Annotated in this window: 46 protein-coding genes and 2 pseudogenes (1 of these 48 running past the window's edge); 19 read left to right on the top strand and 29 right to left on the bottom strand. The window is 65.8% G+C overall.

Going from position 1 to position 43,090, the window contains the following annotated elements; genetic code table 11:
* Positions 1 to 222: pseudogene (locus tag A5706_RS31980) on the top strand (mammalian cell entry protein); the annotation flags it as partial.
* Here the strand turns inward: A5706_RS31980 and A5706_RS03160 are convergent.
* From A5706_RS03160 to A5706_RS03115, 10 genes and pseudogenes are all read right to left on the bottom strand, one after another.
* Positions 216 to 974: pseudogene (locus A5706_RS03160) on the bottom strand (MCE family protein); the annotation flags it as partial. The pseudogenes A5706_RS31980 and A5706_RS03160 sit on opposite strands and share 7 nt — an antisense overlap.
* A 20-nt stretch (positions 975 to 994) precedes the next feature.
* On the bottom strand, positions 995 to 2,563 hold the full coding sequence (locus A5706_RS03155) for a virulence factor Mce family protein (protein WP_068126946.1): 1,569 nt from the start codon (positions 2,561 to 2,563) through the stop codon (positions 995 to 997).
* A complete protein-coding gene (locus tag A5706_RS03150; protein ID WP_068126943.1) occupies positions 2,560 to 4,119 on the bottom strand; it encodes a virulence factor Mce family protein in 1,560 nt (519 codons plus the stop codon). The genes A5706_RS03155 and A5706_RS03150 overlap by 4 nt, the downstream gene beginning before the upstream one ends.
* Positions 4,116 to 5,156: a virulence factor Mce family protein gene (locus A5706_RS03145; protein WP_068126940.1), complete on the bottom strand. Its 1,041-nt coding sequence runs from the start codon at positions 5,154 to 5,156 to the stop codon at positions 4,116 to 4,118. The genes A5706_RS03150 and A5706_RS03145 overlap by 4 nt, the downstream gene beginning before the upstream one ends.
* Positions 5,153 to 6,478, bottom strand: a complete 1,326-nt coding sequence (locus tag A5706_RS03140; protein WP_068126939.1) for an MCE family protein — start codon at positions 6,476 to 6,478, stop codon at positions 5,153 to 5,155. The genes A5706_RS03145 and A5706_RS03140 overlap by 4 nt, the downstream gene beginning before the upstream one ends.
* A 6-nt stretch (positions 6,479 to 6,484) precedes the next feature.
* Complete coding sequence (locus A5706_RS03135; protein ID WP_068126937.1) at positions 6,485 to 7,357, bottom strand: ABC transporter permease; 873 nt, start codon at positions 7,355 to 7,357, stop codon at positions 6,485 to 6,487.
* On the bottom strand, positions 7,357 to 8,070 hold the full coding sequence (locus A5706_RS03130) for an MlaE family ABC transporter permease (RefSeq protein WP_369830390.1): 714 nt from the start codon (positions 8,068 to 8,070) through the stop codon (positions 7,357 to 7,359). Before A5706_RS03130 ends, A5706_RS03135 begins: the two co-directional genes overlap by 1 nt.
* A gap of 636 nt (positions 8,071 to 8,706) precedes the next feature.
* On the bottom strand, positions 8,707 to 9,375 hold the full coding sequence (locus A5706_RS03125; RefSeq protein WP_068126932.1) for a TetR/AcrR family transcriptional regulator: 669 nt from the start codon (positions 9,373 to 9,375) through the stop codon (positions 8,707 to 8,709).
* 78 nt (positions 9,376 to 9,453) lie between these two features.
* Positions 9,454 to 9,687 carry a hypothetical protein gene (locus A5706_RS03120; RefSeq protein WP_231984993.1) on the bottom strand — a complete coding sequence of 78 codons (234 nt, stop codon included), beginning with the start codon at positions 9,685 to 9,687 and terminating at the stop codon, positions 9,454 to 9,456.
* 206 nt (positions 9,688 to 9,893) lie between these two features.
* A complete protein-coding gene (locus tag A5706_RS03115; RefSeq protein ID WP_068126921.1) occupies positions 9,894 to 11,237 on the bottom strand; it encodes an acyltransferase in 1,344 nt (447 codons plus the stop codon).
* Between the two features lie 54 nt (positions 11,238 to 11,291).
* Here A5706_RS03115 and A5706_RS03110 point away from each other — a divergent pair, with 54 nt between their 5' ends.
* Both A5706_RS03110 and A5706_RS03105 read left to right on the top strand, forming a co-directional pair.
* Entirely contained in the window at positions 11,292 to 12,263 is a 972-nt protein-coding gene (locus tag A5706_RS03110; protein ID WP_068126919.1) for an aldo/keto reductase, read from the top strand.
* Positions 12,248 to 13,246, top strand: coding sequence for an NAD-dependent epimerase/dehydratase family protein (locus A5706_RS03105; protein WP_231984991.1), 999 nt, complete (start codon positions 12,248 to 12,250; stop codon positions 13,244 to 13,246). The genes A5706_RS03110 and A5706_RS03105 overlap by 16 nt, the downstream gene beginning before the upstream one ends.
* Before the next feature lie 2 nt (positions 13,247 to 13,248).
* Here the strand turns inward: A5706_RS03105 and A5706_RS03100 are convergent, their stop codons facing one another.
* The 3 genes from A5706_RS03100 to A5706_RS03090 are packed head-to-tail and all read right to left on the bottom strand — an operon-like array spanning position 13,249 to position 15,719.
* Entirely contained in the window at positions 13,249 to 14,343 is a 1,095-nt protein-coding gene (locus A5706_RS03100; RefSeq protein WP_068126917.1) for an NAD(P)-dependent oxidoreductase, read from the bottom strand.
* 7 nt (positions 14,344 to 14,350) lie between these two features.
* On the bottom strand, positions 14,351 to 14,869 hold the full coding sequence (locus tag A5706_RS03095; protein WP_068126915.1) for a nuclear transport factor 2 family protein: 519 nt from the start codon (positions 14,867 to 14,869) through the stop codon (positions 14,351 to 14,353).
* Between the two features lie 40 nt (positions 14,870 to 14,909).
* A complete protein-coding gene (locus A5706_RS03090; protein WP_068126912.1) occupies positions 14,910 to 15,719 on the bottom strand; it encodes an acyl-CoA thioesterase II in 810 nt (269 codons plus the stop codon).
* A 137-nt stretch (positions 15,720 to 15,856) separates the two neighbouring features.
* On the opposite strand from A5706_RS03090, the gene A5706_RS03085 reads away from it, so the two are divergent.
* The 5 genes from A5706_RS03085 to A5706_RS03065 all read left to right on the top strand — a co-directional run bounded on the left by A5706_RS03085 (position 15,857) and on the right by A5706_RS03065 (position 20,557).
* Positions 15,857 to 16,876: an NAD(P)-dependent alcohol dehydrogenase gene (locus tag A5706_RS03085; protein ID WP_082964166.1), complete on the top strand. Its 1,020-nt coding sequence runs from the start codon at positions 15,857 to 15,859 to the stop codon at positions 16,874 to 16,876.
* Positions 16,877 to 16,981: 105 nt separating this feature from the next.
* The gene (locus A5706_RS03080; protein WP_068126910.1) at positions 16,982 to 18,223 is read left to right on the top strand and encodes an acyl-CoA dehydrogenase family protein; all 1,242 of its coding nucleotides are present in this window, start codon (positions 16,982 to 16,984) and stop codon (positions 18,221 to 18,223) included.
* Positions 18,223 to 19,098 (top strand): hypothetical protein, encoded by an 876-nt coding sequence (locus A5706_RS03075; protein ID WP_068126908.1) that lies wholly within the window; start codon positions 18,223 to 18,225, stop codon positions 19,096 to 19,098. Before A5706_RS03080 ends, A5706_RS03075 begins: the two co-directional genes overlap by 1 nt.
* Positions 19,099 to 19,332: 234 nt before the next feature.
* On the top strand, positions 19,333 to 19,662 hold the full coding sequence (locus A5706_RS03070) for a DUF732 domain-containing protein (protein ID WP_197517729.1): 330 nt from the start codon (positions 19,333 to 19,335) through the stop codon (positions 19,660 to 19,662).
* Between the two features lie 112 nt (positions 19,663 to 19,774).
* Positions 19,775 to 20,557, top strand: a complete 783-nt coding sequence (locus tag A5706_RS03065) for an SDR family oxidoreductase (RefSeq protein ID WP_068126903.1) — start codon at positions 19,775 to 19,777, stop codon at positions 20,555 to 20,557.
* Between the two features lie 13 nt (positions 20,558 to 20,570).
* Here A5706_RS03065 and A5706_RS03060 read toward each other — a convergent pair whose 3' ends face one another.
* The 4 genes from A5706_RS03060 to A5706_RS03045 form a co-directional block, all read right to left on the bottom strand.
* Positions 20,571 to 23,465, bottom strand: coding sequence for an RND family transporter (locus A5706_RS03060; protein WP_068126901.1), 2,895 nt, complete (start codon positions 23,463 to 23,465; stop codon positions 20,571 to 20,573).
* Positions 23,462 to 23,896, bottom strand: coding sequence for an MmpS family transport accessory protein (locus A5706_RS03055; RefSeq protein ID WP_304528384.1), 435 nt, complete (start codon positions 23,894 to 23,896; stop codon positions 23,462 to 23,464). Before A5706_RS03055 ends, A5706_RS03060 begins: the two co-directional genes overlap by 4 nt.
* A 238-nt stretch (positions 23,897 to 24,134) precedes the next feature.
* Positions 24,135 to 24,752 carry a TetR/AcrR family transcriptional regulator gene (locus A5706_RS03050; protein ID WP_082964164.1) on the bottom strand — a complete coding sequence of 206 codons (618 nt, stop codon included), beginning with the start codon at positions 24,750 to 24,752 and terminating at the stop codon, positions 24,135 to 24,137.
* A gap of 39 nt (positions 24,753 to 24,791) precedes the next feature.
* Positions 24,792 to 25,718 (bottom strand): alpha/beta hydrolase, encoded by a 927-nt coding sequence (locus A5706_RS03045; RefSeq protein ID WP_068126898.1) that lies wholly within the window; start codon positions 25,716 to 25,718, stop codon positions 24,792 to 24,794.
* Positions 25,719 to 25,815: 97 nt separating this feature from the next.
* Between A5706_RS03045 and A5706_RS03040 the strand changes: the two genes are divergently transcribed.
* The gene (locus tag A5706_RS03040) at positions 25,816 to 27,183 is read left to right on the top strand and encodes an aldehyde dehydrogenase (protein ID WP_197517731.1); all 1,368 of its coding nucleotides are present in this window, start codon (positions 25,816 to 25,818) and stop codon (positions 27,181 to 27,183) included.
* Here the strand turns inward: A5706_RS03040 and A5706_RS03035 are convergent.
* The 3 genes from A5706_RS03035 to A5706_RS03025 are packed head-to-tail and all read right to left on the bottom strand — an operon-like array spanning position 27,180 to position 28,905.
* Positions 27,180 to 27,803, bottom strand: coding sequence for a hypothetical protein (locus A5706_RS03035; protein WP_068126896.1), 624 nt, complete (start codon positions 27,801 to 27,803; stop codon positions 27,180 to 27,182). The genes A5706_RS03040 and A5706_RS03035 overlap by 4 nt on opposite strands.
* Positions 27,800 to 28,393 (bottom strand): methylated-DNA--[protein]-cysteine S-methyltransferase, encoded by a 594-nt coding sequence (locus A5706_RS03030; protein ID WP_156766935.1) that lies wholly within the window; start codon positions 28,391 to 28,393, stop codon positions 27,800 to 27,802. Before A5706_RS03030 ends, A5706_RS03035 begins: the two co-directional genes overlap by 4 nt.
* Before the next feature lie 5 nt (positions 28,394 to 28,398).
* The gene (locus A5706_RS03025; protein WP_068126892.1) at positions 28,399 to 28,905 is read right to left on the bottom strand and encodes an RNA polymerase sigma factor; all 507 of its coding nucleotides are present in this window, start codon (positions 28,903 to 28,905) and stop codon (positions 28,399 to 28,401) included.
* 135 nt (positions 28,906 to 29,040) lie between these two features.
* Between A5706_RS03025 and A5706_RS03020 the strand changes: the two genes are divergently transcribed.
* Genes A5706_RS03020 through A5706_RS03010 form a run of 3 tightly spaced genes read left to right on the top strand, consistent with a single transcriptional unit; the run spans position 29,041 to position 30,955 of the window.
* Positions 29,041 to 29,553, top strand: a complete 513-nt coding sequence (locus A5706_RS03020) for a methylated-DNA--[protein]-cysteine S-methyltransferase (RefSeq protein ID WP_068126891.1) — start codon at positions 29,041 to 29,043, stop codon at positions 29,551 to 29,553.
* Positions 29,553 to 30,266 carry a 2OG-Fe(II) oxygenase gene (locus tag A5706_RS03015; RefSeq protein ID WP_068126889.1) on the top strand — a complete coding sequence of 238 codons (714 nt, stop codon included), beginning with the start codon at positions 29,553 to 29,555 and terminating at the stop codon, positions 30,264 to 30,266. Before A5706_RS03020 ends, A5706_RS03015 begins: the two co-directional genes overlap by 1 nt.
* Before the next feature lie 23 nt (positions 30,267 to 30,289).
* A complete protein-coding gene (locus tag A5706_RS03010) occupies positions 30,290 to 30,955 on the top strand; it encodes a nitroreductase family protein (protein WP_068126972.1) in 666 nt (221 codons plus the stop codon).
* A gap of 7 nt (positions 30,956 to 30,962) precedes the next feature.
* Here A5706_RS03010 and A5706_RS03005 read toward each other — a convergent pair whose 3' ends face one another.
* A complete protein-coding gene (locus A5706_RS03005) occupies positions 30,963 to 31,250 on the bottom strand; it encodes a hypothetical protein (RefSeq protein WP_231984989.1) in 288 nt (95 codons plus the stop codon).
* A 155-nt stretch (positions 31,251 to 31,405) separates the two neighbouring features.
* Between A5706_RS03005 and A5706_RS03000 the strand changes: the two genes are divergently transcribed.
* The 4 genes from A5706_RS03000 (at position 31,406) to A5706_RS02985 (ending at position 32,968) form a co-directional block, all read left to right on the top strand.
* Positions 31,406 to 31,696 (top strand): hypothetical protein, encoded by a 291-nt coding sequence (locus tag A5706_RS03000; RefSeq protein WP_369831788.1) that lies wholly within the window; start codon positions 31,406 to 31,408, stop codon positions 31,694 to 31,696.
* 55 nt (positions 31,697 to 31,751) lie between these two features.
* Positions 31,752 to 32,330, top strand: coding sequence for a carboxymuconolactone decarboxylase family protein (locus A5706_RS02995; protein ID WP_068126886.1), 579 nt, complete (start codon positions 31,752 to 31,754; stop codon positions 32,328 to 32,330).
* A 63-nt stretch (positions 32,331 to 32,393) separates the two neighbouring features.
* Positions 32,394 to 32,591, top strand: a complete 198-nt coding sequence (locus A5706_RS02990) for an antitoxin Phd (protein ID WP_068126969.1) — start codon at positions 32,394 to 32,396, stop codon at positions 32,589 to 32,591.
* A complete protein-coding gene (locus A5706_RS02985) occupies positions 32,588 to 32,968 on the top strand; it encodes a type II toxin-antitoxin system death-on-curing family toxin (protein ID WP_068126885.1) in 381 nt (126 codons plus the stop codon). The genes A5706_RS02990 and A5706_RS02985 overlap by 4 nt, the downstream gene beginning before the upstream one ends.
* A gap of 802 nt (positions 32,969 to 33,770) precedes the next feature.
* Here the strand turns inward: A5706_RS02985 and A5706_RS02980 are convergent.
* The 4 genes from A5706_RS02980 to A5706_RS02965 form a co-directional block, all read right to left on the bottom strand.
* On the bottom strand, positions 33,771 to 34,586 hold the full coding sequence (locus A5706_RS02980) for an NAD(P)-dependent oxidoreductase (protein ID WP_068126883.1): 816 nt from the start codon (positions 34,584 to 34,586) through the stop codon (positions 33,771 to 33,773).
* Positions 34,583 to 35,044: a MarR family winged helix-turn-helix transcriptional regulator gene (locus A5706_RS31975; RefSeq protein ID WP_231984987.1), complete on the bottom strand. Its 462-nt coding sequence runs from the start codon at positions 35,042 to 35,044 to the stop codon at positions 34,583 to 34,585. Before A5706_RS31975 ends, A5706_RS02980 begins: the two co-directional genes overlap by 4 nt.
* 114 nt (positions 35,045 to 35,158) lie before the next feature.
* Positions 35,159 to 35,602, bottom strand: a complete 444-nt coding sequence (locus A5706_RS02970) for a DoxX family protein (RefSeq protein ID WP_068126966.1) — start codon at positions 35,600 to 35,602, stop codon at positions 35,159 to 35,161.
* Between the two features lie 321 nt (positions 35,603 to 35,923).
* Positions 35,924 to 36,397, bottom strand: coding sequence for a helix-turn-helix domain-containing protein (locus tag A5706_RS02965; protein WP_068126878.1), 474 nt, complete (start codon positions 36,395 to 36,397; stop codon positions 35,924 to 35,926).
* A gap of 90 nt (positions 36,398 to 36,487) precedes the next feature.
* On the opposite strand from A5706_RS02965, the gene A5706_RS02960 reads away from it, so the two are divergent.
* The gene (locus A5706_RS02960; protein ID WP_068126877.1) at positions 36,488 to 37,876 is read left to right on the top strand and encodes a DHA2 family efflux MFS transporter permease subunit; all 1,389 of its coding nucleotides are present in this window, start codon (positions 36,488 to 36,490) and stop codon (positions 37,874 to 37,876) included.
* 44 nt (positions 37,877 to 37,920) lie between these two features.
* On the top strand, positions 37,921 to 38,487 hold the full coding sequence (locus A5706_RS02955) for a dihydrofolate reductase family protein (RefSeq protein ID WP_068126875.1): 567 nt from the start codon (positions 37,921 to 37,923) through the stop codon (positions 38,485 to 38,487).
* A gap of 249 nt (positions 38,488 to 38,736) precedes the next feature.
* On the opposite strand, the gene A5706_RS02950 is transcribed toward A5706_RS02955, so the two are convergent.
* Positions 38,737 to 38,973 (bottom strand): hypothetical protein, encoded by a 237-nt coding sequence (locus tag A5706_RS02950; RefSeq protein WP_068126874.1) that lies wholly within the window; start codon positions 38,971 to 38,973, stop codon positions 38,737 to 38,739.
* 338 nt (positions 38,974 to 39,311) lie between these two features.
* Positions 39,312 to 40,457 carry an NAD(P)-dependent alcohol dehydrogenase gene (locus tag A5706_RS02945; RefSeq protein ID WP_231984986.1) on the bottom strand — a complete coding sequence of 382 codons (1,146 nt, stop codon included), beginning with the start codon at positions 40,455 to 40,457 and terminating at the stop codon, positions 39,312 to 39,314.
* Positions 40,458 to 40,559: 102 nt separating this feature from the next.
* Between A5706_RS02945 and A5706_RS02940 the strand changes: the two genes are divergently transcribed.
* Positions 40,560 to 41,312, top strand: coding sequence for a sugar phosphate isomerase/epimerase (locus tag A5706_RS02940; protein ID WP_068126872.1), 753 nt, complete (start codon positions 40,560 to 40,562; stop codon positions 41,310 to 41,312).
* A gap of 90 nt (positions 41,313 to 41,402) precedes the next feature.
* Here A5706_RS02940 and A5706_RS02935 read toward each other — a convergent pair whose 3' ends face one another.
* Together A5706_RS02935 and A5706_RS02930 are read right to left on the bottom strand one after the other, a co-directional pair.
* On the bottom strand, positions 41,403 to 42,458 hold the full coding sequence (locus A5706_RS02935) for a sensor domain-containing diguanylate cyclase (RefSeq protein ID WP_231984984.1): 1,056 nt from the start codon (positions 42,456 to 42,458) through the stop codon (positions 41,403 to 41,405).
* A 190-nt stretch (positions 42,459 to 42,648) separates the two neighbouring features.
* Positions 42,649 to 43,090 carry the end of an EAL domain-containing protein gene (locus tag A5706_RS02930; RefSeq protein ID WP_156766934.1) on the bottom strand. The gene runs 830 nt beyond the window's last position, so the window shows 442 of its 1,272 coding nt (coding positions 831-1,272); its start codon lies beyond the right edge, outside the window — the gene reads right to left on this strand; its stop codon occupies positions 42,649 to 42,651.

The following is a 43,090-nucleotide window of genomic DNA, read 5'->3' as shown; positions in this document are numbered from 1 at the left end:
ACCGAATTCCCGCCCCTGCTCAAGCATTTCGCCGACAAGCAAAACCTCTTGATCAACGCGGTCGACGCGACCGGCCGACTCAGCCAGGTCGCCGACCAATACCTGTCCGCCTCCCGGGGCGACCTGCACCAGGACCTGCTGGCGCTGCAATGCCCGTTGCGGGAACTGGGCCGTGGCGCCCCCTATCTGATCCGCGCGCTGAAGCTGATCCTGGTGCGGCCGGTCGCGTCGACCGCGTTGATCAAGAGGTTTTGCTTGTCGGCGAAATGCTTGAGCAGGGGCGGGAATTCGGTGAGGACCCGATCGATGACGTCCGAGCGGGGACCCACGTACGCCAGCAGCCGGTTGGTGGAGTCGATGGCTCGGGTGATGTCATCGGTCTGCTCGTTGAGCCGGGCGGTGAAGGTGTCCAGCTTGCCGAGGAAGGCACGGATCTGGTCGGCCCGCCCGTGCACGATGTTGTACACCTCGTTCTGCAGCGTTTCGAGGTTCGGGATGCCACCCCCGCGCAAGATCATGGCGAGACTCGCAAGCGTCTGCTCGGTCGTGGGGTAAGCCGACGCGTTTTGCAGCGGGATGGTGTCGCCCGGCCTCAGCGGCTCCGGCGAGGGGTTGGGTGGCGCGGCCAGCTCGATGTGCTGGGAGCCCAGCAGGCTGGTCTGCCCGATCTTGGCGGTCGCGTTCCGCGGCAACTTGACGCTCTTGTCCACCCGCAGCGTCAGCGTGGCCACCCAGTTCTTCAGGGCGATCGCGCGCACCGTGCCGACGAAGACATCGGCCACCCGCACCCGGCTGTTGTCGTTCAGGGCCAGCGTGTCGGGCATCTGCACGTAGATGATGTACGAGCCGGGCCCGCTGCCCGGCCCGCCCGGCATCGGAACGTTCGCGATTCCGTGCCACTTCGCGCAGGACGTCAGCGCCGCGGTGGCGACCAGCAGGGCCACCGCCTGCCGCGCCCGGTGCCGGACGCGAATGCCGAAGGCGCGCAGCGTGTTCACGATCCCAGTCCCGCCGAAACGGCCGCCGCTGCGGGCGGGGGCGTCGGTGCGACCGGCCCCGGGATCACACCCGGCCCGGGCGCCGGCGGCGGGATCGGCACCTGCGGGGCGCGCACGCCGATCGGTGGTAGCACCGGGTTCTCGTCGTAGGCATTCGGTGGTCCCGGCGGCGTCTGCAGCCCCGATTGCGGGGGCGCGATGTCCGGGCCGCCCATCAGTTCGGCCAGCGAGTCGGGGGTCAACAGGCCCGCGGTGATCGGCCCCACCTGCTGCCCTTGCATCCCCGGGGCAACGACCCAGCCGGGCTGGGTGTTGCGGTGCGACAACGGGGTGTCGGGCACCCAGATCCCGGGCACCGTCGTGTCCTTGTACCCGTTCGGCGGCTGCAGCCGGGGCTCCGAGTAGGCGACCTCCTTGGGCAGCGTCTCGGCGGTGGAAAACAGGTTCAGCCCGAAGGGCAGGTAGTTGAACTTGATCGCATCGAGGACCGGCGCCAGGTATTGCGCACACAGTTCGGCGGAATCTTGGTAGCCCAGCCGGCTGCCGGCCTGAATCATGCTGCAGACGAACTGCATTGGGTTCGCGAAGTTCGGGATCGCCGGGATGGACATGACCGCGCCGTGCGTCGGGTGATAGATCTGGCTGAGGTTCGTCTCCAGCGTGGGAAGCACGTGCAGGGCGGTCTCCAAACCATTCAGCGGATCGGGCTGCACCAGCGTGTTGGTCACGGTGGCGAGGTTGTCGATGTCGCTTGTCAACACCCCGCGGTTCTTGTCCAAGAACGGCCGCAGCGTGGACAGGAGGGAGTCGAACTGCTGTATCGCCGTGGCCAGCTCGCGATCGGACCCGGTCAGCTTGTCGGTGAATTGGGCCAGATTCTGGTTCAGCGCGACGAACTGCTGATCGTCCTTGTGCAGGGCGTTGACGAACTGTGCCAGGCTGTGCACCACCGCGAAGAAGTCCCCGCGGCCCTCGTTCAGCGCGGTCAGCGCCCGCGACAGGCTGTTCAGCGTGGTGTTGATCTGCTTGCCTTTGCCGGCCAGCCCGTCCGCGAACGACTCGATGGCGTCACCGAACGGGCCCTTCGGCTGCTCGGGTGTCGGGCCCAACTTGTTGATGACGTTGGCGACGCTCTGGCTCAGTTGGTCCCACTCCGTCGGGACCTGCGTGCGCTCGATGGGGATCACCGCGTTGTCGCCCATCACCGGGCCGCCCTTGTAGGGCGGCTCCAACTGAATGTTGCGCGACGCCACCAGGGTTGGGTTAACGATCACGGCGGACGCGTTGGCGGGCACCTTGTATTTGTTCTCGTAGTGAAACGTCACCCTCATCTTGTCGCCGGCCGGCTCGATCTTGTCGACCGCACCAACGCGGACGCCCATAATCTGCACCTTGTCCCCGGCATAGAGCGCGTTCGCCTCCGGGAAGTACGCGACCACCGTGTTGGTCGTCAGCTTGTTGTAGAGCTGCAACCCGAGGTATCCGGCCAGCACCGCCAGCGCCACCACCAGCACCCCGATGACCCTCCGGGCCCGCAGGTTGCGAAATGTGTTGACGGCACTCAATTCTGGTTACCTCCCGTGATGCCGCTGCCTCCCGTGCCGCCGGGATTGATGAACGGGGCCGGCAGTTGATTCCCGGGTCCGGGCGGCGCGGGTGGCCCCGGAGGCAGGGCGGGCGCGAATGTCGACGGTGGCGGCAGCGGGCCGGCAGGCTGCAGGTTCTCGGTGCGCGCGCCCGGCGGTGCCTGGGTCGGCAGTGGCACGGGTGTGCCCGGCACGTCCGGGGGCGGTTCGCCCGGCCGCCCGGCGATCGCGATTCCCGGCGTCGGGGGCAGACCGTTCGGGTTCGGCGGCGAGGCCTGCACGTCCATCGGCGCCGGGAAGCTGCCGCCGAACGGGCCGACGTTAACGCCCGTGCACGGCAACGGGTTCCACGGCCGCGGCAGCGCGTCGGCCGGTGGTGTGTACGAACACGCCGTTCCCGGCGGGACGGCCGGTCCCGGATGATCGGGCGTGCCCTCCAGCACCGGAGGTGCCGGCGGTGGCGCCCCGTTGGGGAACCGGGTCCCGTTCGGGTCGGGCCAGCGGAACTCGGGCAGCCCGGCGCTACGCCAGAAGTCCTCCGGATCGATACCACGCTTCTTGAAGGCGGCGTCGACGAACGGCTGCAGGATCCAGTACGGCAAGAGGTTGGACAGCACGATCTTGAAGTACGGTCCCGACGCGACGGATTCGCCCAGCGACGCGGCGAATTGGCTCACATAGGTGAGGGTTTGGGCCAGGTCGTCCTTGCGCGCCACCAGCACGTCGGTGATGGCGTGCAACTGCTCCAGCACGGGGTTGAGGTTCGGGTTGTCGTTGATGAACCTCTGCACCTGCGTCGAGAATGCCGAAACGTTTTGCAGCAGGGCGTCGATGGCCCGGCCGCGCTCGTTGAACGCGACCAGCAGCGTCTTGGCGTTGACCAGCAATCGGTTGATCTGTTCGCTGCGGTCACCGAGCACGCCGGCCACCTGATGGGCCTGCGCGAGGAGGTGCTTGATCTGTTCGTCGCGCTTGCCGATGGTGTCGGAGAACTTGGTCAACCCGTCGAGCGTGGCGCTCAGGTGCGGGTAGGTCTGGTCGATGGTCTGCGACAAGACGTTCAGCGAGCGCTTGACGGTGTCGATGTCCCAGCCGGCGGCGGCCCGGGTGATGTCGAAGTTCGCGTCGTAGAGCTGATAGGGGGTGGTGCTTTGGCTCAGCGGCAAGACGCTGCCCGGCTTCAACGTCTGGTTTCCGCGCGGCTCGATCTCGAGAACTTTCTTGCCCAGGATGGTGTCGGTCTTGATCGCGAGCCGGCTTTCGGTGCCGATGGTGTTGGCGCCGATGTTGAACTTGATCAGGACATGGTCGCCGTCGATCGCGAAGGACTCCACCTTGCCGACATTCACGCCGGAGATGCGTACCTTGTCGCCCTTGTTCAGTTGGCCGGTGTCGGTGAACTGGCCGTAGAAGCTCGGAGTGGCGAAGATCATCGGTACGCTGGTGAAGCTTTGGCCGACCACGACGCCGAGAATCAACACCGTAATGCCCATGAGACCCACACGGCTGCGGTTGAATTCGGTCAGCGTTCTCATTGCGGTGAGCACCTGCCCGTGGGCTGCTGCCAGATCCTGACCGTCCGGACCGGGCCGCCGGCCTGTAGCCCGTTCCACTTGATCGTCAGGTCGCAGAGGTAGAAGTTCACCCAGTCGCCGTAGAGGCCGATGCTGCGCCCGATCAGGTTGAGCGCGGTCGGCGTCTTGTGGATCAGATCGCTGAGCTGATCGCGTTGGTCCACGAGCGGCTGCTGGAGCGCCTGCAGGTAGTCGATCTCCTTGTGCAGCAGAGCGCGGTTGTCGGCCAGCAGGTTGGCCACGGTGCCGGCGGCGTTGCTGATGTTCGCGGTGCCGGCGGCAAGCGGGTCGGCGTGGTTTTCCAGCCCGGTGATCAACCGCTCGAAGTTGTCGACCGTCTGGTCGAATTCCTTGCGATGCCGAACCGTGGTGTCCAGCACCACATTCAGATTCTTGACCACCTCGCCGATCGCCTCGTCACGCTCGGCGAGGTGCGAGGTCAGCTGCGCGGTCTGGTCGAGGATGTCGTTGATGGTGCCGCCCTGACCCTGAAACACGGTGATGATCGCCGACGCGATGGTGTTGACCTTTTCCGGCTCCAGCGCCCGGAACAGGGGTTTGAAACCACCGATCAGGGCGTCGAGATCTAAGGCCGGCGAGGTGCGGGACAGCGGGATGAATCCGCCCGGCGGCAACACGCGGTCGGCGCCCGCACCGTCGCCGCGCTTGAGTTCCAGGAAGCGGTTGGCGAACAGGTCGAGGTAGCGGATCTGGGCCGTCGTCGACTGGTAGAGCGGAATCGAGCGGTCGACGGCGAAGTCCACCTGCGCCTTGCGGCCACCATCGACCAGCCTCACCTTCTTGACCTTGCCGACCTCCACTCCCGAGGCGCGGACGAACTGACCGTCTTTGAGGCCGCTGGCATTGCTGAACTCCGCGGTATAGCTGTTGGTGCGGTTGAAGCGCAGCTGGGCGAACACCACCACGATCGAGACGGTGATCAGCGCCAGCACGAACGAGACGATGCTGAGCTTGATGGCGGAGCCGGTGATCTTCATGGGTTGATCGTGTTGTCCCCGACTTGGCGGCCCCACACGTACTCGATGGCGTACGGCGAGCCGGTGTCCAGATGGTTGTACGGCGCGAGGCTGGCGCCGGTGTCCAGCACCAGCTCGGGCGCGGGCCACAGGTCATGGGTGATGCCCTGCCAGCAACCCGGAGCGCCCCCGGGCCCGCCGCGGGCGTTCACCCGCGGCAGATTGTCCGGGTACACATAGGGATTCGGCGCGCCGCCCACCAGTCCGGCCAGCCCGAGGAGCCCCATGGTGGCCACCGTGCCGGCCAGCCCCGGGAGCGTCAGGATGCCGCCCAACCCCGACGTCAGCTCGGTCATCGTCCTCAGCGCGTAGCCGTTGCCGCCGCCCGTCGTCGCGAAGGCGGCGGGTTCTTCGTCGTAGTAATTGCGGATGGTGCAGAAGAATTCGGGGCTGTAGGTGTCGAGCAGCTGGGCGGTGGGCACCAGGTCCGCGGCGCCCCGCTGGAAGTAGGGCCCGCCGCGTCGGAAAATGTCTTCACCCGTGTTGCCCAACCCGGCCGCGGCCAGCAACGCGGCGTCCAGGTCGGCCTCCTGTCGGTGCAGGGTGCGCGCCGTGACCACGGCGTGGTTGAGGGAGTCCAGCAGATCCGGAGCGGCGTTCGCGTAGGTGTCGCCGAGGGTCGCGAGCCGCGCAATGTCGTGGCGAATCTGCGGCATTTGCGGATTGATGTCGTCAAGGATGGTGTTGCCGTTGACGATCGATTGCCCGAACTTGTCGCCCAGCCCGGTCAATGCCTGCGCGGCGGCGGCCAGCGTGAGGTTCACCTTGACCGGGTCCACCTTGTCCGCGATCGAGGTGATCGTCCCGAACAACGTGTTGAACTCAGTCGTCACCGACCGCGCCTCGATCACCTGACTCGTGGTAACGCGTTGCGGCGTAGGGTTTTTCGGAGAGGTCAGCGACACATATTTGTTGCCGAACACCGTGGTCGCCTTGATATTGGCTTCCACGTTGGCCGGGATCAGGTCGATGTACTTGGGCTGGACGTCCAAGACGAACTTGGCCGCCGGCACGCCATCACGCTGGATCTGCGAAATGCTGGCCACCCGGCCGATTTCCACCCCGTTGTAGGTGACCTTCGAATTCGGATCCATCACCAGACCGGACCGGGGGGCCACCATCGTCAGGGGCGTCTTCGGCGTGAGCCGGCCCCGGAACTGCAGCCACACGAACGACAACACCACCGCGGCGATCACCAAGAAGACGACGGCCGCCGTCTTGTACGGCGGGATCCGTGGCGGATGGTCCTTGATCTGCGGGGCCGGGGCGGTCGGGGTCGTCATGGGCGGCTACACCGTGAGGTTGAAGTTCGGGCTCTTGCCGTAGACCGCCATCGCGGTCAGCACGACGACGACAACGATCGTGATCAACGACAGCCGCATCGACCGGCCGACGGCTTCGCCGACGCCGACCGGTCCGCCGCTGGCGGTGTAGCCGTAGTAGCAGTGGGTGGTCATCACGACCACCGCGACCAGGATCACCTCCGCGAACGACCAGCCCACGTCGTTGAGGCGCAGGAATGTGTGGAAGTAGTGGTTGTACGTGCCGGCGGACTGCCCGTAGAAGAAAACCGTCGTGACCTGTTGGGACACGAAGGCCAGGGTGATCGCCAACCCGTAGAGCGGGATGATGACGACCAGCCCCGCCACCACACGGGTGGACGCCAGGAACGCGACGGACCGGATGCTCATCACCTCCAGCGCGTCGATCTCCTCGCTGATGCGCATGGCGCCCAGTTCCGCGGTGGCGCCGGCACCGACCGTCGCGGCCAACGCCTGACCCGCGGCCACGGGCGCCACGAATCGCACGTTGACCAGCGCGGCCAAGAACCCGGTGAACGCCTCGACACCGATGTTGCCCAGCGTCGCGTAGCCCTGGATGGCGACCAGCGAGCCCGCGGACAGGGTGATGAAGCCGACGATGGCGGCGGTGCCGCCGACCACGGCCATCGCGCCGGTGCCCATTCCCATCTGGGCGACCATCCGCAACATCTCTTTGCGGTAGCGGCGCATGGCGAAGGGGATCTGCCCGACGGCCGTCATCGCGAACCAGACCATCTGCCCGATCTCGACCAGTACCCGGGCCGGGGCCTCCCCGTATCGGCTGAAGCTGGGCCATGAGAAGCGCGCGGGCGCCGTGGAATCCGCTGCGGTGACGGTCATCAGCGCCCCGTTCCGAAGCGGACACCGATGGTGGTCAGCGCCGCGTTGACCGCGAACAACGCGATGAAGCACAGCACCACCGTCTCGTTGACGGCGGTGCCCAGACCCTTGGACCCGCCGCGGACGATGAGCCCGCGGTAACAGCCGACGAGGCCGGCGATCAGCCCGAACGTCGCGGCCTTGATGAACGCGATCACCACCTCGGGCAGGCCGGTCAGCGCCGTCAACGTGGAGAGATAAGCGCCGCTCGAGACGTTCTGCAGGTAAACGCTGAAAAGGTAGCCACCGCCCAGGCCCACTGCGACCACGAGCCCGTTGAGCAGCACCGCGACCATCGTCGACGCGACAACCCGCGGCACCACCAGCCGGTGGATCGGGTCGATGCCGAGGACCTCGAGAGCGTCGATCTCCTCGCGGATGGTGCGGGCGCCCAGGTCGGCGCAGATGGCGGTGCCCCCGGCGCCGGCGACCACCAGCACGGTCACGATCGGGCCGAGCTGAGTGACCGCGCCGATCGCGGCACCTGCACCGGAGACGTCGGCGGCGCCGATCTCGGCCAGCAGCAGGTTGAGCGTGAAGATGAGCAGCACGGTTTCCGGGATGGACACCGCGATCGTCGGCAGCAGCGACACCCGCATCAGGAACCAGCCGGTCCAGATGAACTCGCGCCACTCGAACGGCTGCCTCAGGGCCTTGCCGGTCAGCACGCACATCCGAAAGAACCCGCCGGCGACTTCGGTACCCGGCCGGATCCGCTGGCCCACTTTGCCGGCAAACGAGTGCGTGGTGGTCATCGGCGCGGCCCGCGGGGCGGATGCGTAAGGGATTGTGGCTCTTTAGCCGGCCGGTCACGTGAGCGACGCGGCGGCGCGGGGGAGAGGCGGAGCCGGCCGGCGTCGTTCCGACTCGCAACCGTGCCCGTAGAGCGGTCATGCCACAGAAACATATGTGACATAAGGCATTTCGATGACGGCTTGAATGATGACGCTTGCCGACCGCCGAGCGTCACGATCCGGCCCAACGGTGCTCGGGGCGACCCCCGGCGTCGCGCACCACGCCGTTCGAGGTGCGGGCGGACACCGTGGTCCTCCCAGGCGACGGCCCGGATCCCCGCCCTCCGGCCCCACGCCGCCATCGTTTGCGCCACGATGCAACTATCGCATTAGACCGTACGTGCGGTCAATAAATTGCAAAACTCGCCCGCTTTCGCCCAAAACAAAGTGCGCTATCCGCCGAACGCCCGGTTTTACCAGGGCTTTTTGTGTTGCATGGCGACTTGCCGGCGCAGCCGGCTCAGCGGTGCGCGTCCACGCCGACTATCGGCGAACTTGGCTCCCGCGCAACGCGTTTCACCGACCGGCCGTGACCGCGGCGAGGCACTCACGCACCACCGTGACGACGCCCGCGGACGGGTTCGCCCACTTGGCGAGCCCGAGGCGGTCGAGCAGGAGCCCGCCGAGGAAGACGTCGACGAAAGCGGCGCCGACTTCTTCAGGCGTCCGTGAATCGGCCGGATCGAACCACACCCACATCCACTCCAGCGATCCCCACAGCTGCAGCGCCGCCAATTCGACGTCCACGCTTCGGAACACGCCGACGTCGATCCCGTTCCGGATTTCGTCAATCGCGTGCGTCTGCAACTGATCGCGCAGCTTGCGCACGTGCTGCATTGCCGGGTCGTCGGACAGTTGAACCACCTCGCGCTGGCTCGCGACCGTCGCGTGGCGGGCGCTCACCTGCAGCATCGCCGACGCGAAAATGATTGCGGCGATGCGTTCGTGCGGGGCCGTCAGGCGATCCCAGACCATCCGTAGCACGTCGAGCTGGAGGGCGAGGTGGGTCTCTTCGAGCTCCCGCAACATCTGGGCTTTGGTGCCGAAGTGATGAACGATTGTGCCCTTTGACATGCCGAGTTCGTCGGCGATGTCGCCGATATTCGTTCTGTCATAGCCACGTTCGGCGACATAGCGGACGAACGCGTCCAGAATCTCGCTACGCCTGCCAGGAGACCTGGGCATGTTGAACCCTTCGGCATAACTAACCGTACGAACGGTCTATCATAGCGTGAGGCGACGCGAATACACGTAACGGTTTGGTCAGCGGTGGCCGCGATGTGGCGGACCGGACCCGTCCGGCGCCGTCACGGCATACATGTTCTCGCCGGGCGCAGAGTGGATCTCACCGGCGGCGTACACGGTCAGAAGTTCGGAGCCATCGCGATCGGCGACGCACACGTAGGCGTCCGTCTCCGCATCGTATTCGAAACTGTCCCAGGCCAATACGAACGCTAAGCAGTTGCCATCGCGGTCCAGAACGACGAGCTTGTGCACACCGGATTCCTTCAATACTTCGGCATCCTGGGCGCACCCTTGAGGGCCGTGGTTGTTGGTGACCGCTAGGCTGTCTAACATCTGCGTACTCCCTTAGCGAGGGCATTGGGACCTGCCAGAGACGTTTCTCCCAGATCCGGCCTCCGACCAGGGCATTACGGCCCCTCTCAAGGGGTCGTAAGTCGCTTGCCGAAGAGGCCAGGCCGTTATCCCCGGTGCGCCCGAGTCCGCCCGGTCGGCGGTGCCGGATCGACCGCGCCGCGGCGGGTCTTCGTCGGGCGAAGGGCCACCAGCAGCACTCCGCCGGCGAACAGCGCGGCGGTCGCCCATGGTAAGCGGCCGTCCGGGGCGAACCCCGCGTAGGCAAAGAAATGCAGGCCAGCGGCGGCCAGCGCGGCACCGACCAGCATGATCACTTCCCCCCAGCGTTCGGTGAGGGGCACACCGAGCATGGGCAGCGGAGCGGCGAAAAGACGCCGCAACGACCACAACAACACGAGTTCGACCGCCGTCACCACGCCGAGGACGACCACCCACTCCAGCCGAGCCAGCCACCACAGCCCCGTTCCCTCCGGCGGTTGGGGCAGCAGGCCCGCCGGATACGCGACGATTGCAACGATCACGACCGGAATCATGTGCCAGAGGTACAGCGCCATCACGTTGTTGTTGCCGACGGCCAGCGCCCGCTTGACCCAACGCGCGCGCAGCGCCCGGTTGAGCGCGGGCGCGAGCGTCATCACCAACCCCGCCTGCGCGCAGGCGAAGGCCAGCATCGCCACGGTGGGCGGCGTCGTGTTCTGCACCGCCTGGCCGGGAACGCCGATCATGCTGACCGGATACCCCGCGAGCCAGATCAACAGCGCCAGCGCAACCCCCGAACCGGCCGCCAGCAGCACCGGTCTGCGGCCGGCCAATAGCCCGCAATACCACGCTATTCCGAGCTGATAGAGCGCCCCCCAGCAGACGAAGTAGTTCAGCCAGCCAATGTAGGGCACGTGGCCCACGATCGTGGCGACATCCAGGACCGCTACCCCCACCGCCAGCACGCCCGGCACCAAGAGCCCCCAGCGGCGTTGCGCCGCAATCGCAATCGGCGTCAGAGACACCACCACTAGGTAGACGGCGAGGAACCATAGATGCATCGCCACCGCCCAACCCGCATATTCCAGCACCGCGCTGGGCACACCGCAGGCAACTAGAACCATGACGGTTACCGACACGATCGTGATGTAGACCGCCGTCGGCCCGAGCACTCGCGCCAGACGATGCCGAAGCCAGACCTCTCGGGAGAACCCCTCGGCGCCGCATCGATGGGTCCACGACACCGCGCCGGCGTACCCGGCCGCCAGAAAAAACACCGGAACCGCCTGGAAAATCCAGGTCAGCCACTGGGTCCAGGGTATGTCGACGAGCGGGTTCTGCCGACCGAAAGATCCGTCGTGATACGTCACCGAGCCGGCCAACCAATGCCCCAGGACGATCAGGACCACACCCGACACGCGGTAGAAGTCGACCGCCAGATTGCGGGCCGGTCGCGCTGTGTCCTGCACGAGCGCAACGCTACCCGCCCGATGGCCCGGAGGCGCCCGGCGCACAATGGGGCCATGAAACGGGCTCATCTCGCGCAACTCGAAGTCGGACGGCTTGGCCTGGGCGCGATGGGCATGTCCGTCGCCTATGCCGGCGCTGGCACCGACGACCCCGAATCGATTCGCACCATTCATCGCGCCATCGACCTCGGCGTCACGTTGATCGACACCGCCGAGGTCTACGGGCCCTACGTGAACGAGGAACTCGTCGCCCGCGCCCTGCAGGGCCGCCGCGACCGGGTGGTGCTGGCGACAAAGTTCGGCCTGATCTCGCACACCGGGCGTAACGGCCTCGACAGCAGCCCCGCCAGCATCCGCACCGCGGTGGAGGGGTCCCTGAAGAGGCTGGCGACCGACCACATCGACCTCTACTACCAACACCGCCTCGATCGCGAGACCCCGATCGAAGACACCATCGGAGCCCTGGCCGAGCTGGTGGCAGCCGGAAAGATCCGGCACATCGGTCTTTCCGAAGTGGGCGTCAACACCATTCGCCGGGCCCAGGCCGTGCATCCCATCACCGCGGTGCAGTCCGAATACTCGGTGTGGACCCGCGACCCCGAGGACGGGGTGCTCGACGTGCTACGCGAACTCGGCATCGGGTTCGTCGCCTACTCGCCGCTGGGCCGCGGGTTCCTCACCGGCGCCATTCGCTCCAACGGGGAGCTTCCCGACAGCGACTATCGCAAGACCAACCCCCGCTTCTTCGACGAGAACTTCGAGCACAACCTGCGCAGCGCGGACGAGCTGCGTGACATCGCCGCCGACGTGGGCGCCACCCCGGCCCAGGTGGCGTTGGCCTGGCTGCTGGCGAAAGGTCCTGACATCGTGCCGATTCCGGGGACCAAGCGCGTCGCCCTCCTGGAAGAGAACGTTGCCGCCGACACCGTCGAGCTCACCCCCGACCAACTGGCGAGGATCGACCGACTCACCCCACCCGTCGGCGGCCACCACGCCGAGGCGCAAATGGGATGGATCGATCGCTAGTGGGCGCCAAGATGAAGCTGGTGATCGGGGCCAGCGGTTTCCTCGGGTCCCATGTCACGCGGCAGCTCGTCGCCTCGGGCGCCGATGTGCGAGTCATGTTGCGCCGCACCAGTTCCACCCAGGGGATCGAGGACCTCCCCGTCGAGCGCTGCTACGGCGACGTCTTCGACGACGACGCCCTGCGTGTCGCGATGGCCGGCTGTGACGTCGTGTACTACTGCGTGGTCGACGCCCGGATGTGGCTGCGCGATCCGGCGCCATTGTTTCGTACCAACGTCGAAGGGCTGCGGCACGTTCTGGACGCCGCCCTGGATGCCGACCTGCAGAGGTTCGTATACACCAGCACCGCGGGGTCTTTGGCGATCAGCGACAGCCGGCCGGTCACCGAAGACGACCCGCACAACTGGGACCAGGGCGGCCCCTACATCGAGGCCCGGGTGGCCGGCGAGAACCTGCTGCTGTCGTACGCCCGAGAGCGGGGGCTGCCCGCCGTGGCGATGTGCATCTCCACCACCTACGGTCCCGGCGATTGGGCGCCGACGCCGCACGGCTCCCTGATCGCCCTCGTCGCCAAGGGGCGTTTCCCGTTCTACTTCGGCTACTCGTCGGAGGTCGTGGGCATCGAAGATGCCGCCAGGGCAATGCTTTTGGCCGCCGAACGGGGACGAAACGGCGAGCGTTACATCGTCTCCGACCGATACATGAGCGTCCGGGAGCTGCACCAGATCGCCGCCACCGCCGTCGGCAGGCGACCGCCGCGCTTCGGCATTCCGATTTCGGTGCTGCGCGCCGGTGCACGCGTCAACGATCTGGTGGCGCGGCTGCTGCACCGAGATCTTCCGTTCGCCTACGCGGGAATTCGCATGGCGGAGCTGATGTCGCCACTCGACCACGGTAAGGCCGAGCGCGAACTGGGGTGGAAACCGGAACCCGTCGAAGACTCGATCCGCAAGGCCGCGGTCTTCTTCGCTTCCCGGAAGTAGCCCTACTCCGCGGCGGCCAGCGCCGCGGGCCCGTACTTCTTCTCGATCAGCGCCCACGGGTCGGCGTACGGACCCCTGCCCTCCACGCGGCGCTGCAGCTTGAGCAGGGCGCGCAGCACCGGTCGCAGGATCGGGCCCAGGGCGCACAGGACGATGCGAATGCGGCCCTGGGATTCGGCGACCCAGGCCTTGGACTCGTGCCAGTCGTGCTCCTGAAAGTCAAGCAGCGCTTGGGCTTCAGTGGTGTCGAACCATCCGGTGAAACTCCAGCCGCGGTCGTCGCCGGGGTCGCCGGGCAGGCTCGCCGAGGGGCCGAGCCGCCCCAGGCCCGCGGCGGTCATCAGCTCGTCCTCGAGGTCGCGCTGCAGCATCACATACGATTCGTTGCCGCCGATCAGCAGCACCTTGCCGGCGATGCTGGCACCCCGATCCACGGCGTTGGCGAACGCCAGCGCCACGTCGCGCGCGTCCACCATGTGGATGCGGTTGTCGCTGGGTAGCGAACGCATCAGGAGCAAGTGGTCGCCGCTGATGCTCGCTTGGGTATCCGGCGAGATCACCCCGCCCAGCCGAAACATCGCATACGGCAGGCCGCTGGCCCGGATCGCCGCCTCGGCCAGCACCTTGTCCTCGCCGTACTGGTCGATCGGCTGCACCGGCGTCTCCGGCGTGATCCGCTCGGGGTAGCGGTACGGATTGCGCGACCCGTAGACCGCGGCGCTGGAGGCCATCAGGAACAGCGGGGGATCGGGCAGTTGGGCGGCCGCCGCCAGCAGGGTCTCGGTACCCCCGACGTTGACTCGCCTGGCCAGCGCGGGATTGCGATACGACGGCGGCGAAATGAGGGCGGCGAGGTGAATGATCGCTTCGGGCCGATGGGTCGCGACCAGATCGCCCACCGCCTCGGCGTTCAGCAGGTCGATGTAGGCCGGGATCAACTTGCCCGCGCCCTGGGACAACTCGGCCTCGGCGGCGACGGTCTTGTCGGTCCGCAGGTCGGTGGCGACGACTGTCCGTCCCCGGTCGAGCAGGATCTGCGCGCATCGCCTCCCAACCTGGCCGAACGCCCCGGTGATCAAAATGGTGCCAACACCCATCGGCGTATCACGGCTCCATCAGTCGGCCGGCGAGCTTGGTGGCCGCCCGCCGAATACGGTCGGAGATATAGATCGAGAACAGCGGGGTGACGATGTCCTCCCGCAGCCGAGTCAGCTTGGAGCTCTTGATAAGCCACTGCCCGTCGATGCTCTCGTAGGTCTCGTGGTAGTGGCCGTAGCCGACCAGCGTCACGCCCGGCCCGAAGCGAACCACATCCTGCAGGGCCCATACGCCGCGCGCCGTCGTCGCCGACGTCAGCTCGATCTCGGGCGCGTGCACCTGGTGCGCCGTCGCCTGCGTGGGGCGTCCGATGCCTTTGCGGGTGAACGCCACGAACTCGTCGGCGCCGACGACGAGCTTGCCGCCGGCCTCGGACGTGTCGCTGACGAAGTCGTCGGCGAACAGCGCCCGCCACGCCGCCCAGTCCTTGGTGTCGAGGTACCGGCAGTAGCGGGCTTTGAGCTGTTTGATGGCCTCGATCGCCAGCGACGCGGTGGCGTGATCTTCGGCGGCGCGCCCCGTCATCGCGGCCCAGCGTGACACTTCACCCCGAAACTGTAACCTTTCAGCCTTTGAAGTAGACGATCTGGTGGGTGGTGGCCAGCAGTACACCGTCCCGGCTCCATACCTGGGCGCTCTGGTCGAAGTAACCGCCGGAGAAGCGGTTGGCGTGGGCGGTGGCCAAGACGAAGTCACCCTTAACGGCGTCAAGCTGGTCCTGATCGGCAAGGAAATAGGCCGTCATCGAGATCGTCCCGGCCGGCGCGACACCGCCGCGGCGCAGGAAGACCCGCGGGTAGAACACGTCGCTAAGGGCGGCGAGTGCCGGATAATCGACGGGGCGTTGCGCTTTGTCGCGCACCCACAACGTGGTCGTCGACGACGGACTGGGTCGCTCGTCGGCGCCCGGGAGCGGGCCTTCGGCGAACCGCATGTCGTAGAGGTCCGCCCAACGGACGACGTGACCCATGCTCCTGGGTTCGATCTCTTCCGGCGGCGGCGCGCTCGGCGGGCGGGCTTCGGTGTCCGCCCAGCTCTCGCGGATCGTCGCGAACACCGCCGTCGCCGTGGCCTTGGCCTCGCCGTCCTGGCCGAGTTCGACGTTCCAGTGCTGATTGGTGCGGTTTGTGCGAACGGCCCGAAGTGACAGGTCGAAGCTGCCGTCGGCGACCGGCGCGGCGAAGTTGACGGTCAATGCCAACGGCTCACCGATCCGGTCGGGGTGCGTGTCGATGGCCCGCACCATGGCGGCCGCGGTGATTCCGCCGAACGGGCCCACCATGTTGGCCCACTCCGGATGGGTCGCGCCCCGCCTGACGTCGGCATCGATCACGCCGAGGTCGAGCGCGGTGTCAAAAGGGTGTGTGCCCGTCACGCGGATTCCTTGATCGCCATAGCATCAGGCAGTGGTCGCACGCCGATGCGAGTCGTCGGCAGACTACTTCCCGCCGGGCTTGGCCGCCGGGTCGGGGTCACGGCTGGTGCCACGCCGAACGTGAGGAGCCGAATCGCATGAACATCCCCGATCGTCAGCGTGCGGTGGTGATGCCGGGGCCCGGCGCGCCCCTCGAGACCGTGGACCGGCCGGTCGACGAACCGGGCCCGGGCCAGGCCCTGGTCAGGGTGAGGGCGTCGAGCCTGAACTTTCACGACAACATCAACCTCATGGGGCTGCTCCCGGGCCCGTGGCCGCGCGTGCCGATGAGCGACGGTGCGGGAGAGGTGGTCGCGGTCGGGCCCGACGTGGACGAGCTGCAAGTGGGCGACCGCGTCATGGGGGCGTTCCACCCCGGTTGGCTCGATGGGCCGCCCACGCCGGAATCGAAACTTGAGCTGCCCGGCGACACCGAAGACGGGTGGTTGCAGCAGTACCGCGTCACCGCCGCCTCGGGTCTGGTCCGCACGCCCGCGCACCTCAACGACGTTGAAGCCGCAACCGTGCCGTGTGCCGGCGTGACGGCATTCAGTGCGCTGACGGAGGCCAACATCGGTCCCGGCGACGTCGTGGTGACCCAGGGAACTGGCGGCGTATCGCTGTTCACGGTGCAGCTCGCCCGGGCGTTGGGCGCCACGGTGATTTTGACGTCGTCGTCCGACGACAAGCTGAAAATCGGATCCGATTTGGGCGCAACGCATCTCATCAACTACCGGGCGACCCAGGACTGGGAGATCGAGGTGAAGCGACTGACCGCCGGAAGGGGCGCCGACCTGATTGTCGACCTCGGCGGGCCCGCCACGCTGGCGAAGTCGGTGCACTCGGCGCGGGTGGGAGGCACTGTCGCGGTGATCGGCGTCCTCAGCGGATTCGACACGGCGCCCATCTCGGTCGCCGAAGTGATGCTCAACAACCTGAGAATCGTCGGAATCACGGTGGGCAGCGTTCGTTCGCACCAGGCGCTGTGCGATTTGATATCGGCCACCGGCATCAAGCCCCACATCAGCCACGTCTTCGACTGGCAGCAGCTGGACGAGGCGCTGGCGGTGATGCGTGCCGGCGAACACGTCGGCAAGATCGCCATCACCATCCCCTGACCAAACCACCTGAAGGCAACGACCTGTACAGGCGTCAAGCGGTGCTGTACAGTCGCCCAGCACAAGCCCGAGGAGGCCATCGGCGATGACGCACAGGCGAATTCGATGACCGCCGAGGCGGTCGAAGAATTCCGCGGCCGCGCCAAAGCCTGGCTGACCGCCAACCTGCCAAGGCTCGGCTCAGAAGACGCGATGGTCCTCGAGCGAGACGAACTGGCGTCCTGGCGGCGCGCCCGCGAATTGCAACGGAAGTTGTACGACGGCGGATTCGCCGGGATCTGCTTTCCCCGCGAGTACGGTGGCCTGGGGCTGAGTTACGAGTACAAGAAGGCTTTCGACGCCGAGGCGGCCGCCTACGAGACACCCTTGCTGCTCAACGTCCCGTCGTTCGCCATTTGCTGCGCGACGATCCTGGACATGGGCACCGAGGAGCAGAAGCGCGACCACATCGGCGCGGCGCTGCGCGGCGACGAAGTGCTCGTCCAGCTGCTCTCCGAACCCAGCGGGGGTTCGGACCTCGCCGGGGTCATCACGCGCGCCGACCGCCGCGACGGGCGGTGGGTCATCAACGGCGCCAAGACGTGGAGCACCTGGGCGTTCGCCGCCGACTACGGGTTGTGCCTGGCCCGAACCGACTGGGACGCACCCAAACACAACGGCCTGACGATGTTTTTGTTGCCGCTTCGACACCCCGGGGTGACGATCAACCGCATCCGTCAGGTCAACGGCTCGGTCGAGTTCTGCGAGGAGTTTTTCGACGACGTCGACGTGGGCGACGACGCCGTCGTCGGGGAACCGGGCAAGGGGTGGGACGTCGCGTCACGACAGCTTTACCACGAGCGCCGCACCATGGGCGACGGCTCGGAGTACACCAGCGGACCCGGAATCGCTGAGGCCGAGGACATTTCGATCGACCTGATGTCGTTGGTCGATAGCACCAGGCAAGGGGGCAGCGAACGCGTCCGCGAGATGGTGGGCCGCGTCCTGGTCCACCGGGCTGTGCACGGGCAACTGAGCGAGCACGTCTACCACGCCGTCGTCGACGGGTCCCTGCCGCCCGCCGGGGGGTCGATCATCCGGCTCGACATGGCCGAGGTGCACGACGTCGAGAACGACACCGCCCTCGCCATCGCCGGTTCGGCGGGCGTGGTCGACGACGACGCGGGGCTGCTCGGCATCGGCACGCGATACCTGGGTCGTCAGATCGCCAGTATCGGGGGCGGCACGACGGAGATGGCGCGCAACGTGATTGGCGAGCGGGTCCTGAACTTTCCGCGCGAGTACGCGGCCGACCGCGGTGTGCCGTTCAACCAGGTGCGCCGGGGCAAAGCGGCAAAGGGGAACTAATGAGCGACCAACTTCGCGACATCCGAGAGCTGGCCAACGACGCCGGCGCCTACCGCGACGAGTTGTACCGACGCTGGACCGGGCTGCTCAGCTATCGCTACATCGGCCGCAACCACTCGGCGATGAACATCGGCGAGACCGACGACACCGTCACCATTCGCCGCGACATGCGCAACGAGGCCGGCGGACTCATGGTGGCGCCGTTGGCGATCTCGTCGCCGGAGGGATGCCAGACCGACATGGTCGCGGTGCCGAACCCGGTCATCGCGTCGGTACAGATCATCGACCCCGGCTACGACGTCTCGCGGATCGAGATCGTCGGCTCGGGCATCGTGCACCAGGGCCGGACCATGGGTTACGGGCGGTGCAAGATCGTCGACGCCGACAACCCCGAACGGGTAATCGCGTTCAACGAGGGCCAGGGAGCCGTCATCGGTGTCCCGCCGGAAGGCCTTGGCAAGATGGACGTTTCGGGCACCGAGCTGGTCATCGAGGATTCGCCCGATCTGCCCCCGCTGTGGCAGGCCTTCGGTGCCGATAAGCGCGACGACGGCCATTGGGTGCTGCCCGCGCTCAGCGCCGAGCTCGCCTCACCGGACGCCGCGCTGCACATCGGGCCTCAGCACGTGGTCCTCGAGACCGCCGCGACCGACCTGGCCGCCGAGGTCGCCGCCACCCGGAAGCTTCAGGTCATCAGCTGGCACGTGATGTTCATGTCCCGCGGCAAGGTGGGCCCCTTCCGCGTCGAGGGCACGGCGCATGCCGGCGGGCCCGGACGCATCGGCGTGCGCATGCTCCTGCACGACGAAGGAAACGCGGACAAGGCCGTCACTTCCGCCGCGGCGATCTTCGAGACGGTGACCCGCGGCATTTAATTCAGCCGGAATTGACGGCCAACGGGCGGTAAAGCTCCTCGCCCCGACGGCCCCGGCGTGTGTTGCCCCTTGACTCGCGTGACCTGGCCAGCAATGATCTTTGCTATAGGCAATTGTCGATATGAGAAACGATAGATGCTAGAAACAGTCCGATGTGTAATTGCGGCGGTTCGGGTCAATCCGAACTACGTGTCGAACCTTGAAAGTGATGGGGGAACGATGATGCAGCACGGAATGGCAAGGAAGGTTTCCGCCTGCGCGCTCGGCGCGCTGGCGACTCTGATGCTGGCGCCGTCGACCGTCGCGCGCGCCGACCAGACGGACCAGGACTTCACCAGCTATCTGCAGGCGCATGGCGTCGACCTCGGTGGCCCGGCAATGGACGTGAAGGCGGCGCAGATGATGTGCAAAGACCTCAACGCCGGCTACAGCCAGAAGGACGAGATAGACCAACTGACGGGCTCGCATCGGTTGAACGAGGCCCAAGCCCAAATGTTCGTCGCCGCGGCGACCGCGGATTACTGCCCCGCAAAGCACCCGCCGAGCAAGCCGAGCAGCAGCTAACGGCGCACGTCGGGTCGCGACTGCGGGGATCGCGACGCGTCGAAGCCCTGGTCACACACCTGTGAGCGTCTGTATGGTGCAAAAAACGTACCGGCACGACAGGAGATGCACAGTGGCAGAACGGTTGGCGGGGAAGGTTGCGCTCGTCAGCGGCGGGGCTCGGGGGATGGGTGCTTCGCATGTGCGGACCCTGGTCGCGGAAGGCGCCAAGGTCGTGTTCGGCGACATCCTCGACGACGAGGGCAAGGCAGTCGCGGCGGAGCTCGGCGACACCGTTCGCTACGTGCATCTGGACGTCACCAAACCCGAACAGTGGGAAGCCGCGGTGGCCACCGCCGTCACCGAGTTCGGCGGGGTCGATGTCTTGGTGAACAACGCCGGCATCATCAACATCGGCACGTTCGAGGATTACGAGCTCTCGGAGTGGCACCGCATCCTCGACATCAACCTGACGGGAGTGTTCCTCGGCATCCGCGCCGTGGTGAAACCCATGAAGGAAGCGGGACGGGGATCGATCATCAACATCTCCTCGATCGAGGGCATGGCCGGCACCATCGGTTGCCATGGGTACACCGCAACCAAATTCGCGGTCCGCGGGTTGACGAAGTCGGCCGCGCTGGAACTGGGGCCCAGCGGGATCCGCGTCAACTCGATCCATCCCGGGCTGATCAAGACGCCGATGACCGAATGGGTTCCCGAGGACATCTTCAATACCGCGGTGGGCCGGATCGGCGAGCCGAAGGAGGTGTCCAGTCTCGTCGTGTATCTGGCCAGCGACGAGTCCAGCTACTCGACCGGCTCGGAGTTCGTGGTCGACGGCGGCACCACCGCGGGCCTGGCACACAAGGACTTCTCCGTGGTCGACGCCAGCCAGCAGCCGGAGTGGGTGACGTAGGCCCTCAAGCTACTCAGACCGTCGCCAGGGATTCGGCTTTCTTGGCCGGCGTGGGCCAGGGTGACGGCAACGGCCGTTGCCGCACCCGCTGCGGCCACCAGAACCACTTGCCCAGCAGCGCGGCGATCGACGGCATCATCAGTGACCGCACGATCAGCGTGTCGAAGAGCAGGCCGAGGCCGATTGTGGTGCCGACCTGGCCGATGACCGTGAGTTCACTGACCGCCATCGTCATCATCGTGAACGCGAACACCAGGCCCGCCGAGGTGACCACCGACCCGGTGCCTCCCATCGCGCGGATGATGCCTGTGTTCAGGCCGGCGTGGATCTCTTCCTTGAACCGAGCTACCAGCAGCAGGTTGTAGTCGGCCCCGACGGCGAGCAGGATGATGACCGACATCGCCAGCACCATCCAGTGCAGTTCGATGCCGATCAGGTGTTGCCAGATGAGGACCGACAGTCCGAAGGATGCGCCCAGAGAGATCAGGACGGTGCCCACGATCACGGCCGAGCCGACGACGCTGCGCGTGATGATCAGCATGATGATAAAAATCAGGCACAGCGAGGCGATCCCGGCGATCAGCAGGTCATAGTTGCTGCCGTCCTGCATGTCCTTGTAGGTGGCCGCGGTGCCGCCGAGGTAGATCTTGGAGCCCTCCAGCGGCGTTCCCTTGAGCGATTCGTAGGCGGCCTTCTTGATGGCGTCGATGTGCGAAATGCCCTCTGGCGTCATGGGATCGCCGTCGTGACTGATGATGAACCGCACGGCGTGGCCGTCGGGCGAAAGGAAGTTCTTCATGCCCTTCCTGAACTCGGCGTTGTTGAACGTCTCCGGGGGCAGGTAGAACGAGTCGTCGTTCTTGGAGGCGTCGAACGCCTTGCCCATGGCGTTGGAGTTCTTCTGGGCCTCGTTCTGCTGATCCTGCAGGCCCTTCTGGGTCGAATACATCGTCAGCATCGTCGTTTTCATGGCCCGCATGTTCTCGATCATTGAGGGCATCAGAGCCACCATCTGGGGCATCAGCGTGTCGAGATGATCCATGACCGGCAGCAGGCTCTGGATGTCGTCGGTCATCGTGTCGATGCCGTCGAGGGCGTCGAACACCGACCTCAGCGAGAAGCACACGGGGATGTCGTAGCAGTGCTTTTCCCAGTAGAAGTAGCTGCGGATCGGCCGGAAGAAGTCCTCGAAATCGGCCATGTGCTGGCGCAATTCCTCGATGTCGATGGTCATGTCATGCATTTTCCTGACCATCAGGTGCATGTCGTTGGCCATCTGCGCGGTGATGCTTTGCATCTTTTCCATGCTGTCGATGGTCGTCTGCATCATGTCGGCCTGGTGCAGCATGTCGGCCATCTGATCCGCTTGGTACTTCTGATTCATCTGCTGGGTAACGCCCTGCATGCTGATCTGGAACGGGATCGAGGTGTGCTCGATCGGGGTGCCCTGCGGACGGGTGATCGCCTGCACGCGCGAGATTCCGGGCACCCGGAAGATCGACTTGGCGATCTTGTCGATGACCAGGAAGTCGGCGGAATTGCGTAGGTCGTGGTCACTTTCGATCATCAGCAGCTCGGGGTTCATCCGGGCGTTCGAGAAGTGCCGGTCCGCCGCCGCGTAACCGGCGTTCGCCGGCAGATCGGCGGGCAGGTATTTGCGGTCGTTGTAGTTGGTCCGATAGCCGGGCAGGGTCAGCAGGCCGACGAGTGCGATCGCGATCGTCACGATCAGGACGGGGCCGGGCCACCGGACGACGACGGCGCCGATCTTGCGCCAGCCGCGGGTTCGCTGCGCCCGCCTGGGCTCCAGCGTCTGGCGGAACCGCGACGCTACCGAGATCACCGCGGGGCCGAGCGTCAGGGCCGCCGCGACGACGACCACCATGCCGATGGCCAATGGGATGCCCAGCGTCTGGAAGTAGGGCAGGTTGGTGAAGTGCAGGCAGAACGTCGCGCCCGCGATTGTCAGGCCGGAGCCGGCCACCACGTGGGCGGTGCCGCCGAACATGGTGTAGTACGCGTCTTCTCGCGATTCGCCGACCGACCGTGCCTCCTGATATCGGCCGATCAGGAAGATCGCATAGTCGGTCGCGGCCGCGATCGCCAGCGTCACCAACAGGTTCGTGGCGAAGGTGGAGAGCCCGATGATGTTGTAGTAGCCGAGGAACGCCACCATGCCGCGCGCGGCGGATAGTTCGAGCATGACCATCACCAACGTCAGCAGCACCGTGATGATGGACCGGTAGACCATCAGCAGCATCGCGATGATCACGACGAACGTGACCGTGGTGATCACCTGCAGGCTGCGGTCACCGGCGATGTTCTGATCGGCTTGCACGGCGGCGGGACCGGTGACGTAGGCCTTGACCCCGTTGGGCGCCGGCAGGCTCTTGACGATGTTCTGCACGGCCTGGACCGACTCGTTGGCCAGGGCCTCGCCCTGGTTGCCAGCGAGGTAGACCTGGACGTAGGCGGCCTTACCGTCGTTGCTCTGGACACCGGCCCCACTCAAGGGATCGCTCCACATGTCCTGGACGTGTTCGACGTGTTTGGTGTCGGCGTCCAGCTTTTTGACCATCTGGTCGTAGTAGGCGTGCGCGTCGGCGCCCAACGGGTTTTGGCCCTCGAGGACGATCATCACCGAGCTGTTGGACTTGTACTCGTGGAACACCTCACCCATGTGTTTGGTCGCGATGACCGACTGCGCGTCGTCCGGGCTCATCGACACCGAGCGCATCTTCCCGACCTCGTCCAGCTGCGGGACGATCGTGTTGAGCACCGCGATGATCGCGATCCAGCCGAGGACGATGGGTAGGGCGAACTTTCGGATGATTCGCGGGATCGCCGGGCGCTCGGCGTGTTTGGCGACGGGAAGGGTATCGGTCGGGTGTTCGGTGCTTGCGCTCATGCGGATTTCACCAAGCAAAAGGTCAGGGCGTGCACGCCGTTGGTTATGTTCTCGTCCTTCACTTCGTCGTCGATCGTGATGCGACAACCGAGGCGGTCACCGTCGCTTTGGGCAGAGAGGTTCGGGAACACCGATGGGGCCGTCGTGCTCAGGACCAGCGTCCAGGGCAGCGGCGCATCGTCGACACGTTTCGGGTCGGCGGACAGGTCGAGGTAGTTGACGTTGGCGTGGCTGGCCGAGCCGAAGATCTCATATTTGACGACCTTGGGCTTGAACGGCTTGGAGTCCTCCTGCCGTGGGCTGGTCAGGACGCCGGTGTCGTTGGCGGTGAAGAACGACTTGACCCGCGCCACGGTGAACCCGCCGATCACCACCACCGCGACGATCAACAGCGGCAACCACGCGTTGCGCACGATCCTGGACAGCTGCACCTGCGTGGATTCCTCTCGTCGTCAAATCAACGTTGGTGCGTCGCCTTCGAGGTGATCACCGTATTAGGTTGCGCCACAACGGAGTTCGCACGCCGCGATTTGCGCAGTTTGAGCCGTCGGGCCCTGGGAAATCTGCCCCTGCATCGCCGAACCCCCGCCTGATGCCACCCGAGCATAATACATCGTCTGCATAGTTTGCAGACAGTGCAAAAAAGTGATCTAGCTAACTATCCGTCCGTCACTTCACGAAGATGCTGTTGACCAGCGCGGCAGCGTTTTCGACGTAGGGCATCGGCGTGTCGTCGGAATCCTTCGGCACGCCACTGGCCCAGCGTTCGATGCCCGACCGCACGGCGGTCAACGCCAGCGCGGCGATCAAGGCGGGTATCTCGTCGTCCGGCCGCATCGCCTGGCGGCGGGCGACGATGTCGGTCAGCTGGTTCTGGAACCGCTCCAGCTCGGCGAGAAACGCGGCCATCACGGCGGGGCTGGTCTTGGCGAGCTCGAGCATGCCGACGGCCTGTTCGCGTCGCGGGGGCACGTCGCGGAGATGGTGCGCCGCCAGCGTGATCAGCTCCGCCAGGATCACCCGATACGGTGCCGGCCCGGCCGCGACGAAGTCTTCGGCCAGCTCGGGGGGCAGATCGGAGGGGCCGTAGGCGATCGCGGATTCCTTGGTGGGGAAGTAGTTGAAGAACGTCCGCGTCGAGATTCCCGCCTCGATGCAGATCTCCTCGATGGTCACCTTGTCGAAACCGCGGCTGGTCGCCAGGCGCACCGCGGCGTCGCGGATGTCCGCGCTCGTCTGGCGACGACGTCGCTCACGAAGACCCATGGGGTGGCACTGGTTGCGCATGACACTCATCGTTGCACGATACGCAAACTTTGCAGTCAACTAGTCGCGCGGAGCGAGGGCCGCGCGCAGGTGAGCGCACTGACTGGCGAAGAACTCCACCGAAACGGGCGCCCTGTCTGCGATCTGATCGAACGCGTGAAACGCGCCCTGGACGATCTCTTCGTGAACGGGCACCCCGGCCTCCCGAAGGCGGCGCGCATAGTCCAAGCACTCCTCGTAGAACAGGTCCAACGTCCCGACGCCGATCCAGGCCGGCGGCAAGCCCGAGAGATCTTCCCGACGGGCGGGCGCCGCCTCGCGAGGATCCGCGCCGTTGAGGTACCACCGCCACGCCAGCTGATTGTCGGTTTCGGTCCACATCAGCCGCTTTTGGCCGTCGTGACGGGCGCCGGTGCGGTCGTCGAGCATCGGGTAGACCAGCATCTGGAACGCGACCTTGACGTCGCCGCGATCGTGCGCCCGTTGGACCACGGCGGCCGCGAAATGTCCACCGGCACTGGCCCCGCCGACCGCGACGCGGTCCGGGTCGACCCACGGTTGGTGCGCCAACCACCGCAACGCCGCGTAGCAGTCCTCGACCGGTATCGGATAAGGGTGCTCCGGCGCCAGCCGGTGTTCCACCGCGGCCACCGCCACACCCGTGCGGTCTGACAGCTTGCGCAGAAACTTGTCGTCCTGGGCGGCGTGTCCCATGATCGTGCCGCCGCCGTGGATCCACAGCATCGCGGCCGCCGGATGGGAAAGGCCGACGGGACGGTGCAGGCGAACCGTGACGTGCTCGTCGACGGCGGCCACGGGGACGTTGCGCATCCGGCCCGCGTTGCCCATGAGGTTCATCAGGGTGCGCTGGACGCGGTAGCCGCGGTGCAGGGCGTATCCGCGGGGCAAGAAGTGGGCCGCCCTGCGCAGACCCGGGTCCAACGCGTGCCGCGACGTGAAGGCGTTGCCGGCGTGCGGGTTTGCCATTGCGTGCCCTCCGCTCCAGTGCGCCGACCATACATGACGTGGTCATTAACTGATTGGCCCGCGCACCGAGAGGGTAAACGGGGTCGTGGCTTCGACCATGACCAAGGTCATCAACGTCCTGGATCCTCGCACCGGCGACCAGGTGACGCAGGTGCCCATCACCGAGCCGTCGGACTGCGACGATGCGGTCCGGCGCGCCGCGGATGCCACCGCCGGCTGGGCGCGCACGGCGCCCGCCGAGCGGGCCGAGGCGATCGCGGCGGCCGCGGCCGACGTCCGCGGCGCCGCCGACGAACTCGCCGAACTGAACGAGCGGGAAACCGGGAAACTGCGCGACGATGCTCGCGGCGGCGTGGAGGCCGGAGTGGGCACCCTGTTGCAGTACGCGCAACTCGGTCCATTGCATCGCGGGCGCAGCCTGCAGGGCGATTGGTCGGCAACCGATCTGATGGTTCCACAGCCGCGCGGTGTCGTCGCGGTGCTCACGCCCTGGAACGACCCCGTCGCGGTGGCCGCCGGACTGCTCGGCGCGGCGCTCGTCGCCGGAAACACCGTGGTTCACAAGCCCAGTGAGCGCTGCCCCGGGACCGGTCGGCGGTTCGCCGAACTCCTGGCCGCGCGGCTGCCCGAGGGGGTGCTCGAAATCGTTGACGGCGACGGGACGGTCGGTGCGCGGTTGGCCGAGGCGGAGGGCGTCGACGTGGTCGCGCATGTCGGCAGCAGCGCGACCGGCCGGGAGATCGCCCGGGCCTGCGTGGAACGCGGCGCCAAGGCGCTGCTGGAGAACGGTGGAAACGACGCCCTGATCGTCGACGCGGACGTCGACCCCCGCTGGGCGGCCAGCCAGGCGGCGCTCGGCGCCTTCGCCAACGCGGGTCAGATCTGTGTGTCGGTGGAGCGGGTCTATGTCGTCCAGCCGATCGCCGAGGCGTTCGTCGATGCGTTGGTCGACGAGGCGTTGGTGTGGGCTGATCGGATCGGGCCGTTGGTCGACCAGCGCCACCGCGAGCACGTGCACGCCCACGTCGAGGACGCGGTGCGGCGCGGCGCCCACGTCCTGGCGGGCGGCGAACCGCAGCCGGGACCGGGTTCGTTCTATCCGCCGACCGTGCTGACGGACTGCGCGCCGGACATGCTGGTGCTGCGCGAGGAAACGTTCGGTCCGATCGCGCCGGTGCGGATGGTGCCGGATTTTGCCGCGGCACTGGCCGAGGCTGCCGACGACCGCTTCGGCTTGGCCGCCACCGTGCTGACCGGCGACATGGCGCATGCGCAGGAGGCGTGGCGCAGCCTGCCGGTCGGCACCGTCAAGATCAACAACGTGTTCGGGGGCGCCCCCGGGGGAGCGTCCGAGCCCCGCAGGGCCAGCGGCACCGGCTTCGGCTTCGGTCCGGAGCTGCTCGACGAGATGACCGCCACGAAGGTGGTGCACTGGTCGCCGCTTGATTCGTCGCGAAATCGCTAGTGGCAGTTTCGCGGTCCGAGTTGCACCGGATAGCCGGCACGTAGGATGGCGACGTTGGACGGCGGAGTGACGACGACCGCGGCGCCGGTTTCGGGCCGCGCCAGCCTGGCCGCATAGGTGTAGTCGCGCCGATCCCAGACCACAAGGTGGTCGCCGACGACGACCGCGGGCCCGGACTCGGTCAGCACGAACACGCCGTCGGGCAGGGTGCTCCAATCGGCGCGTTGGCCGACCGGGCTCATTCGCTCCAAGTGCAGTTGCGCGTCGATGTCGCGGGCGTAAGGCGTTGGACCGGAGTGGGTTTCGGCCCAGCGCCTTCGATATTCGTTGTACGAGCGACGGCGGCATTCGGCGCAAGGACGATGTCCGGCGGCAAGCGCGACGGCCTCGTCGAGGAAGAACAGCGGCGTGTAGCGGTTGGGCTCCCACTGCGCGACACGACGGTCCTTGAATGACAGCGCGCACGTGATCCAAGCCTTGTGTTGGTGATTGCGCACAATTTCGCGGGTTCCGCGACCCTCGTGCAGGCGGCCGCGGTTGCCCATCAACGCGCCGCGACCCGGCGCGGCGATGATCTCGCCCAACGGGGAAACCCGATTGCGGGCGGGCCCGTCGGTCATTGGTTCCGTTCGAGGTCGAGCAGGACGCGCTTGGCGGCCGGCCCGCCGCGGTAGGCGCCCACTGTTCCGTCGGACCGGATCACCCGATGACACGGCACGAAGATGGGGATCGGGTTCGTCGCGCACGCGGTGCCGACGGCGCGAACGGCCCTGGGGGAACCGGACAGTCGGGCCAAGGTGGCGTAACTCGCGGTGTTGCCGTAGGCGACGTCGGCGTTGAGGTGTTCCAGCACGGTCCGCCGAAAACCCTGTGACAGCGACCAGTCCAGCGCGACGTCAAACCTGTGACGGCGACCGTTGAAGTATTCGTCGAGTTGTTGCGCAAAAGGATCCAGCCGTGGGCGCGATTCGAGCACGCGCGGGCTGATGCGCTCCGAGAGGTTCTGCAGCACGCTGTCGCGGTCTTCGTTGGCGAACGCCACCCGTAGCAGCCCCAGGGGGGTGGCCGCCAACAGTAGCGGTCCCAGGGCGGAGTCCACTGTGCGATAGGCGATGTCGAGGAGATCGCCCGCCTGGGCATCCCGTTCCAGACGGGCATGCAGGCGCTGGAGCCGATCGCGATCGACCGGATAGTGCTGGGTGAGATTCATTGCGGTCATTGGTGATTCCTTGTCGTATTGATACGGGGATAGGTGCGGCGGAGGGTGGCGATACCGTCGGCGGCGGCCCGGCGGGCGGCGTCGACGCTACTGTCGAGGATCGCCGCGACCTCGGCGTAGGGCAGGCCGGCCAGATAGTGGTAGGCAACGGCCTGGCGCTGTTTGGGCGGCAGCGCGCCGACCGCGGCGTCCAGGTCGAGATCGTGGGCGTCGGCCCGTTCGCGAGCGGGGGAGTCGGGGGGATCGGCGACGGGGACAGCACGCCGCGCGGCCCCCCGCGTGATGTCGATGGCCTTACGGTGGGCGATGGTCACCAGCCACGCTTCGACATTGGCGTCGGCCGGCAACTGCGGGTAGGCCTTCAACGCGGCCAGGAACGTGTCCGACCAGGCGTCATCGGCGTCGACCTGGCCGATCACCGCGCGAACAACTCGCCACACCGTGGCGCCGTGTCGAGCAACAACCACCTCGAAAGGCGGCTTGACGTGCCGGTCGACATTCATCCTCGCGCCATTTCCTCCGTGACTGTCCGCGACTCCCATTGTTGAAGACGCTGGGCCGGCCCCAGATGTGAGGCACCGAGATGCGGTCTCACGTTTTCCGGCCGCTCGTCGTCTACCGGGAAAGGAGGTTGAACGATGCAGGCACGACACACGGTGGTCGATAGCCCTCTCGGGGAGCTGACACTGGCCGCGGATGGCGACGCCCTCACGGGCGTGTACTTCCGGCGCCATTGGCATCCGCCCGCTGCCGAAGTTCTCGGTCGGTCGGTGCAACCCGTCGTCGATGAACTCTTTCGGTGCGCGGCAGATCAGCTGCACGAATACTTCGCCGGAAAGCGGACACAGTTCGATGTCCCCATCGCCCTGAATGGCGATCCGCGTCAGAGAAGAGTCTGGGATCTCCTGCCCGGCATCGCCTACGGAGAAACCACCACCTACGGCGAGCTGGCCGCGACGCTGGCCGACGGCTACACCGCCTACGAAGTCGGTCAAGCGGTGGGGCGCAACCCGCTGAGCATCGTCGTCCCGTGCCATCGCGTCGTCGGCAAGAACGGCGTCCTCACCGGTTACGCTGGCGGCCTGAAGCGAAAACGATTCCTGTTAGACCTGGAGGCGCCGGTAGCCGCGGCGGCCGGCCGATTGTTCTGATGCCGTCGAAATGGGATCGACGGGTGAACGCCGCGGACTGGGACGCGGTGACCGCCGACATGAACGATGTTGGCGGCGCACTGCTTCCGCAGCTGCTCACCCCAAGAGAGTGCGCGGCGGTGCTCGATCTCTACCCCGACGACGCTCGATTCCGCGCCACCATCGACATGGGGCGCCACCGTTATGGGCAAGGTGAGTACCGCTATTTCAAACGGCCCTACCCGCATCCGATCGACGAGCTGAAACAGGCGCTCTACCCCCGGTTGTTGCCGATAGCCCGCGACTGGTGGACGAAGCTGCGACGCGACCCGCCCTGGCCCGACACGCTCGACGAATGGCTGGACATCTGCCATCGCGCCGGCCAAACCAAACCCACCGCGTTGTTGCTCAAATACGGGCCGGGCGACTGGAACGCGCTGCACCGAGACCTCTACGGAGACCTGGTCTTTCCGCTTCAAGTCGTCATCAACCTCACCGAGCCCGGCGTGGCACACAGCGGCGGCGAATTCCTGCTCGTCGAGCAGCGGCCCCGAGCGCAGTCGCGCGGAACCGCGACCACGCTGCCGCGCGGACACGGCTACATCTTCACCACCAGGGAACGACCGGTCCCCTCGACTCGGGGATGGTCGGCTGCGCCCGTGCGACACGGGGTCTCGGTGGTCCGCACCGGTCACCGTTGCACGCTCGGGTTGATCTTTCACGACGCCGCCTGACGGCATGCGGCACGATGGCGTGCATGGAGCTCTACGACGTCATGCGATCGACGCCCGCGGTGCGCGAATACACCGACGACCCGCTTCCCGACGACGTCCTGGCACGGATCCTCGACAACGCCCGCTTCGCGCCGTCCGGCGGCAATCGGCAGGGCGTGCGCGTCATCGTGGTGCGAGACAAGGACACCCGGGCCGCGCTGGCCGACCTTGGACTTCCCGCCGCGCGCCGGTACACCGCGCAACTCGCCAACGGCGAGACGCCGTGGAATCCGTTGCAGCCGACCGGCGTCGACGCGACGGAAATCGAGGCGACGGAGGCGCCCGCGCAGATGTCGGCCCCGCTTCGCGAGGCTCCGGTGGTGCTCGTGGTGTGTCTGGACCTTTCAGTCGTGGCGGCCACCGATCAGAACCTCGATCGCATCGGCGTGGTGCCCGGAGCCTCGGTCTACCCGTTCGTGTGGAACGTGCTGCTGGCCGCGCGCAACGAGGGCTACGGCGGGGTGCTTACCACGATGGCCGTCGCCGAGGAGCCGCGCGTCAAAGAGCTGCTCGGTGTGCCCGACCCGTACGCGATCGCCGCGGTGGTGCCGCTGGGTAAGCCGGTGCGCCGGGTGACGAAGCTGCGACGGCGGCCGGTTCCAGAATTCGTTACCCGCGAGCGCTTCGACGGAAAACCGTTCGGCGCCTAGCCGGGTCTCACCGGATCTGTTGCGCCCCGTACCAAACGCCGTCGGGGGCCCCGATCGCGCCGGCCCGTTCGCGGGCCGCGGCCAGTTCCGGCGAGTTAGCGAATTGGCGGGCCTTGTCCACATCGTGCATGTCCATGACCACGATGACGGTGTCAATGTCGTCGCTGTCGACGTAGGTTCCGGTGACCACCAGGCCGTGTTCGCGGCGCACCGCGTCGAGCTCTGGATCGCGGAAGACGGTGTTCCAACGCTCGACGCTCGTGACTCGCTGTTTGACGAGCATTATTCCGGTCATGATGGATCCTCCTGACTGTCCGCGTTTTTGAAGGCGAGGTCTTATGTGCGGGCCATTCGTGGGCACGCCGCTTTGCCAGACCGAGGGAGGTCGCCCGATGCTGATCGAACGGGTGCTGCGCGCACGCCGAGACGTCGACGCCCCCCCTTTTTGCGCTGCTGCGGTCCAGCGGTGACCCTGACGTCGTCGCGCGCCTCAACGAACAGCTCGAGACCGGCCTGACCCGCACCCTCTCCCGCAGAATCAAGGCCGACCAAGCCCGACTTCGCGCCGACATGGTCGCCGCCCTGCTCCTAGGAATCGGGGTGCAGCGGACCCTACTGAACAAGGATCCCATCGCCACCGCCGACGACCGGATTATCGCCGCGATCTTCACCGAAGCCTTTGAGGCGCTGACCAAGCTGCCCCAAGGAGTCACGCAAGGGGAGTGGCATCCGGTTCGGTAGGCCGCAATACTCCAAGAGATAACGCCAGACTGTTCGGTGAACGGGAGACGATGACGTGACACGAATCCAGCCTTCGAGCGCGTTCGCCGCGGTGCCTACCCAAGATCTCGGTCAAGGCGATCGGATCAATCTCGGCGTTGCCGCCATCATGGGTCGACTGCCTGCGGTGGCCGAGGCGCTGGGCTCGTTGACTGGGGCGCTGCGCGGCAACGGCACGCTGCCGCCCCGACTGCTCGAACTGGTGCGACTGCGCATCGCGTTTTTCAATCAGTGCCGAAGCTGCATCGCGCTGCGTTACCAAAGCGCCATCGACGACGGCCTCGATCAGGATGCGGTCTGCTCGCTCGAACGGCCGGCCGAGGCCGAAAACCTTTCGGCGGCCGAGCGATCCGCCCTGCGCTTCGCGGAGCTGTTCGCCACCGACCACCTCGCCATCGATGACGCGGTTTACGACGAGCTCCGCGAGCACTTCAGCGAAGACCAGCTCGTTGAACTCGGTGTGCACTGCGCGATCGCGCTGGGGGTCGGGCGGCTCTCGGCGACTTGGGACGTCAGCGACGACCTTCCGGAGACGACGGCTCCGTCGGAACGCGTGGCGCCATGGAGCTCCGCCTCGGTGGTGGCGTCGGGTTAGGCACCACGCGCATGCAGCGATCTGTGGTACTGAATTTAGTACCAAATGCAGTACCATAGGCGCATGCCTTCGTTGAATATCCCGTTCACCGACGAAGAACTTGAGGCCATCCGTATCGCGGCCGCGGGCGATGATCTGTCTCTCCGCGCGTTTGCCCACCAGGCGATCCTGTCGGCGGCCAGTGAGCACAAGCGCCGGGTCGCTGAGGCCGCGAGAATCGTCGCGTCGAGGTCGGCCGAACTCAACCAGCGTTTGGCGTGACCGAATTTCTCGACCGCGATGACATCCTCACCGCCGGCGCGGCGGCTGTCGGAGAGGTCCTCACGGTGAGCGATTACGGGCTTCTCGACGCGGCCGTTGCGAGGCCTCGCACAACCGTCTTCGGCATTGACGCGTACCCCGACCACCTTTCCAAGGCGGCCGCGCTGATGCAATCGCTCGCGCGCAACCACGCGCTTGCCGATGGCAACAAGCGCACCGCTTGGGCGTCGGCATGGACTTTCTTGTACATCAACGGAATCCAACTGGGTGAGTTTGACGTCGACGACGCCGAGGAGTTCGTCAACGCTGTCGCGACGGATGGGACCATGTCGGTCAACATCATCGCTGAAAAGCTGGCTTCGTACGCCGCTTCGTAGCTGCGGCATTTCTTAGCGAGCAGACGGTACCCGAAACGCCCAAAGGACTTGCGCGGCATGGCGATTCGTCACAGTGACGTATTGTCCATGGCGCACGGACCGCGCCTGGTTGCCGCGGCGATGGTGCTGAGCGGGAAATCCTGATTGTGGGGGTGGATTACGGAGCACCAGACGGTGGCGGTGAGCCGGTCCGGCAAGCGGGTGGCTTTCAAGCACCGAGAAGTGTTGTCGTCGCATTGAGCGTTGGCGGGGCGCCGAATGGTCTTTCCCGTCAGCGGCTTCGTAGCAGCGACGGTCCTCGGCGGAGTTCTGTCCGTCCAATGCGGTGCATCATTAACACTGCGCGACAGACCATTTCGTCACTGTGACGTATCACTGAGGTAGGGCGGAAGGGGAAAGAAGGGCTTCCGGGTCGCCGCACTGGGTTGGCCGACCGCGGCGGAGCGCCGAGTCGGCGCCATCACGTTTCATCGATTGAGCCGTCGGCTCGGGTCCGATGTGCCGAGCACCCATGTACGAACTAATGGGTCGGGGCGATGGTGAGCGGCCGCGGTTGTGGGCGCTCCGGGCCAATTGTGCAGTACAGGCGGCCCGTCTCGAAGTCTCCTGCTGAGCGTTTTACCGATAAGCGACATTATGTCAGGTTGAGCGGAGCGCGACCGTGTGCTTGGCTTGTTCCGTCTCCCGTGCCGGCCTCCCCCCGCTGCAGCGCGACGACCTTGGGCCTGTACCGGTCTCTATCTCTTGCGTCACCGTCAAGAGCAATTCGTTCGACGTACGGGATGGCGACGTTCCGCGGGCGTCAGAGCGAGTTTTCTTGCGCGGCTTGGTACACGGTGCGCACAGCGGGTTGGAAGCCCAGGTGACGCGCCAGCGTCCCGTCCATGTGAAGTCGCCAAGGGTTTTCCAAGGGTTGCGATGAGGGTCGCATCGCACCGCCGATGAGTTGGACGAGTTCGTAAATCGAAGTCGGAGCCTCATCAACGATGTTCACAATGCGTCCGTCCAGTGCGCCGGCCAAGGCAAGTTTGGTTGCGGTCGCGATGTCGCGATGGTGCACCATGCTCATTCTCTGCGCTGGGTGAAAAGAGGCGTTCGCGGCGAGCTCGGACAGCGACTGCAGGTGTCCGTCCTGATCGCCGTAGACGAAGCCATACCGGTGGATCGACCATGTGAGGCCGCTGCTGCGTAGTTCGTTCTCGGCCGCCAGCTTGCTCGCGGGATAAGCCAGCTTCGGTTCGGCCGCATCGTTTTCGCGACCCGGATGTGGGCTGTCGTGGTCGTAGACCTGGCCGGTGCTTGCCATGATGAAACGAGCTCGCGGCGCGTGCGTCCGCGTTGCGGCGATGAGGTTACGTGAGCCGACCAGATTGGCCTTCCAAATCAAGTCGGTGTCGTTGGTCCGGAATACCGCGGCCAGATGGATGACCGCCGAGACGTTTTCCATTGCGGGCGCGAGCGACTCAGGCTGCAAAAGGTCGCCCCACGCGGGCGTCACACCGTCGGGAACCGTGCTCCCCTCGCGTACCAGGGCGCGGCAATCCACACCGTCGTCGACCAGCCGCGGGAGAAGGCGCGCCCCAACCAAACCGGTCGCCCCAGTAACCAACACGGTCATCCGTCATTCCTTTCTCGCGACAGAAGCTCGAGACGCTCGGTAGCAGTCCGCAAAACCTTTACTGCAGTTGCGATTTCGGCGTGGTCGATGCCGTCAAAAGCCACCGCGTGGATCTGCGTCAAGTCGGGCAGGTCATTCCAGAGTTTGGTTCCTGCAGAGGTCAGCCGAAGAAGTTTTTGTCGCTGATCGACCCGGTCTGGCACTTGCTCGACGAGTTGTTTTCGCACCAGGGAGCCGACAACAACGCTCAACGTTGCTCGTTCTACCTGCAGTATCGACTGCAGTTCGCGCTGCATGGTGGGACCCACGTTCGCGAGTTGATACAGCACGTACCACTGGGTGGCGCCGAGGCCATACGGCCGCAGAGCATTTTCCATCGCGACGCGCGCAGCGAGATAGCACCGCTTAGCCCATCCCCCAACCGACTCCGGCCGGTGCACCAACCGATCGTTAGCCACCTAACAATATTGTTAGGCTCCTAACAGGATGTCAAGTCGGTAGGCGCACGGCTGCCGCGCCAACGGTGTCCTTTGCAAAGCGGCCAGCTTGACGCACGCGAGCGAGCGGCTCCTCTAAGTCCCTGAGGGCCCGGTGTTGAGCTGTTGGCGTCGCGATAGGAGCCGGTCTAGGGAGTATCTGTTATCAGCGCGGAACGCAATGACCGCAGCGAGAAAGATCGTGTGAACGAGCTGATCGCCGATAAGGTCGAAACGTTCAATCGACGTCGCGCCGAAGATCAGGATCATCATGACGCAGGTGGCCGCCACCGCGGCCATACGCGTCATTGCGCCGGCCACTAACAGCAATCCGCTGAGCAACTCCACAAACGGCAAAACGTAGCCACTCCCGGAGACCAGCGCCCGAGGCAGAAGCGATGTCTGAAACTCGCTCATCAAGTGAGCGTGAAAGGCACCCAGCTTCGGCAGCCGAACTACGCCATGCCCAAGCAGACTGACCCCAATGGCAAGGCGCACGACGAGATAGGCCAAAGTGCGATCTTCTCCTGCGGCTGGCATCTTATTCTCCCCCACGGCATTCAACAGTGTCAGAGACCGACACTGTCCCAACCACTTCCAACGGCGTGAACATCAATGCGCCTTCCGACGGGCGAGCCCCGCAGCGCCGGTAACCAACATCATCGCCAACCTGGAGCCAAAGGTGTCGAATCGATTCGCTGAGCCACTGGACGTCAAGTAATCACATCCTCGAATGCGCCCGTGAGCGGACCGTCTTCGTCGCGAAGAAGGTTGTACGCGCAGTTCATCGTGTTCTCTTGCAGCCCAAGCCTTTCCGCTTACCGCGACCGGTGCTACGCCGACGCGCCGCGCGGACATCGATCAACACTCGTCGGTGACTCGGACGCGCTTCACTTCGGCGTAGTCGACCGGCTCCCCACAGGCGTCACAGGTGTGACCTACCGACAACTCGTGGTCGCGATGACGCATCGAGATCGGCGGCTGCTCGACCGCCCACCGGTTACCCCATTGGCGCAGCACCTGCAGCACGGGTATCAGGTCACGCCCTGCCTCGCTGAGGTAATAGCCCCAGCGCGGCGGCGCCTCTTGGTACGTTGTTCGCTCGAGGACACCAGCGGCGACGAGTTCCTTGAGCCGGGCGGCCAGACGGTCGCGTGGGGCGGCGGTGTTCCGCGCGATCTCGCCGAAGCGGTGGTGCCCTAGATGGACCTCGCGAATGATCAGCAGGGACCACCGGTCCCCGACGATCTCCAATGCGGCTGCGATCGCGCAGGGCCTGCCCCGGACCGTCGGGGTCTGCAACGGTTCCGGGTTTTGGGCGGCACGTACGGACATACGCCCTAGGTTTGCATATCAAACCGTCGTGCCGCTAGTCTGCTGCCTGTGATGGTCCGGAAATCAAACCATGCTGCGGCGCGGTGGATCATGGCCACCGTGGTCGTGGCGGCGGTGTTCATGTCGAACCTGGACCTTTGGATTGTCAACGTCGCCCTGGTGGACATCGGGCGCGGCTTCGGCAACTCGCTGTCCGCCGCCTCCTGGGTGCTTAACGCCTACGCCATCGCGCTCGCCGCGCTGCTGATACCGGCGGGGCGCCTCGGTGACCGGTTCGGCCAGCGAAGGGTTTTCCTCATTGGCATCGCGGTTTTCACTGTCGCCTCGCTGGCCTGCGCCGTTGCTCCCAATCTCGCCATCCTGGTGGCCGCCCGCGTCCTGCAATCCGTCGGCGCCGCCGCGCAACTGCCGACCTCCCTGGCTTTGCTGATGGCCTCGGTGGAACCGCATCGTCGTACCAACGCGGCCCGTGGCTGGGCCGCCGTCGGCGGGCTGGCCGCGGTCTGCGGCCCAGTGCTCGGCGGGCTCCTGGTCACCGTCAGCTGGCGGTGGGTCTTCCTGGTGAACCTGCCTGTCGGGCTCGCGGCGTGGCTCCTCGGCCGCCGTGTCCTGCCGTTCGAACCGGCCCGTCGCGACGAGCGAATGCCCGACCTCGTCGGCAGTGCCCTGTTGATCGTCGCGGTGGCCGCCCTGACCGGTGCGCTGGTGCAGGCGCCCATTTGGGGATGGGTCTCGGCAGGGACGGTCGCGTTGGCGGCGCTCGCATTGCTGGGTACGGCGGCGTTCCTGTGGCGGACGGCGCGGCACCCGCACCCGCTGCTCGAACTGCCGCTGCTGAAGATCCGCAATTTCGCTGTCGCGAACGTTGCGTTCTTCTGCTTCGGCGCCGCCTTCGCCATCATGCTGCTGTCGAACTCGCTTTGGTGTCAGAATATTTGGCACTACAGCGTGTTGCGCACCGGTCTCGCGATGGCGCCCAGCCCGGCCCTGGTACCGATCGTCACCTTCGGGTCCGCCCGGCTCGTCCACCGCATCGGTCCCGGCCCGGTGGCCGCGATCGGAAGCGCGCTGTTCGCCGCCTCCCTAGTTTGGCGAATCGTCTTCGCCGGGGCCGCGCCACATTACGTGACCGATCTGCTGCCCAGCATGCTGCTCAGCGGAATCGGGGTCGGACTGACGCTGAGCACTCTCATGGCCGCCGGCGCGACCGCCCTGCCGCCGGCACGCGCCGCCACGGGTTCGGCGCTGGTCAACTCCGGTCGCCAGGTGGCCTCGGCGCTGGGCGTGGCTATCCTGGTGACCGCCCTGGGGCCCACCGCCTCGGTGCGCGACTTCGACCTCGGCTGGTGGCTGGCGCTCGCCTTCATCGCCGCGACCGTGGTCATCAGTCTCACCCTGCCGCACGTCCGTTCCGAGGTATCCGCCTCCGCGGCGGTTCCGGGGCGCTCGCTGACTGACCAAGTCGTCGAAATGTCGTGACGTGAGTGGCGATCAGTTTCGCCCTCCAGGGCAGTCTGATCTGTATGGGCAAACTCATCTATGGCTTCAACGTGTCGGTGGACGGGTACATCGCCGATGCACAAGGCAACATCGACTGGTCCGAGCCGAGCGAAGAACTTCACCAGTACTGGAACGACTTCGAGCGGGAGACCGCCTTGTCGTTCTACGGCCGGCGGCTCTACGAACTGATGTCCGCGTACTGGCCGACCGCCGACAAGTCCCCGGACGCCACCCCCCTGATTGTCGACTTCGCTCACATCTGGCGCGACATGCCCAAGGTCGTGTTCTCGCGCACCTTGGAGTCCGTCGACTGGAACTCCCGCCTGGAACGTGGTGACCCGGTCGAGGTGGTAACGAAGCTGAAAGCCGAAACCGACGGCAGGCTGGAGGTGGGCGGCGCGACGCTGGCCGCACCGATCGTCCAAGCCGGACTGGTGGACGAATACCGGATCGTGGTCACACCCGCTGCCGTGGGCGGCGGCACCCCGTTCTTCCCGACACTGCCCTCATGGATCTCGTTGCGACTGTTGGAGAACCGCACCTTCCCGGGCGGCACCGTCCTGCTGCGCTACGAGGCGAAACACGATTGATCGGACGCACACTCAACCGCCGCAAAGCCCGCGAGAAAAAACTTGTGACTTGCGGTTGACTGTCATTCGATCGCCGCGAGTGCCCGCGACAGGCGACTGGAGGGGACGACTGTGCCTACCATCACCACGTCGGACGGTGTCGAGATCTTCTTTAACGACTGAGGATCTGGCCGGCCGACGTGGAAGTTCTCAACCCAGATCTGCTCGCGTTCATCGCGTCCTGATCGGATGCGTCGGGCGGACCGGGTGCTAACCCATAGTCACGATCGCGCCGCCCGCGACGCAGATCACCGCCACGAGGGCCACCAAGATCACCGTGATCGCCGCGTGGACGATCTCTTCTTCAGTGAGTTGCCAGCGCGGCTTCAATTCGACGAGATCGCTGTAGGCATTCGAGTTGAGTCTTGCGACTGCCGAACTGAGATCGTCACGTCCTTGCGCCGCGCATTGCTCGACGGGGTCGTGCGCGGTGATTGCTGTGGTCATATCAGCCCCCCAGGCTGGCGGACGCCCTTAGGCGTCATGTGCGTCGAAGGCGTCGGCCCTCTCGTATATCCAAGATAAGAGTGTGAAAATCACGATCGCGGCTAACGATTCCTAACGAACACAGCACGGATTCGATGCGCGCCAACCACGCTCGTCGGCACCTGGACTCGGTCATCCAGGAGACAGCGGGAGACCGAAGTCCGTTCGAAACCGCGGCAGCCACTTGGGGCATTTGAGCGGTGCGGTCTCCGGCGACGAAGCGCCATGGCAGCTTCGGGCCGTCTTCGTGAATACGACGAAATCGCATATGACGGTTTGCCGGCAACCTGCGCCATTCCTCAGTCGAAGACGACAACCTGGCGGCCTACCACATCTCCGATGGCGAGCGCCGCAAGCTTGTCGTTGATGTCCTCGAGTGACACGGTGGTGATGGTGTGCTTGATCTGTCCGGCGGCGGCGAGCGCAAGGACTTCGGTCAGATCGTTGTAGTTGCCCCAGAACGAGCCGAAATAAGACAATTCCGTGCCGACGATGACGTTCAGTGGAACCTCAACCTTTGTGCCCATCAGACCCACCGAAGCGACGGCACCCTCTGGCTCGAGGATGGAAAAGTCCAGCTCGATTGACTCCGCGGCCCCCGCGCAGTCGAGGATGGCGTCCACAGTGCCTCTCCCAGTAAGGTTCTCCAGCTCGGCCTTTACCTCGAGGGCGCTTCTGCCGCGGGTGTTGACGGTGTGATCTGCGCCGTTGGCCTTGGCGACCGCGAGCTTGTCGTCGGTGCGTGAGAAGGCGACCACAGTCGCACCGCCGCCGAGCAGCTTCGCGTATTGCACTCCGTAGCCGCCGAGCCCGCCAATGCCAGCGACCACCACAGTCCTACCGGGTCCGAGCTTGCCGGCATCCCGCAGCTTCTTCATACCCCGGTACGGCGTGAGACCAGCGTCGGTCAGTGGCGCGAACATCTCTGGCTTCTGACCGTCAGCTGCCGCGACGGCAATGAGATGGCGGTACGGCACGGCGACGTACTCGGCGAAGCCGCCCGGCGGCCCGAACCCGATCCATCCGCCGGTGCCGCTGCATAACTGTTCGTTGCCCTCGTGGCACTGTCGGCATGTGCCGTCCCCCCACCCTGGATTGACTACCACCAGATCGCCGTCGGACAGACCGGCCGCGGCAGGTACGGCAGAACCGAGGCCGGCCACGTGGCCGGCGACCTCGTGTCCCGGAATCGCCGGGAACTCCATCGGCGCTGCGGCGGCGAAGTATCCGTCGATGAGCTGATAGTCGCTCCGACACATTCCGCACGCCGCCACCCTGACGAGGACCTCGTCAGGTGCGGGGTCCGGCACCGGGACCTCTTCTAAACGAAACGGCTCGTGGTACCCGTGCATGCGTGCCGCCCGCATTTTCATGGTTCCTCCCCCGATTTGCGCAACTGGATGTGTCTGCAAACGTAGAGGGGCGACGCTGCGCGCGCCATTCATGCAAGCATCGCCGGAAACCCGTTCTTCGTCGCGAACAGTGCAGCATGGTGAGCGGCAACACGCTTTTCGTCGACCGCGGCAGCGGAGTAGCGTTCTGCGACTGTGCAGCTTGCTCTGACACCCGACGGGAAGTGGGACATCGCAACACCCGAGCTGGTGTCGGCGGCGAGCGCGGCGGGGTTCAGCGCAGTGGGGATCAACGCCGACCGAATCGACGCGGCCGCCGTCGAGGCATATGCCGCGGCCGGAGTTCGTTGCCATGAATTGCTCGCCTTCATCGTCGGTGACGACGAATCCGCCACCATGGCAAGTGCCGAGCAGTTAGCTGACCGCGCGCAGACTATTGGGGCGGATTGGGTGCTTACGGTGTTCACCGACAAGGTGCCGACCGAGCGAATTCGGCGCTGCGCCAGGCTCTTCGACGATGCCGGTGCGGGTATTGCGGTCGAATTCACACCGCTGGGCGCAATTCCGACGATCAGCGACGGTATGGAGTACGTGCGGGCCGCAGGCGGGGCGGCGCGGGCCGGGCTGATGATTGACTCGTGGCATTTCAGCTTCAGCACCAACACGTGGGAGGACTTGGCGGCGGTGCCGCTGGACGACATCGCCTACGTGCAGTTCACCGACGCGCTGGAACCCGAGCACCGAGACCGGATGATCCGCGAGAGCCTACACCGCCGCGCCCTGCCCGGCCGAGGTGTTCTCGACTTAAACCGTTTCGCGGCAACGCTGCTCGACCGCGGCTGGGACGGTCCGGTCAGCGTCGAGGTGCTCAGCGCGCAACTGCGCGACCTTCGCGTCGACGAGCTGACCGGACGCTTGTACGCGACGACCGCCGCGTACTGGGGCTGAGTCGGCGGCAAGGCTACTGAGCAGCACTCGCGCGGCCGACGCTGGATCCCACAGCCGCGGGCGGGTGTGTCCTGTACCGGACCGACGAACTCAAATGTCTTGATCGACAGGCGTTGTGAAGACGGTGATGTTGCCGCCCTTGCGTTTCGCATCGAGCATCGCTTGGTCGGCTCGACTAAGGACGGCGTCGAGGAGGGCCATCGGGTCGGCCTCTGGTGCTGTGAAGAAGCCGAGTTCGACGTGAGTGACGCCGATGCTGGCGGTGACTTGAGCGTGATCGGCCGGTTCGGCTACCGCACACCTGACTCGTTCAGCAGTTTGTTCTATGTGGCCGGGATCGCTGACCTCGATGACGACGAATTCTTCTCCCCCGAAGCGGGCCACTAATGCGCTGCCGCGCACGGCGGATTCGATCTGCCGAGCAGTGCGGATCAAGACGTCATCGCCGATCGGATGGCCAAAGGTGTCGTTGATGTTTTTAAAGCGGTCGAGGTCGGCGACCATCACGGCCAGGTGCCTGCCCGAGGGATGATGGTCGCTCAACAACTCGGCGAAGTGGAGGTGCAGACCCCGCCTGTTGAGTAGACCGGTCAGCGGATCGGTGACCGACTCGTTGGCGTCATTGCGCAGCGTCCGGATCCCGAACTGGATTCCCACCGGTGCGGCAAGGACTGGTGTCGTCACGGCGAGGATGCTGGCGGCGAAGACCAAACCGTCAAAGTGTGCGTCCGCAGCCGCCCGCACGGCAAACACCGCCGTCGACGCGAAGATCCACAGGGTATGCAGCGCAAGGAATCTCGGTCCGTCAAAGAACAGCAGATAGACCGAGAGTTGCGTAAACGCGTTGAACCCGTACAGGCCCGCGAGCCACGTTGGTTCGTACAACGCCAGCGTGGCGATGCCGATGTCGCAGGAGATGACGAACGCGCGCGACACCGGCAACGTCGGCCATGGCCGAGAACACCACCGGATCACCCAGAACATCACCAGGACCGCGAACGATGCCACGACGACCCGAGATACGAGACGATCCGGGCCGGCCCAGGGCAGAAGAATCGCCAGGGCAGTCATGACCGTCAGCCCGTTACCCACCCCGATCATTACTCGGATGGCCTCGGCCATCGACCGTTTGGCGAAGTACTGCACCTGCGCGGCGTAGTCGACCGGTGAATTCCACCATTCACCGACAAGACCTCGAAACACCGCGAAACTTCTGGACTCGGCCAGCGAAGCCATCTGTTAGAGACGCCTCCTCGACCGCCCTGAGAATATTGCCGCTATTCAACGCATTACTGCACGAAGATCAGCGACCGATATTACAGGTGATCTCCGCCCCTTATACCGGCGTGCGAGCGCCCGGTTGAGGCGCCCCAAGGTGAATGCCTTGGCCGTATTCGATGCCGAGACGAATCAGCGTCTGGAGCTCGCTGGGTGTCTCAACTGCCTCGGCCACCAATTTTGCGTGGAGCTCGGAGGCCAGCGAGTTGAGTGCGGTCGCCAACGCACGTTTGACGGGATCGTTGTCGATGCCGATGATCAACTCTCCGTCGATCTTGATGATGTCCGGATGTAATCGCAGCAGTTGGGTGAAGCTGGCATATCCGGCGCCGGCGTCGTCGACCGCCACACGTATCCCGCGATCGCGCAGCTGCCTCAGGCTCGGGCCGAGGTCGTCGGGGAACGGTTCGTGCTCAGTGATTTCCACGACCAACGCCCGGTCCTGGGCTGTAAGCACATCTTGAATCCCTGGCTCGAGCGCGGCGCTCGGGCTCAGGTTG

The sequence above is a fragment of the Mycobacterium sp. E796 genome (assembly GCF_001672815.1).
Classification (GTDB): domain Bacteria; phylum Actinomycetota; class Actinomycetes; order Mycobacteriales; family Mycobacteriaceae; genus Mycobacterium.
This window is presented reverse-complemented; position numbering and strand designations above follow the sequence as displayed.

Excerpts from the sequence above, each read along its gene's own strand:
- A5706_RS03150 (WP_068126943.1), bottom strand. The coding sequence starts at position 4,119 with ATGAGAACGCTGACCGAATTCAACCGCAGCCGTGTGGGTCTCATGGGC.
- A5706_RS03145 (WP_068126940.1), bottom strand. The coding sequence starts at position 5,156 with ATGAAGATCACCGGCTCCGCCATCAAGCTCAGCATCGTCTCGTTCGTG.
- A5706_RS03140 (WP_068126939.1), bottom strand. The coding sequence starts at position 6,478 with ATGACGACCCCGACCGCCCCGGCCCCGCAGATCAAGGACCATCCGCCA.
- A5706_RS03135 (WP_068126937.1), bottom strand. The coding sequence starts at position 7,357 with ATGACCGTCACCGCAGCGGATTCCACGGCGCCCGCGCGCTTCTCATGG.
- A5706_RS03130 (WP_369830390.1), bottom strand. The coding sequence starts at position 8,070 with ATGTGCGTGCTGACCGGCAAGGCCCTGAGGCAGCCGTTCGAGTGGCGC.
- A5706_RS03125 (WP_068126932.1), bottom strand. The coding sequence starts at position 9,375 with ATGCCCAGGTCTCCTGGCAGGCGTAGCGAGATTCTGGACGCGTTCGTC.
- A5706_RS03110 (WP_068126919.1), top strand. The coding sequence starts at position 11,292 with ATGAAACGGGCTCATCTCGCGCAACTCGAAGTCGGACGGCTTGGCCTG.
- A5706_RS03105 (WP_231984991.1), top strand. The coding sequence starts at position 12,248 with ATGGATCGATCGCTAGTGGGCGCCAAGATGAAGCTGGTGATCGGGGCC.
- A5706_RS03100 (WP_068126917.1), bottom strand. The coding sequence starts at position 14,343 with ATGGGTGTTGGCACCATTTTGATCACCGGGGCGTTCGGCCAGGTTGGG.
- A5706_RS03095 (WP_068126915.1), bottom strand. The coding sequence starts at position 14,869 with ATGACGGGGCGCGCCGCCGAAGATCACGCCACCGCGTCGCTGGCGATC.
- A5706_RS03085 (WP_082964166.1), top strand. The coding sequence starts at position 15,857 with ATGAACATCCCCGATCGTCAGCGTGCGGTGGTGATGCCGGGGCCCGGC.
- A5706_RS03080 (WP_068126910.1), top strand. The coding sequence starts at position 16,982 with ATGACCGCCGAGGCGGTCGAAGAATTCCGCGGCCGCGCCAAAGCCTGG.
- A5706_RS03075 (WP_068126908.1), top strand. The coding sequence starts at position 18,223 with ATGAGCGACCAACTTCGCGACATCCGAGAGCTGGCCAACGACGCCGGC.
- A5706_RS03070 (WP_197517729.1), top strand. The coding sequence starts at position 19,333 with ATGGCAAGGAAGGTTTCCGCCTGCGCGCTCGGCGCGCTGGCGACTCTG.
- A5706_RS03060 (WP_068126901.1), bottom strand. The coding sequence starts at position 23,465 with ATGAGCGCAAGCACCGAACACCCGACCGATACCCTTCCCGTCGCCAAA.
- A5706_RS03050 (WP_082964164.1), bottom strand. The coding sequence starts at position 24,752 with ATGCGCAACCAGTGCCACCCCATGGGTCTTCGTGAGCGACGTCGTCGC.
- A5706_RS03045 (WP_068126898.1), bottom strand. The coding sequence starts at position 25,718 with ATGGCAAACCCGCACGCCGGCAACGCCTTCACGTCGCGGCACGCGTTG.
- A5706_RS03040 (WP_197517731.1), top strand. The coding sequence starts at position 25,816 with ATGACCAAGGTCATCAACGTCCTGGATCCTCGCACCGGCGACCAGGTG.
- A5706_RS03035 (WP_068126896.1), bottom strand. The coding sequence starts at position 27,803 with ATGACCGACGGGCCCGCCCGCAATCGGGTTTCCCCGTTGGGCGAGATC.
- A5706_RS03030 (WP_156766935.1), bottom strand. The coding sequence starts at position 28,393 with ATGAATCTCACCCAGCACTATCCGGTCGATCGCGATCGGCTCCAGCGC.
- A5706_RS03025 (WP_068126892.1), bottom strand. The coding sequence starts at position 28,905 with ATGAATGTCGACCGGCACGTCAAGCCGCCTTTCGAGGTGGTTGTTGCT.
- A5706_RS03020 (WP_068126891.1), top strand. The coding sequence starts at position 29,041 with ATGCAGGCACGACACACGGTGGTCGATAGCCCTCTCGGGGAGCTGACA.
- A5706_RS03015 (WP_068126889.1), top strand. The coding sequence starts at position 29,553 with ATGCCGTCGAAATGGGATCGACGGGTGAACGCCGCGGACTGGGACGCG.
- A5706_RS03010 (WP_068126972.1), top strand. The coding sequence starts at position 30,290 with ATGGAGCTCTACGACGTCATGCGATCGACGCCCGCGGTGCGCGAATAC.
- A5706_RS03005 (WP_231984989.1), bottom strand. The coding sequence starts at position 31,250 with ATGACCGGAATAATGCTCGTCAAACAGCGAGTCACGAGCGTCGAGCGT.
- A5706_RS02990 (WP_068126969.1), top strand. The coding sequence starts at position 32,394 with ATGCCTTCGTTGAATATCCCGTTCACCGACGAAGAACTTGAGGCCATC.
- A5706_RS02980 (WP_068126883.1), bottom strand. The coding sequence starts at position 34,586 with ATGACCGTGTTGGTTACTGGGGCGACCGGTTTGGTTGGGGCGCGCCTT.
- A5706_RS02970 (WP_068126966.1), bottom strand. The coding sequence starts at position 35,602 with ATGCCAGCCGCAGGAGAAGATCGCACTTTGGCCTATCTCGTCGTGCGC.
- A5706_RS02965 (WP_068126878.1), bottom strand. The coding sequence starts at position 36,397 with ATGTCCGTACGTGCCGCCCAAAACCCGGAACCGTTGCAGACCCCGACG.
- A5706_RS02960 (WP_068126877.1), top strand. The coding sequence starts at position 36,488 with ATGGCCACCGTGGTCGTGGCGGCGGTGTTCATGTCGAACCTGGACCTT.
- A5706_RS02955 (WP_068126875.1), top strand. The coding sequence starts at position 37,921 with ATGGGCAAACTCATCTATGGCTTCAACGTGTCGGTGGACGGGTACATC.
- A5706_RS02950 (WP_068126874.1), bottom strand. The coding sequence starts at position 38,973 with ATGACCACAGCAATCACCGCGCACGACCCCGTCGAGCAATGCGCGGCG.
- A5706_RS02945 (WP_231984986.1), bottom strand. The coding sequence starts at position 40,457 with ATGAATGGCGCGCGCAGCGTCGCCCCTCTACGTTTGCAGACACATCCA.